Annotated in this window: 46 protein-coding genes and 1 pseudogene; 5 read left to right on the forward strand and 42 right to left on the reverse strand. The window is 49.4% G+C overall.

Features of this window, described 5'->3' with window-relative positions; translation table 11 throughout:
- The first annotated feature begins 181 nt into the window (after nt 1-181).
- Complete coding sequence (locus SHK35_RS07805) at nt 182-1537, forward strand: methyl-accepting chemotaxis protein (RefSeq protein ID WP_318709338.1); 1356 nt, start codon at nt 182-184, stop codon at nt 1535-1537.
- A 172-nt stretch (nt 1538-1709) separates the two neighbouring features.
- Here SHK35_RS07805 and secD read toward each other — a convergent pair whose 3' ends face one another.
- The 6 genes from secD to SHK35_RS07835 all read right to left on the reverse strand — a co-directional run bounded on the left by secD (nt 1710) and on the right by SHK35_RS07835 (nt 7584).
- Nucleotides 1710-3971, reverse strand: a complete 2262-nt coding sequence (gene secD / locus SHK35_RS07810; protein ID WP_318709341.1) for a protein translocase subunit SecD — start codon at nt 3969-3971, stop codon at nt 1710-1712.
- Nucleotides 3968-5377, reverse strand: a complete 1410-nt coding sequence (scfB, locus tag SHK35_RS07815; RefSeq protein ID WP_318709343.1) for a thioether cross-link-forming SCIFF peptide maturase — start codon at nt 5375-5377, stop codon at nt 3968-3970. Before scfB ends, secD begins: the two co-directional genes overlap by 4 nt.
- Nucleotides 5378-5658: 281 nt before the next feature.
- Nucleotides 5659-5802, reverse strand: coding sequence for a six-cysteine ranthipeptide SCIFF (gene scfA / locus SHK35_RS07820; RefSeq protein ID WP_318702624.1), 144 nt, complete (start codon nt 5800-5802; stop codon nt 5659-5661).
- Nucleotides 5803-5930: 128 nt separating this feature from the next.
- On the reverse strand, nt 5931-6308 hold the full coding sequence (locus SHK35_RS07825; protein ID WP_318702625.1) for a TIGR04086 family membrane protein: 378 nt from the start codon (nt 6306-6308) through the stop codon (nt 5931-5933).
- A 90-nt stretch (nt 6309-6398) separates the two neighbouring features.
- Entirely contained in the window at nt 6399-7307 is a 909-nt protein-coding gene (locus SHK35_RS07830) for an NAD-dependent epimerase/dehydratase family protein (protein ID WP_318709345.1), read from the reverse strand.
- 52 nt (nt 7308-7359) lie between these two features.
- The gene (locus SHK35_RS07835; protein ID WP_318702627.1) at nt 7360-7584 is read right to left on the reverse strand and encodes a hypothetical protein; all 225 of its coding nucleotides are present in this window, start codon (nt 7582-7584) and stop codon (nt 7360-7362) included.
- Between the two features lie 198 nt (nt 7585-7782).
- On the opposite strand from SHK35_RS07835, the gene SHK35_RS07840 reads away from it, so the two are divergent.
- The gene (locus SHK35_RS07840; RefSeq protein ID WP_318702628.1) at nt 7783-9036 is read left to right on the forward strand and encodes an OFA family MFS transporter; all 1254 of its coding nucleotides are present in this window, start codon (nt 7783-7785) and stop codon (nt 9034-9036) included.
- Between the two features lie 93 nt (nt 9037-9129).
- Here SHK35_RS07840 and SHK35_RS07845 read toward each other — a convergent pair whose 3' ends face one another.
- From SHK35_RS07845 to SHK35_RS07880, 8 genes are all read right to left on the reverse strand, one after another.
- Nucleotides 9130-10449, reverse strand: a complete 1320-nt coding sequence (locus SHK35_RS07845; RefSeq protein ID WP_318709347.1) for a sensor histidine kinase — start codon at nt 10447-10449, stop codon at nt 9130-9132.
- A gap of 12 nt (nt 10450-10461) precedes the next feature.
- The gene (locus SHK35_RS07850) at nt 10462-11148 is read right to left on the reverse strand and encodes a response regulator transcription factor (RefSeq protein WP_318702630.1); all 687 of its coding nucleotides are present in this window, start codon (nt 11146-11148) and stop codon (nt 10462-10464) included.
- 179 nt (nt 11149-11327) lie between these two features.
- On the reverse strand, nt 11328-13097 hold the full coding sequence (locus SHK35_RS07855) for a Na/Pi cotransporter family protein (RefSeq protein ID WP_318709349.1): 1770 nt from the start codon (nt 13095-13097) through the stop codon (nt 11328-11330).
- 150 nt (nt 13098-13247) lie between these two features.
- Entirely contained in the window at nt 13248-13913 is a 666-nt protein-coding gene (phoU, locus tag SHK35_RS07860) for a phosphate signaling complex protein PhoU (RefSeq protein ID WP_318702632.1), read from the reverse strand.
- Between the two features lie 49 nt (nt 13914-13962).
- Entirely contained in the window at nt 13963-14721 is a 759-nt protein-coding gene (gene pstB / locus SHK35_RS07865) for a phosphate ABC transporter ATP-binding protein PstB (protein WP_318702633.1), read from the reverse strand.
- Nucleotides 14722-14793: 72 nt separating this feature from the next.
- Complete coding sequence (gene pstA / locus SHK35_RS07870) at nt 14794-15684, reverse strand: phosphate ABC transporter permease PstA (protein ID WP_318709350.1); 891 nt, start codon at nt 15682-15684, stop codon at nt 14794-14796.
- Nucleotides 15671-16630, reverse strand: coding sequence for a phosphate ABC transporter permease subunit PstC (gene pstC, locus SHK35_RS07875; RefSeq protein WP_318702635.1), 960 nt, complete (start codon nt 16628-16630; stop codon nt 15671-15673). Before pstC ends, pstA begins: the two co-directional genes overlap by 14 nt.
- Nucleotides 16631-16646: 16 nt before the next feature.
- Nucleotides 16647-17594 carry a phosphate ABC transporter substrate-binding protein gene (locus SHK35_RS07880; RefSeq protein WP_318709351.1) on the reverse strand — a complete coding sequence of 316 codons (948 nt, stop codon included), beginning with the start codon at nt 17592-17594 and terminating at the stop codon, nt 16647-16649.
- 258 nt (nt 17595-17852) lie between these two features.
- On the opposite strand from SHK35_RS07880, the gene SHK35_RS07885 reads away from it, so the two are divergent.
- Entirely contained in the window at nt 17853-19292 is a 1440-nt protein-coding gene (locus SHK35_RS07885; RefSeq protein WP_318709352.1) for an FAD-dependent oxidoreductase, read from the forward strand.
- 5 nt (nt 19293-19297) lie between these two features.
- Here SHK35_RS07885 and SHK35_RS07890 read toward each other — a convergent pair.
- The 14 genes and pseudogenes from SHK35_RS07890 to SHK35_RS07955 all read right to left on the reverse strand — a co-directional run.
- Nucleotides 19298-19819: pseudogene (locus SHK35_RS07890) on the reverse strand (N-acetylmuramoyl-L-alanine amidase family protein); the annotation flags it as partial.
- An 85-nt stretch (nt 19820-19904) separates the two neighbouring features.
- Complete coding sequence (locus tag SHK35_RS07895) at nt 19905-21659, reverse strand: ABC transporter ATP-binding protein (RefSeq protein WP_318709353.1); 1755 nt, start codon at nt 21657-21659, stop codon at nt 19905-19907.
- Nucleotides 21656-23425, reverse strand: a complete 1770-nt coding sequence (locus tag SHK35_RS07900) for an ABC transporter ATP-binding protein (RefSeq protein ID WP_318709354.1) — start codon at nt 23423-23425, stop codon at nt 21656-21658. Before SHK35_RS07900 ends, SHK35_RS07895 begins: the two co-directional genes overlap by 4 nt.
- A gap of 15 nt (nt 23426-23440) precedes the next feature.
- Entirely contained in the window at nt 23441-24112 is a 672-nt protein-coding gene (locus SHK35_RS07905; RefSeq protein WP_318709355.1) for a 4'-phosphopantetheinyl transferase family protein, read from the reverse strand.
- A gap of 160 nt (nt 24113-24272) precedes the next feature.
- On the reverse strand, nt 24273-26057 hold the full coding sequence (aspS, locus tag SHK35_RS07910) for an aspartate--tRNA ligase (RefSeq protein WP_318709356.1): 1785 nt from the start codon (nt 26055-26057) through the stop codon (nt 24273-24275).
- 27 nt (nt 26058-26084) lie between these two features.
- Nucleotides 26085-27347 carry a histidine--tRNA ligase gene (hisS, locus tag SHK35_RS07915; RefSeq protein ID WP_318709358.1) on the reverse strand — a complete coding sequence of 421 codons (1263 nt, stop codon included), beginning with the start codon at nt 27345-27347 and terminating at the stop codon, nt 26085-26087.
- A 60-nt stretch (nt 27348-27407) separates the two neighbouring features.
- Nucleotides 27408-28241, reverse strand: a complete 834-nt coding sequence (locus SHK35_RS07920; protein ID WP_318709359.1) for a YhfC family glutamic-type intramembrane protease — start codon at nt 28239-28241, stop codon at nt 27408-27410.
- Nucleotides 28242-28260: 19 nt separating this feature from the next.
- Complete coding sequence (gene hemZ, locus SHK35_RS07925; protein WP_318709360.1) at nt 28261-29742, reverse strand: coproporphyrinogen dehydrogenase HemZ; 1482 nt, start codon at nt 29740-29742, stop codon at nt 28261-28263.
- Between the two features lie 168 nt (nt 29743-29910).
- Nucleotides 29911-30576 carry an MBL fold metallo-hydrolase gene (locus tag SHK35_RS07930; protein WP_318702646.1) on the reverse strand — a complete coding sequence of 222 codons (666 nt, stop codon included), beginning with the start codon at nt 30574-30576 and terminating at the stop codon, nt 29911-29913.
- Nucleotides 30573-32879 carry a RelA/SpoT family protein gene (locus tag SHK35_RS07935; protein WP_318702647.1) on the reverse strand — a complete coding sequence of 769 codons (2307 nt, stop codon included), beginning with the start codon at nt 32877-32879 and terminating at the stop codon, nt 30573-30575. Before SHK35_RS07935 ends, SHK35_RS07930 begins: the two co-directional genes overlap by 4 nt.
- 27 nt (nt 32880-32906) lie before the next feature.
- On the reverse strand, nt 32907-33431 hold the full coding sequence (locus tag SHK35_RS07940; protein ID WP_318702649.1) for an adenine phosphoribosyltransferase: 525 nt from the start codon (nt 33429-33431) through the stop codon (nt 32907-32909).
- Between the two features lie 69 nt (nt 33432-33500).
- The gene (locus SHK35_RS07945; RefSeq protein ID WP_318702650.1) at nt 33501-33908 is read right to left on the reverse strand and encodes a CBS domain-containing protein; all 408 of its coding nucleotides are present in this window, start codon (nt 33906-33908) and stop codon (nt 33501-33503) included.
- Between the two features lie 31 nt (nt 33909-33939).
- Nucleotides 33940-34545, reverse strand: a complete 606-nt coding sequence (locus SHK35_RS07950; RefSeq protein ID WP_318709361.1) for an HdeD family acid-resistance protein — start codon at nt 34543-34545, stop codon at nt 33940-33942.
- A gap of 88 nt (nt 34546-34633) precedes the next feature.
- On the reverse strand, nt 34634-35137 hold the full coding sequence (locus SHK35_RS07955) for an SEC-C metal-binding domain-containing protein (protein WP_318702653.1): 504 nt from the start codon (nt 35135-35137) through the stop codon (nt 34634-34636).
- 335 nt (nt 35138-35472) lie between these two features.
- Between SHK35_RS07955 and SHK35_RS07960 the strand changes: the two genes are divergently transcribed.
- Nucleotides 35473-35820: a hypothetical protein gene (locus SHK35_RS07960; protein WP_318709362.1), complete on the forward strand. Its 348-nt coding sequence runs from the start codon at nt 35473-35475 to the stop codon at nt 35818-35820.
- Between the two features lie 264 nt (nt 35821-36084).
- On the opposite strand, the gene SHK35_RS07965 is transcribed toward SHK35_RS07960, so the two are convergent.
- From SHK35_RS07965 to SHK35_RS08030, 14 genes are all read right to left on the reverse strand, one after another.
- Nucleotides 36085-36687, reverse strand: a complete 603-nt coding sequence (locus SHK35_RS07965; protein ID WP_318709363.1) for an HAD family hydrolase — start codon at nt 36685-36687, stop codon at nt 36085-36087.
- Nucleotides 36665-37576 (reverse strand): LysR family transcriptional regulator, encoded by a 912-nt coding sequence (locus SHK35_RS07970; RefSeq protein ID WP_318709364.1) that lies wholly within the window; start codon nt 37574-37576, stop codon nt 36665-36667. The genes SHK35_RS07965 and SHK35_RS07970 overlap by 23 nt, the downstream gene beginning before the upstream one ends.
- 22 nt (nt 37577-37598) lie before the next feature.
- Nucleotides 37599-38888: an adenylosuccinate synthase gene (locus SHK35_RS07975; protein ID WP_318702658.1), complete on the reverse strand. Its 1290-nt coding sequence runs from the start codon at nt 38886-38888 to the stop codon at nt 37599-37601.
- Between the two features lie 154 nt (nt 38889-39042).
- Nucleotides 39043-40449, reverse strand: coding sequence for an amidophosphoribosyltransferase (locus tag SHK35_RS07980; RefSeq protein ID WP_318702659.1), 1407 nt, complete (start codon nt 40447-40449; stop codon nt 39043-39045).
- Nucleotides 40450-40477: 28 nt separating this feature from the next.
- Nucleotides 40478-41929: an adenylosuccinate lyase gene (gene purB, locus SHK35_RS07985; RefSeq protein ID WP_318702660.1), complete on the reverse strand. Its 1452-nt coding sequence runs from the start codon at nt 41927-41929 to the stop codon at nt 40478-40480.
- A 40-nt stretch (nt 41930-41969) separates the two neighbouring features.
- Nucleotides 41970-43394: an amidophosphoribosyltransferase gene (gene purF / locus SHK35_RS07990; RefSeq protein ID WP_318702694.1), complete on the reverse strand. Its 1425-nt coding sequence runs from the start codon at nt 43392-43394 to the stop codon at nt 41970-41972.
- Between the two features lie 149 nt (nt 43395-43543).
- On the reverse strand, nt 43544-44251 hold the full coding sequence (purC, locus tag SHK35_RS07995; protein WP_318709365.1) for a phosphoribosylaminoimidazolesuccinocarboxamide synthase: 708 nt from the start codon (nt 44249-44251) through the stop codon (nt 43544-43546).
- 163 nt (nt 44252-44414) lie between these two features.
- On the reverse strand, nt 44415-45578 hold the full coding sequence (locus tag SHK35_RS08000; RefSeq protein WP_318709366.1) for a hypothetical protein: 1164 nt from the start codon (nt 45576-45578) through the stop codon (nt 44415-44417).
- A gap of 42 nt (nt 45579-45620) precedes the next feature.
- Complete coding sequence (locus tag SHK35_RS08005; protein WP_318709367.1) at nt 45621-46472, reverse strand: hypothetical protein; 852 nt, start codon at nt 46470-46472, stop codon at nt 45621-45623.
- A gap of 14 nt (nt 46473-46486) precedes the next feature.
- On the reverse strand, nt 46487-47773 hold the full coding sequence (locus SHK35_RS08010; RefSeq protein WP_318709368.1) for a DUF5716 family protein: 1287 nt from the start codon (nt 47771-47773) through the stop codon (nt 46487-46489).
- 13 nt (nt 47774-47786) lie between these two features.
- A complete protein-coding gene (locus tag SHK35_RS08015; protein WP_318709369.1) occupies nt 47787-51356 on the reverse strand; it encodes a DUF5717 family protein in 3570 nt (1189 codons plus the stop codon).
- 69 nt (nt 51357-51425) lie between these two features.
- Nucleotides 51426-52310, reverse strand: coding sequence for a hypothetical protein (locus SHK35_RS08020; protein WP_318709370.1), 885 nt, complete (start codon nt 52308-52310; stop codon nt 51426-51428).
- Nucleotides 52304-53005, reverse strand: a complete 702-nt coding sequence (locus SHK35_RS08025; protein ID WP_318702671.1) for an ABC transporter ATP-binding protein — start codon at nt 53003-53005, stop codon at nt 52304-52306. The genes SHK35_RS08020 and SHK35_RS08025 overlap by 7 nt, the downstream gene beginning before the upstream one ends.
- Entirely contained in the window at nt 52998-53375 is a 378-nt protein-coding gene (locus SHK35_RS08030) for a GntR family transcriptional regulator (RefSeq protein ID WP_318702672.1), read from the reverse strand. Before SHK35_RS08030 ends, SHK35_RS08025 begins: the two co-directional genes overlap by 8 nt.
- Nucleotides 53376-53524: 149 nt before the next feature.
- On the opposite strand from SHK35_RS08030, the gene SHK35_RS08035 reads away from it, so the two are divergent.
- The coding region (locus tag SHK35_RS08035; protein ID WP_318709371.1) for a peptidoglycan-binding protein at nt 53525-54508 on the forward strand (984 nt) is incomplete at its 3' end.

Consider the following 54508-nt stretch of genomic DNA (forward strand, 5'->3'; position numbering starts at 1 on the left):
TCACTCATTTTTGTAAGAGTAATTGCCACTTTTCTTTTCGCAGCTTTCAAAGTGGGAATAAACTTTTCACTTCAGCTCATATTCTGCAGACTAGGCATGGAATATTTTTCCCTTTTGTGTTATGATAGGTTCAGAAAAATCGGGCACCCGTGTCAGGCTTGCCCATCGGGAGGTAAAACCAATGAAAATAAAAAAAGATTTTGCAAAGCAGGACCTCCAGCTCCTTATGCAGTGCATGGAGCGGGCCCTGAACGGAGACTTCTCTTCCCTTGACGAGTCGCTTTTCCATGACCCCAAGCTGCCCAGACGCTACAACCAGGTGCTGGAAGCCTTTTTCTGTTCAAACAATACCTTTGTGATGCGGCTCAATAAATCCATGTCTAAAATCGGAGACAGCTCCTGCGTAAAGGAAATGCTGGAACAGCTTGACTCTCAGACCTCCGCCATTTCAAATATCCGGGACGCAAGCAAGGATCTGGGAGAATCCATTGAACACATTGTGACTGCCATGCAGACCATCCAGGAAAATTCCCATCAGGTGATGGACGCCTCCTCCGAAAGCGTTGCTTCCATGACCCAAAGCATTCAGATCGTGGACGCCTCCTCCGAAGAAATTCAAAAAATCAATGAACAAATGATGGATTTTCAGGAAAAGACTGTTAAGATCAATGAAATTATTGACATGGTAAAAAAGATTGCAGACAAGAGCGGACTTCTTGCACTGAATGCCTCCATAGAAGCGGCAAGGGCAGGAGAAGCCGGCAGAGGCTTTGCGGTGGTGGCCAATCAGATCAAGGAGCTTTCCGCCAATACCGCAGAATCCACCAAAGACGTGGTAACCTATGTGGAGCAGATTCGCTCCGGCATGGAAAATCTGGTGGAATCCGTCAATCATACTGCAAACCGGCTCAAGCAGGGCAATCAGAGCGTCCACCAGTCGGTGGATGAAATGAATGTGATGAACGAACGGATGAATTCCATCATCCGGGAGCTGGAAAATATTTACGGGGAAGCAAACCATCAGTCCGCACTGACCCAAAACTTTGTAGCCTCTATTGAAACCATTGCAGACAGCTATGACACCTTATCCCAGGAATGTATGGGAACAGGCTCCCACCTCTACCAGATCAGCAGAGAGGTGGACAAGGTAAGAAGCGACATGGCAAGGCACAATTCCCGGCTCTCCACCCTGGACTGGCTGACTATTTTCGAGATAGACCACCTGATCTTTACCTGGCGGGTATACAACAATCTGGCAGGCTTCGAGCAGCTTAAGATCACCCAGCTGAACAATCCCAAGGGCTGCAAGCTGGGACTTTGGCTGGAGAGCCAGACAGACCCCCGCATCTGCAATTCCGCAGAATTTAAGCAGACTGCTGCAGATCACGAAAGGCTTCACAAGTATGCCTGTGATTCCTGGTATGCCAACGACAAGGGCGACCGGGAGGCAGCTCTTTCGGCCTTCCAGCAGGCCTATGGGGCCTTCCAGTCCTTCCAGACCTCCATCCACAGGCTGCAGGGACTATTCTCCACTTAAACAGCTTTTCTATTGTGATGCTGGATTTTGCGCGCTGCGTATTTCATAAGCAGACCCTTACTGACCGCCGATACTTGGGCTGCGTCCTTTGCGGCCCTATGTACCGCTGCGGTCAGTTCGGAGCGGAAGCGCGTCTGTGTTGAAATATGCAGCATACAAAATCATCTGCTCCCTACTTTTTCTCCTTGGGCGGAAACTTTGTGCGAAGCACATACCACAGAGCTCCCGCAATACATACAGAGGAATAGGCTCCGCTCACAATGCCCACCATAAGAGGCAGGGCAAACTCCCGGATACTAGTCACACCAAGCACATACAGCACACCTACCATGATATAAGTGGTCAGGGAAGTAAAAATACTTCTGGAAAGAGTCTGTGTAATGCTTTTGTTTACCACTTCCTTCAAATCCTCTTTCTTCGTCATCACCGCCATATTTTCCCTTACCCGGTCAAAGATAACAATCGTAGCGTTGATAGAATACCCCACTATGGTCAGAATGCAGGCAATAAAGGTATTTCCCACCGGCATTCTCACCACCGCATAAAACGCCAGCATTACCAGCACATCATGAAGCAGCGCCGCTACAGAGCTGATACCGAACCGGATATCGCTGAACCGGATACGGATATAAATCAGCATACACACAATGGCAAGAGCCACTGCCAGCAGGGTATCTGTTTTCATCTCACTGCTGATGGTGGAGCTGATGGTTTCAGAGGTGATTTGATTCTCGTCCACCTGGAATTGCTCCCTGAACATCTCATTTAACGCCTCCCTCTGAGAGGTGTCCAGAGAGTTGGTCTTAAAAATCACTTCGTTGGAATCCTGCACCGTCTGAATCTGAACGGTGCTGCCCGTAACCTCCTCAATCAGAGGAACCACCTGATCGTTTACCTCCTCCAGCGTCATGCTCTCCTGAAAGGTAACGGTAGTGGCAGTGCCTCCCTGAAATTCCATGCTGTAATTTAGGGCATCTCCCGTGTTTACCTTATATACGCCCATAACGATGAGGCCCGCCGCAATCACAGCCAGGGAAGCCCCAAAGAAAATACCCTTCCTGGACAAAAAGTCAATAGGCTTCTTCTCCCTGGACACTCCATACCATTTTTCACTCTTAAATCCAATGGCATACAGAGCCTGCAGCACATATCTGGTCACCACAAGGGCTGTAAACATGGATAAAACGATTCCAAGGGCAAGGGTCTGGGCAAAGCCCCGGATAGTGCCCGGTCCCAAAATCAGCAGAATTCCCGCCGCAATCAGCGTGGTGATATTGCCGTCCACAATGGCTGACAAGGCTTTATCAAAACCGATTTTTAACGCGCTGCGCACCGTCTTGCCTGTGGCAAGCTCCTCGCGGATACGGGCAAACACAATCACATTGGCGTCCACCGCCATACCGATGGAAAGAATAATTCCCGCAACACCGGACAGCGTCAGCGTCATGTCAAAGCCGTTAAGCAAAAGCACAATCAGGGCCACGTACATTCCCAGTCCAATGGCAGAGGCCACACCCGGGATAAAGTACAGAACAATCATAAAGACCATCACAATCAGCAATCCGATGGCCCCCGCCTTCAGACTGGTTTCAATGGCCTCTACGCCAAGCTGGGCCCCCACCACCTTGGAATGCAGCTCCTCCAGCTCAAGCTTTAAGCCGCCGATTCGTATGGTGGACGCCAGATTCTCCGCCTCCTCATAAGACTCCATGGGGGAAATCTGGGCATTTCCATCGGTGAATACACCGTTTACCGCAGGAACGCTCACAAAGCTTCCATCGTAATAAATGCCAAGGGTTTCCCCCTTGTTGTAAGCGTTTCTCGTGGCGTCCTCAAATTTTTGGGTTCCCTCCTGGGTCATGGTCAGGTTCACCACATAGGTGGTGTTTCCCATGGAATCTGTGGCAGCGCCCGCTCTGGCATCCTGCACGTCGGTGCCCACCAGCACAATAGAGCCTTCCGCCTCCAGCTCCTCAAGGGTCTTGTTCAGCACATACTCATAAGCCATGTCCCCATTCTCATCCGTCACCGCCTGCAGAGAATAGTTGGCATTGCCCTCTTCGTCAGTTTCCGCAATGAAATACAGAGACCCCGGCTTCCCCAGCTCCTCTAAAATTGCGTTGGCATCGCTGACGCCGGGAATTTCAATGCTGATTCTATCGCTTCCCTCCTGGTAGACAATAGCCTCCGTGCTGTAATTTTCAACACGCTTCTGCAGCTTCGATATGGTATCCGCCATATCTGTGCTGTCCGGCTCCTCTTCTCCCACCACCTGATAGGTGATGCTCACCCCGCCTGCCAGGTCAAGACCCAGCTTGATATCAGAAGCGCTTGCCGTGCCCGCCGGGTCTATGCCGTTTACATCCACATAGGTGATTCCTGCAAGAAGCAGAAGTACACAAAGAAGTATCACAATCCCTTTACTCTTCTTCATTCTGACGCCTCCTGTCCGGCGCTCTCTTCACTCTGGGCCGCCTTCATCATAATGGCACACTCAATACGCTTCCGCTGCAGCTCACATCCAATGTCATAAGCGTCGTTGATATTGCCGTGGAAGTTGTAGGAATTAGCCGCACAGCCGCCGCTGCAGTAAAATTTTGCAAAACACTTCCTGCATTTTTCCTTGGCATATACATTGCAGCATTTGAATTCGTCCCGGATATCCTCTCTGAGGATTCCCTCATCCACATTTCCCATGAGAAATTTCTCATTCCCCACAAACTGATGGCAGGGATAAAAGTCTCCCCATGGCGTCACAGCCAGATATTCCGTCCCTGAACCGCAGCCCGAAAGGCGCTTTGCCACACAGGGGCCTCCTTCCAGATCGATCATAAAGTGGAAGAAATGAAAGCCTCTGCCCTCCTTCTCCCGCTTCAGCATTTCCACAGCCAGCTTATCATACTCTTCCTTCAGCACAGGGATGTCCTCCTGTCTGATGGCATAGGGCTCCGAGGGCTCTGCCACCACCGGCTCCACAGATATCTGCTGAAAGCCCAGATCTGCCAGATGAAGCACATCTTTGGAAAAATCCAGGTTATTGCGGGTAAAGGTTCCACGCACATAATAGTTCATCTGTCCTCTGCTTTCGGCCACACGCTGAAACTTGGGGACAATCAGATCATAGCTTCCCTGTCCCCCTCTGAAAGGACGCATAGCGTCATGCACTTCCTTCCGTCCGTCAATGCTGAGCACAACATTCGCCATCTCCTGATTAAGAAACTCAAGAATTTCATCATTCAAAAGAACGCCGTTTGTAGTCAGCGTAAACCGGAATTTCTTATTATGGGGCTTTTCCAGGCTTCTCCCATATGCAACCAGGTCTTTTACCACCTGCCAGTTCATAAGAGGCTCCCCGCCAAAAAAATCCACCTCCAGGTTCACCCTGTTTCCAGAATTTTCCACCAGAAAGTCCAGCGCTTTTTTCCCAACTTCAAAGCTCATCAGCGCCCTTCTTCCATGATATTCTCCCTCCTCTGCAAAACAATATCTGCAGGCAAGGTTACAGTCATGGGCGATATGCAGGCACAGGGCTTTCACCACAGTCTGTCTGTTTTTAAAATCAAACACATAATTTTCATAAATGTCGGGAGCAAAGAGCTGTCCCGCCTTCTCCAGCGCGAGAACCTCGTCCACCGCTTCGGTAATCTCCTCTGCCGGATAGGGAATATTTGCAAGATTCAAAACAGCGGCCTTAATGGTATCCGCATCCTTGATGCCTTCCGTCACAAGGGGCTCAACCAGTGAAATCATATCATACACGATATCATCCACCACATGGACAGAACCGCTGTTTACGTCCATGACAATATTGTACCCATTGCTTTTGTATTGGTGTATCACAGATTTTATTCCTTTCTATCAATGTCCGATTAGGCGTTTGCGAAACTCACTGACAAAGTCACAAATCTGGTCATAATAACCAAAAACGGGTTCCGAAGCAGTGGCTAGTCACCCTTATTTTGGTTATTACGCCCAGCTTCTGATACCAGAGAGCGAGTTTCGCAATTACCTAAATGTCCGATATCTTCACAAAAATAAAAATACAAGACTCAGTAAATAAGCAGCGACCAAAATCGCTGCTTACGTTAGTCTCGTAGTCTCTTTTTTTGGCATCCTGTCTGTTATTTCAGCTTTTCACAGCTCTGATTGCCTACGGTACAGGAAGTCTTGCAGGCTGACTGGCAGGAAGTCTGGCACTCGCCGCATCCGCCTTTTTTCATGGATTCCTTCATATCTCTCGTGGTCAAGGTTTTAATATGCTTCATTTTTAAAACAGCCTCCTTATGCTTTTGCTTTTAAAGTCAATGCACTCATAAACTTTTAGTAGTATATCATAAATCTTCGATTTGTAAAAGGGTTTTTTACAAAATAATACAACAGCAGTACAATTCCCTTAACTGAGCATGCCTCCCAGCATGCCGCCGCCCGCGCACAAAACCATCGTTGTGAGAAAAGAATCCGTAAGTTCTTTGACAGAATGGTTTACTGCAAGAGATATCGCCACCAGCACAAGAAAGTAGACGCCTCCCATAAGAAGCCCCCATAAAAATCTCCTGCTTCCCATCCTTTTTCCCGTTAAAAAGCCAGCCAGAAAGGTAGCGGCCACATAAATGGCAATAATGGCGATTGACACAATCTTTTCCGTAAGCCCCAGCTTAAAAAGCAGAAAAGCCAGCAGAAGCAGGAGCGCCGCTGTTACTATGTAAGAAAAAAGCAGGCATTTAAGCAGGAAGATAACGGGTGCCTTTTTTTCCGTCGAACCTCTTTCCATTGAATCCTCCCATGTCTTTTTGATAAGATAACAAGCCTCCGTTACTAAATTATATTCAGCTCTCCCTCAAAACTTGACATCTGTTTTTCCTTACTTCCGCTGTCCGTAAACTCCGCGAAAAGCCCGATAGGTTCTGTTCATTCCCTCCTGAAAATCCAGATATTTCATGCCCAGCTCCTCTTTGCTCTTTTCATTGGAGTAAAGCTGCGTCTCTTCCTCTGTCACGGGAAAAGGCAGAAGAATCCCCTTCTCCTGCGCCTGGGAAACTGTAAGGGGAATCTCCGCAAGCCCTTCCCCCGCAGCCTTTCTCAGAGCGTCAAAAAACCGGGGATAATCCACAATCTCATCCTGGCAGAGATTGTAGGCCTGCCCGTAGCTTCTTTCATTGAGCATACATCTGGATACGGCCTGGGCGGCATCCTTCACATAAACAAATTGAAAGCGTCCGGCGGCATCCGTGATACAGGGAAGCATTCTCTTCTCAACCGCAAGGCGGATAAACCAGGCTTCCCTGGGGGCATAATTATAGGGCCCATACAAAATTGCCGGGCGCAGCACGGTACACTTTACCCCTTTCTCGGCACAAGCTCTGCGAACCTCTTCCTCAAGGGCCGTCTTACCCGCAATATAACGTCCCGCTTCCCCCGGAAAATGGCGCTTTTCAAAGGGGGCGTCCTCTCTTTTTGGTCCGTCCCCGCCTCTTTGGTAAACGTCCACCGTGCTGATCAGAATATACTGCGTAACCCTTCCCTGCAGATGATACAGAACCGTCTCAACATCACCCTTTTCGTATGCGCAGAAATCTACGATCACATCGTAATCCCCACACAGCCCCTGCCACAGCGCCTTCTGCCTTCTGTCCCCGGTAACCTGCGCCGCCCCGAAATCCTTCATGGAGTAGGTTCCCCGGTTCACCACAGTGATCTCGTGTTCCTTTGCATATTCCATCACAAATACCCTTCCGTAAAAATAGCTGCCTCCTATCACCAGTATCTTCATCCGTGCATCCTCTCCGGCCTCTTATGCCTTCTTATTTTTGCGCTCCCCCAGGTCACAGACTCCGGTCCGGCTCCCCCGCGTTCATATCCGTATACATATCTAAGAGCCCAACCGTCTCCGTTGCTGGTCTCCCGTAGCTGATACAGCATTTATGGGACACCGTTTTTTCCACCGAAGAACGTTCATCCATGGTCACGCTCATACGCATAGCGCCCTTCTCAAGCTCGCTGTCCAGGTGCTTCAAAATCTCTTCCACCATTTTTTCTTCGTTTTCCATCCGTTTTCCCTCTCTTTGCAAACATTTGTTCTATTTTCAGAATATCACATCAGCCGTCCTTTTTCAAGCATTTTGCGTTCAAACAAAAACCCTTTGGATTTCTTTCTTAAAATGTTGCATTTTACCTAGTTTGGGAGTAATATATAGGCAGTATTTCATACAAAATAAACTAAAAAATACTGGAATCGAGGTCTAAAGATGAAAAAATGGCAAAACAAATGGGTACGTGCCGCTATTCCGGCATTACTGATTCACTGCAGCATCGGTACAGTGTACTGCTGGTCTCTGGTCAGCGATACGATTGTGGAATATTTTGACGGCAGCGTCACAAAGGGAAGCGTGGAATGGGCTTTCAGCCTGGCAATTTTCTTTTTGGGAATGTCTGCCGCCTTTTTAGGGCCTTTTGTGGAAAAGGACATCCACAGATCCTCTTTGGTTGCCGCAATCTGCTTTTCCGTGGGCATGGCCGGCACCGGCTTTTTTATACAGCAAAAATCCCTGGCAGGCATCTTTTTGTGCTATGGCGTCATTATGGGAATCGGTCTCGGCACCGGATACTTGTCCCCGGTCAAAACCCTTATGCTGTGGTTCAGCGAACAAAAGGGGCTGGCCACAGGTCTTGCCATTGCAAGCTTCGGTCTGGCCAAGGTGATTGCAAGCCCGCTCATGGAGTTTCTCCAGAACCGTTTTGGAATTGTAAGCATGTTCTACATCCTGGCAGTATTCTACTTTGTGTTGATGTTTATCGGCCATCTCCTGCTGGCAAAGCCGGAAGGATGGGTGGAGCCTCATGAAAAGTCGGGAGAAAGTGTGCTGAGCATCCTGAAAAACAAAACCTTTATCGGCATCTGGCTCATGTTTTACATTAATATCACCTGCGGGCTGGCTCTGATCTCCCAGGAAAAAAGCATCGTAAAGGCCATCGGTCTTGTGGGAATTGCCGGGCTGATCAGCTCTATCACCGCAATTTTCAATGCAGGCGGACGCCTTGGCTTTTCTGCCTGGGCAGACCATATGAAGGACAGAAACACCGTATATAAATTGATTTTTGTGCTTTCCATCCTTTTTACGGGTCTTACCATCCTCACAAACGGCATTGTCAACGGCTACGCCTTTTTAGTGATTCCTCTTCTGTTTGTCATTAATGCAGGCTACGGCGGCGGCTTCAGCAATGTGCCCGCGCTTTTGTCGGATCACTTCGGCATGAAATCCATCAGCCGCATACACGGGCTCTGCTTATCCGCCTGGGCTTTCGCAGGACTTACAGGCAATCAGATCGCCACCTACATCGTAAACCACACGGGAAGCTTCGCAGAGGACGCCCAGGGCAACCTGGTAAATCCCGTTGGCTATCAGAACGTTTTATACTTTACCTTTGTACTCTATATTGTGGCTCTGTTTATCAGCTTCTTTGTGATACCTGCAAGCAAAAAGCAAAAAAGCAGCAAATAAAACCCGATAAGAAAGCAGGGAGACAACGCTTTGGCATTTATGAATGCTTTGTGTTGTCTCCCTGTTTTTTCTTCTTCTCTTTTATCTGCCCCTTTATCCCATAAAGATAACCGTGATCGTCGTTCCCTTTCCCACCTCGCTTGCAAGCTCCATCTTTGCATTATGCTTGGCTATAATATGCTTTACGATGGCAAGCCCCAGCCCGGTGCCTCCCGTGGACTTGGACCTGCTTTTGTCCACTCTGTAGAAGCGCTCGAAAATCCTCTCCTGATGCTCCTTGGGAATGCCGATTCCCGTATCCCTCACCGTCAGCACAGTTTGTCCGTGCTTTGGGTAAACCTCCACCGAAACACTGCCCCCTTCATTGTTATAGCGGATGGCATTATCACATAAGTTGTACAAAAGCTCTTCTATCATCTGCTTATTTCCGGTGATATAGCACTCCGTGCCGCTCAGCCGTATGGTCACCTTATGCTTTTCCGCATTCAAGGCAAGCATTTCCACACAGGTATCCGCAAGCTGATAAAGGTTCAGGCGTTCAAAGGAGACCTCTTCCTCTGTGCCGTCCAGCTCCGACAGCCGGATAATATCATTAATCAGCGTCAGCAGACGGTTTGCGCTGCTGTGGATTCCGTGGGCAAAACGCACCACATCCTCCTCCGACGCCATGCCGGTCTCAATCAGCTCCGCATATCCAGAGATGGAGGTCAAAGGAGTTTTCAGCTCATGGGACACATTGGCGGTAAACTCCTGACGCATTCTTGCATTTTTCATGATATCCTCATGCTGCTCCTTGATCATGCTGATAAAGGGCGTCAGCTCCTCATAATCCGTCCCGTCATTGCTTTCATCCAGATTCTCCGCCAGCCGCTCTATGGGAGCAATCAATTTCGATGTAAGATAATGCGCCAAAACCATACACAGGACAATCAGCGCCAGAAGAACCATGAACAGGCTGGGAAGCGCCCTTCCGAAAATACTGTATATGCTCCCTGCGTCCTTTGCAATGCGAAGCACACTGCCATTCTCCAAACGCACTGCATAATAAAAGGTATTTTCGGACAGGGTTTCAGAATTTCTCACCGCCTGGCCTTCTCCCGTTTCCATGGCCTCCACAATTTCCGGTCTCTCCCCATGGTTTTCCATGCTTGCACTGTCCGCCTCGCTGTCAAAGAGCACCTTGCCATCCTCTCCCACCAAAGTGACGCGCATTTCATACTCTTCCAGCTTATCGCTTACCTCCCGGATTTGAGACATGTCCTCATACTCTGTCAAAATCATCGTATAAGCTCTCAAATCCTTAAACACCTGGCCTCTAAACAAATCATAATAGACTACCGTGATCAGCAGCATGGTAAAAAAGATAGCCAATGTGGCAATCAGCACCAATTTTCTATTGATTTTTTTCTTCATGTCCGCCCTGTCCTACACCTTATCCCCGTTCATGATATACCCCACGTTGCGCACCGTCTTGATCAGACTGCCTTCCTCTTTCAGCTTCTGACGCAGCGTCTTAATGTGCATATCCAGAGTTCTGGACTCCCCCTCAAAGTCAATGCCCCAAATGCGGTCCAGAATCACCTCTCTGGTGGTGACAATTCCCGCATTGGTCATTAAAAGCTTCAAAAGCTCATACTCCTTATAGGTCAGCTCGCAAGGAACGTCATTTACAAAAACCGCATGCTTTTCCCGGTCCAGCACAACGTTTCCAAGACGAAGAATTTTTTCCTTCTCCTCCGGCTTTGCACTCCTTCTAAGCATGGCCTTCACCCGGGAAATCAGCTCCATCACCCCAAAGGGCTTCGTCATATAATCGTCAGCCCCGATGTCAAGTCCCTTTACCTTGTCGATCTCCGTGGTCTTTGCCGTCACCATGATTATGGGTGTTGTAACCGTATCCTTACGCAGACGCAGCTTTTTTACAATGCTCAGCCCATCCTCATCTGGCAGCATCACGTCCAGCAAAACCAAGTCCGGCAGCTCCCTGTCAAGAGCCTCATAAAAATCTGCGGCACACAAAAATCCCTCCACCCGGTACCCCACATTGGTCAGGGCAAAGGTTTCGATCTCCTGTATACTTTTGTCATCCTCCACTACATATATCAGTGCCATACCTATATCCTTTCTTATCATTAGGTAATTGCGAAACTCGCTCCCTGGCATCAGAAACTGGGCGTAATAACCAAAATAAGGGTGACTAGCCACTGCTTCGGAACCCGTTTTTGGTTATTATGACCAGGTTCGTGACTTTGTCAGTGAGTTTCGCAAACGCCTATTGCTTATCATTCTGCTTAGGGGAGCTGATACCGCTCTCTGTACGCCATCACCTTGCCGGCAAAGTCCATGTTATCCTCCTTTTTAAGCTCGTCCAGATAAGCATGAATGTCAAATTCATCCTCATTCACCTGTAAAAGGCAGACGGCAATATTGGAGCAGTGGTCGGACACCCGTTCAAAATTGGTTGTGATGTCTGACAGCACAAAGCCCAGCTCAATGGTGCACTTTCCCTTCCGAAGGCGTTTTACGTGCCTTTGCTTGATCTCAAGATTTAATCCATCGATCACCTCCTCCAAAGGCTCCACCTGTTTTGCCAGACTCAGATCATCCTCCGTAAAGCTGAGCATGGTAATCTTTAAAATGTCGTGTATTGCCCGCTCAAAGACCTCCAGCTCCTTCTGGGCCTTTTCCGAAAACTTAAGCTTCTTTTGATACATCTCCTGCGCAGCCTCCTTGATGTTGCGGGCATGATCGGAGATTCGTTCAAAATCCCCGATACAATGGAGGATATTGGACAAGGTATGGCTGTCTTTTTCCGACAGATTTCTGGAGCTTAATTTCACCAGATAGCTTCCAAGCTCATCCTCAAACCGATCCACATCGCTCTCAAGCTTCAGCACTCTGTCCGCCTTCTCTTCATCATAGGTCTGTAAAAGACCCATGGAAAGATTCATAGCTTCCTCTGCCATCTCTCCCATGGTGACCGCCACATTATGGCTTTGCTCCACCGCATAGGAAGGCGTCTCCAAAAAACGGGCGTCCAAAAGATTCAAAATTCTTTCCTCCGGACTGGTCTCTTGACGCTTGTCCTCGTCCCTTATGGTCAGGCAGGCAAGCTTGACCAGTCCCTTAGAGAAGGGAAGCAGACAGATGGTGGCCGCAATGTTAAATAAGCTGTGAACGGCGGCAATGCCAAAGGGCGTTGCTGCATCTGCCAAAAAGGCAAAAGGAGATACAGCATTCACAGAATAAAACAGGATCATAAACACAATCGTGCCGATCACATTAAAGTACAAATGCACCAGGGCCGCCCGCTTTGCATTTTTGGCTGCTCCGATGCTGGATATCATGGCTGTCACACAGGTGCCGATGTTTTGTCCCATGATTATGGGAATTGCCGTGCCATAGCTTACGGCTCCCGTCATGCACAACGCCTGAAGAATGCCTACGGAGGCAGAGGACGACTGGATCACAGCCGTCAGCACAAGACCAGCCAGCATTCCCAGAACCGGATTGGAGAATCTGGTAAGAATACTGGTAAATTCCGGTACATCAGCCAGGGGTTCCACAGCCCCGCTCATGGTGTCCATTCCAAACATCAGCACGGCAAAGCCCACCAGTATGGTGGCAATATTTTTAGATTTCTCTTTGTGGGAAAACATCAGGATGGCTACGCCTACAATCGCCAGAATGGGAGAAAAGGAGGAGGGCTTGAGCATCTGAATCAAAAAGGAAGAGCTGTCAATCCCCGTCAGACCAAGAATCCAGGAGGTGACGGTGGTGCCCACATTGGCTCCCATGATGATGCCTACCGCCTGTTCCAGCTTCATAATGCCGGAATTTACAAAACCCACCACCATAACTGTGGTGGCGGAAGAGGACTGGATCACAGCCGTAACGCCCGCACCTACAAGAACCGCCTTAATAGGATTGTTGGTCAGCTTCTCCAAAATACGCTCCAGCCTGCCGCCAGAGGCCTTTGAAAGTCCCTCTCCCAGCAGATTCATCCCATACAGGAAGAGCGCCAGTCCCCCCACCATCGTAAGAAAATCAAAAAAGCTCATACTTTATCCTCTCTCTTTACATATTTTACATAAAAGCATTATCTTTTACAGAGTAAACGAACTATGTAAAATTTATAATCATTATACGTAAAATCTATGTAAAATATCAAGAGGCTTCTGAAAATTTATCTCCGCGAGGCAACAGCTCACTTAATACAGCTGAACGCCCTGCATATCTCCGGTCACCTGGAAGATCGCCCATTCCCCGATATTTACGGCGTGATCTCCTATTTTTTCAAGATACTTTGCAATCATCAGGTAATCAACCACCTTATCCGCATCCAGATTCTGGGTACGGATGGAGCCCATCAGCTCTTCCTTGACCTGGTTGAACAGATCATCCACCACGTCGTCGCTCTCTATCACCTGGCGCGCCGCCTTTTCATCTCCCTCCACAAAAGCCTCCACCGCTTCATGAAGCATATTCTTGGCTTCCTCCATCATGATAAGGAGCTTGCTCTCATAAACCCCGTCCAGCTTAAATTCCTGAGTCCGCAGACAAAGCTCTGCAATATCGGATACATGGTCTCCCACCCGCTCAATGTCCGTTACTACCTTAAGAGCGGACGAAACAAGGCGCAGATCCCTGGCCACCGGCTGCTGTCTGGTAAGCAGCGTAAGACATTTTGCCTCAATACTCCTTTGCATATCAATCATCTGACGGTCATTGTCCAAAAGCAGCTTCAGGGTTTCTCTGTCATTGCCTCTGACAGCGTATACCAGGCGGTCATAGCTGATCTCCGCCCGCTCGCCCATCTCCGTTACTTTATTTTTTAACAAATCCAATTCCTGTTCAAAATAGATTCTGGGTGACATGATTATCCTCTCTTTCCAATCATCCGCTTTAGGCGGCAAAATATTTTATTCAGCCAAAACGGCCTGTAATATAATCCTCAGTCCTCTTGTCCTTGGGACGGGAAAAAATATTCTGAGTGGAATTAAATTCCACCACCTCCCCCACCAGGAAAAATGCCGTGTCATCGGACACACGGGCAGCCTGCTGCATATTGTGGGTCACAATGGCTACCGTATACTTTTTCTTCAAAGATTCCATCAGCTCCTCTATTTTCAAGGTAGAGATCGGGTCCAGGGCTGAGGTGGGCTCATCCATCAAAAGCACCTCCGGCTCCACTGCCAGCGCCCGGGCAATGCACAGTCTCTGCTGCTGTCCGCCCGAAAGCCCCAGGGCAGATTTCCGCAGACGATCCTTTACCTCGTCAAAAATAGCCGCTCCCCTAAGCGCATTTTCCACAATATCATCCAGCTTTGATTTCTGCTTGATGCCATGAAGCCTGGGCCCGTAAGCCACATTGTCGTAAATGGACATAGGAAACGGATTGGGCTGCTGAAATACCATGCCTACCTTTTTGCGCAGCAGCGTGGTATCCACCCGCTTGTCATAAATATCCTCTCCGTCCAAAAGCACCTGTCCTTCAATGCGCACATTATCCACAAGATCGTTCATACGGTTTAAGCATTTTAAAAAGGTGGATTTTCCGCAGCCGCTGGGTCCGATAAAAGCTGTGATCGCATGATCCTTGATCTCCATGCTTACATCCTTCAGCGCATGATTCTCCCCGTAGTGGAGATTCAGATTTTTCACCGATATTTTACTCTTTTCCATGTTTATCCTCATTCCCGCGCATTTCTTTGCGCATAATCAATGTTTGTGCAAAGCCGCTTCTATCTTTCGCTTTTATACCGGCCGAAGCTTTTTTGCCGCCAGCTTGGTAAGCAGATTTAAAATCAGCACAATCACAACCAGCACACAGCCGATTCCGAAGGCGGTCTCATACTGCCCCTTCTGCATCTGCAGATACAGCTCTATGGTGAGCGTTCCGCCCGACTCTGTGGTTTTGGTAAAAAGTCTCTCCACATTTGCTGCAAAATCGCTTCCAAAGCGGGGCAGCTTGTAATCGCTTCCTGCAGTAAACAAAAGGGCTGCGGACTCTCCGACGATACGTCCCAGGGCAAGAATGATTCCTGTAACGATACCGGACATGGAAGAGGGAAGCAATATGGTTCTGATCATATGCCATTTTGTGGAACCCATTCCCAGGGCGCCGCTTCTATAGCTGTCCGGCACCGTCCGAAGGGCTTCCTGGGTATTTCTGGTGATCAGCGGAAGCACCATAATCGTCAAGGTAAAGGAGCCGGTGAGCAGGGAATAGCCAAGCCCCAGGGATTCCCCGAAAAACACCATGCCAAACAAACCGAAAATAATGGAGGGAATGCCCGAAAGAGTTTCCGTGGTAAACTCAATCATAGAAACAATTCTGCCCGGCTTTGCATATTCATTCAGATAAATAGCCGAACCAACCCCCAGCGGAGTGGCGATTAACAGCGTGATCACAATAATATAAAGGGTGTTAACCAGATTTCCAGCGATACCCGCCGTCTGGTTCAGGGCGCTTGTGACGGAGGTCAAAAACTTCCAGTTTACCGTGCCGATACCCTTTACAAACACATAGCCGATAATTCCAAGCAGCAGGATGACAGAAAGAGATGCCGATATGTAAACAGCCGCCAGCAGCACCGTATCAAGGGGGCGCTTTCTCTTTTTCATTAGTGTATTACTGCCGTTCATCTGCGCTTCCCCCCTTCTTTAAAATTTTGCTCAACGCTACGTTGATAATCATAATAAACACAAACAGCACCAGTCCGATGGTGAACAGCACCTGTCTGTGGGTTCCTGAGGAATATCCCATCTCGCTGACGATAGCTGTGGTCAAAAAACGCACGGAATTGAAGGGCAGCGGCAGGTTTACGCTGCTTCCCGACACCAAAGTGATTGCCATGGCCTCTCCGATGGCTCTTCCCACGCCCAGTACAACAGCTGTGATAATGCCGGACTTGGCCGCCGGGAGAATGGATTTGAAAATGGTCTGTATGTGGGAAGCCCCCAGTGCCAGAGACGCCGCCTTTATGCTGGGATGCACCGCCCTTATGGAGGTCTCTGAAATATTGATCACCGTGGGAAGAATCATGATGGCAAGCACAATCACCGCCGAAAGCAGATTCGCCCCGCCCGTAAACTGATGGGTTTTGGAACCCTCAAATAACGCAAGCTCAATTTTATACATAAATGGATTCAACAAATAGATACCTAACAGGCCGTACACAACGGAAGGAATTCCCGCAAGCAGCTCCACTGCCGGCTTCACGATCATGGCCAGCTTTTTCGGGGCAACCTCCGCAAGGAACACCGCGCTGAGCACTCCAATGGGCACACCGATCAGTATGGCAAGGCCGGTGCCCACAATAGAGGTCAGAATGACATAAAGAATACCATATTGAGGCTCCGCAGCCGTAGGCTTCCAGACGGTGCCAAACAATATTTCCTTAAGCCCCACCTGAAAGATGGCGGGCGTTCCGCTGATAATCATATATAGGGTGATGGAAACCACCGCCAAAACAGCGAAGAAGGCACAAATAGTGAAGATTATTTGTGCCGCAGTTTCCACCACCGCTTTGTTTTTTCTGCTTCCAACAATCGTGGACTCTTTTACAAAAGCGTGTGTTTGACTTTTCATCGCATTATCCTTTTTATTATTCTACCGTAATCAATCCTACACTGGTGGCAATTTCCTGTCCCTCAGCGCCCAGCACAAAATCGAACCATGCCTGTACCAGCTCGCTCTGTGCGGAGATTTCTCCATTGGTCGCCATTACGAAGGGTCTGCTTAAGAAGTAGCTGCCGGACTTGATATTGTCAACTGTAGGCTCTACATCATCCAGCGCAAGGGCTACTACAGTGTCATCCAGCACATCCAGTGATACATAGCCGATCGCGCCAGGGGTGGATGCTACCTTCGCCATAACCGCGCCGGTGCTGTCCAGCTCGTTTGCATATGCACATGCGTCCTCAATGCCAAGAATCTCTTCAAAAGCGCCTCTAGTGCCGGAGCCAGCCTCACGTCCCACTACGATGATAGGAGAATCTGAACCGCCAACCTCGCTCCAATTTGTAATGGTTCCGGTATAAATATCAGTCAGCTGCTGCTTGGTGAGCCCGGTTACCGTATTTGCAGGATCAACGCAGACTGCAATGCCGTCGATTGCTACGATATTTTCCACAACGCCCGCAGCCTTCTCATCATCCGTCAGGCTTCTGGATGAATTTCCAATATCCGCCGTTCCATTTGTCACCGCCTCGATGCCCGCGCCGGAGCCCACAAACTCTGCAGTTACATTCACATCAGGATTCTCTGCCATAAAAGCCTCAATCAATGCGTTGGCAAACTTCTCCATGGAAGTGCTGCCCACCATCTGGATAGAACCGGACAACGCCGCCGTCTCAGTGGATGCCTCAGTAGAAGCTGCCTCAGTAGAAGCCGCTTCAGAAGAAGTGGTCTCAGCCGCGCTGCTTTCCTGCGCAGAGCTTTCTGCCTGGCTGGTGGAAGCATTCGTCTCTTCGCTTCCACATGCGGTAAGGGTTCCCATTGCCAAAATACATGCTCCCACAAGAGCCAATATTCTGCTTCGTCTGTTTTTCATAATATTTGTTCCTCCATTTTTTGTTTTTCTTTTTCTCTCGATTACGTTGTAAATACTAGCATGAAAAAAAACAACAAAATATCACACTTGGGTAATTTGTATGTAATTTTTATGTAAAACCACAGGGGCAATACTCACACAAAAAAGAGGATTCTATGTAACGCAAATGATACTGCGCATAAAAAAAAGAGAGAACTGCACAATAACATACATCAAATATCCTATCGAAATTCATTGAAGCAAATAAGGAGTACAGCCATGGAATCCATTTGGAACAAGCAAATTCATCCACCCGTCTTTCCTTCCCTGGAGGAGGATCTTACCGCGCAGGCCGCTGTGATCGGAGGAGGAATCTGCGGCATTCTCACCGCCTTTCTTCTGCAGAGGGCAGGACTTAAGACCATTGTATTGGAAGCAGACGCCATCGGCAGCGGGCAAACCCACCTGACCACAGCAAAAATCACCTTACAGCACGGGCTCATTTACCACAGGCTGCTTACAGAAAAAGGCTTTATTGGGGCAAAAAATTATGCGGAAAGCAACCGACGCGGCATTTTGGCCTATGAAAATTTGATCAGGGAGCTTTCCATCTCCTGCTTTTTTGAAAAGCTTCCCGCATTTCTTTACACCCACACTCCAGAGGGCATGGAAAAGCTGAATCAGGAAAAAAACGCTCTCCTGTCTCTGGGAATTCCCTGCCGCATCTGCCGAAAAGATTCCTGGACCGCCCTTTGCGTGGATGGACAGGCCCAGTTTCATCCCCTTTTGTTTTTGTATGCGCTGGCCCCGCAGCTTTCCATCTATGAGCATACCAAGGTGACAAGGGTAAAAGGAAACTGCATCTATACGGAAAAAAATACCGTCACAGCAAACCACATTATCTTTGCCTGTCATTATCCCTTTGTGCTGGTTCCCGGCCTGTACTTTTTGAAAATGCACCAGGAGCGCTCTTACGCCGCAGCCCTGAAGGGAGATACCGGGCTGCCTGCCGGAATGTTTTTCGGGATTGACAGCGATACCCCTTCCCTGCGCCGCTTTCAGGATTATACCCTCATCGGTGGAGAGGGGCACCGCACCGGTAAAAACCACTCCTTCTTCCGCTATCAGGCGCTGAAGGAAACGGCGAAAAAATTTTTTCCAAAGGCTGTTTTGGCGGAAGCATGGTCTGCCCAGGACTGTGTCACCTTAGACGGCCTTCCCTATGTGGGGCGTTTTTCTCCATTTGCACCAAATTGGTATGTGGCCACAGGCTTTGGCAAATGGGGCATGAGCCTGTCCATGGCGGCAGCGTTGCTGCTCACAGACCTGATCTGCGGCCGCCCCTGTACCTATGAAGAGCTCTTTTCACCCAAAAGAAATTGGAATACCCGTGCCATTAAATCTTTTTTAGGAGAAATGAAGCAGGCGTCCTGCTCCCTTTCCCAAAGCTTTTTAAACAGAGGACAAAAAATAGACGCCGATGCGCTTCTTCCAGGCACCGGCTGCATCGGACGAATAGACGGAAAGAAAAGAGGAATTTATAAGGATACGGACGATACCCTCCATCTGGTGTCTCCCAGATGCCCCCACCTAGGCTGCCAGCTTTGCTGGAATCCAGAGGATAAAACCTGGGACTGCCCCTGCCACGGTTCCCGTTTCCACCGGACAGGGGAAATCATTGACGGTCCCGCCCAAACTGGAATTCATGATCAAGATTAGCTCCAAATAGTCTGCAGTATGCCGTCCGCAATAGCCCTGGCAATATCGTCAAATCTTTCGTCAAACAGCACGTTATCCTGGTCGTTGTTGATAAAGCCCACTTCCACCAGTACCGCAGGCATTTGGGTGCTGTTTAATACCACCAGATTAGGCCGTTCGTTGACGCCCTGATTGACAAAGCCTACCTCCTCCAGCTGCGCATTGATGTTATACGCCATTCTGGCTGCCTCCCCATACCGGTTGTAAACCAAGGTTTCAACGCCTGTGTACTGGTTTGGATAGGGGCTGGAATTGCGGTGGATGGAAACAAAATAATCCGCTCCCACCTGATTGCCCTCCGTAGCCTTCTGATAGGGGGATTCATAGACATCCGTAGTCCTGGTGAAATACACATCCACCCCGTTTTGTTCCAAAATATTTCCCACTGCAAGTGAAAGGGCGAGTACATCGTCCTTTTCCTGGCGTCCATTGTACACCGCGCCTGGATTGGCTCCTCCATGTCCCGGATCGATCACTACAAGCGCCATAAAAAAACGCCTCCCGCATCTCTTTCTACATTTTATGCGGAAGGCGCCTGATAGTGCCTGTATCATTTCTGTCTGTTTTATCCTTTTACACAGCAAACTGGCTGTTATAAAGATTCGCGTAAAATCCACCCTGTCCAAGCAGGCTTTCATGGTCTCCCTGTTCGATAATATTCCCATCCCGCATCACAAGGATCACATCCGCCTCCTGGATGGTAGACAAACGATGGGCCACAATAAAGCTGGTGCGCCCCTCCATCATTTTTGCGAAGGCATTCTGTATCTTGATTTCCGTGCGGGTGTCAATGGATGAGGTGGCCTCATCCAGAATCAGCATGGGCGGCAGACAGAGCATTACGCGGGCGATGCACAAAAGCTGTTTCTGCCCCTGGGAGAGGCTTCCCCCGTCCTCCGTGATCACAGTATCGTAGCCCTCCGGAAGGCGCTTGATAAAGCTGTGGGCATGGGCCGCCTTTGCCGCCGCCACAATTTCCTCTCTGGACGCTTCCGGTTTCCCCATGCTGATATTATCCGCAATGGTGCCGCTTCTAAGCCAGGTTTCCTGCAGCACCATGCCGTAGCTGGTCCTTAAGCTTCCTCTGGTAATCTGGCGGATATCTGTTCCATCCACCCGGATGCTTCCCTCGTTCACATCATAAAAACGCATCAGCAGATTGATCAGTGTGGTTTTTCCGCAGCCTGTGGGACCTACAATGGCAATTCTCTGTCCCGGCTTCACGCACAGGTTGAAATCCTGGATCAGCTTTTTATCCGGCACATACTGAAAATACACATGGGCAAGTTCCACATTGCCCGAGGCATCTGAAAGCACTTTTGCATCGGGCGCGTCCGGAACCTGGGGCTCCTCCTCGATCAGATCCAAAATGCGGCCCGCGCACACAAAGGCATTCTGCAGCTCCGTCACCACTCCCGATATCTCGTTAAAGGGCTTTGTATACTGATTGGCGTAGCTTAAAAAGCAGGAAAGCTGCCCTACGCTGATACCGCCGGAAATGGCGATCAGCGCGCCGAAAATTCCAACTCCCGCATACACGAGGCTGTTTACAAACCGTGTGGCAGGATTGGTGATAGAGGAAAAAAAGATTGCCTTTAAAGAACATTTCTCCAGTCTGCCGTTGATCTCTCCAAACTGCTCCCGCACCTGTTTTTCCCTGGAAAAGCACTTTACCACCTTCTGATTTCCTACGATCTCTTCCACCAAAGAGGTCTGCTCTCCTCTTGTCTCAGACTGCTCCTTAAACATAGAATAAGTCTTTCTGGCAATAAAGCGGGCCACCAGAAAGGAAACAGGGGTGATGCAGACTACTACAAGGGTGATGGGCACATTCGTAACCAGCATAAAGCCCAGTGTGCCGAAAATGGTCAGTACTCCCGTAAAAAGCTGGGTAAAACCCATAAGCAGCCCGTCGGCAAAGGTATCCACGTCCGCGATCACACGGCTGACCACATCGCCATAGGCATGGGTATCCATATATTTTAAAGGAAGTATCTCCAATTTTTGAAAAGCATCGGAGCGGATATCCCGGATCACATGGTAGGTGATATAGTTATTGCAGGTGTTCATCACCCATTGGGCCGCCGCAGTGATCACCATGACAACGGCAATTTTCATCATAATCTGAAAGACTCCCGGCATATCCACCTGGCCCTTCCCCACAATCAGGTCCACGGCGTCTCCTGTCAGAATCGGAATATACAACGTAAGCGCCACGGTGACGGCGGCCAGTAAAAGGGACAGCGCCACCACAAGCCTGTACTTTTTAATATAGCGCAAAACCCTTTTCATGGTTTCTTTCTGACTCATGGTTTTCTTCTGGCTCATGCTCTTCCTCCCTTCTGTCCCGGTCTCTCATTGGGATACTGGGAATAGTAAATTTCCTGGTATACCGTACAGCCCTCCAAAAGCTCTTTATGGGTTCCCACTCCCGCCAGCTCTCCATCGTCCAGCACTATGATCTTGTCCGCATTTCGTATGGAGGAAGCTCGCTGTGACACAAGAAAGGTAGTGGTATTTCCCCGGAGTGTCCTAAGCGCCCCGCGGAGCTTTGCGTCCGTGGCATAGTCAAGGGCGGAGGCGCTGTCGTCCAAAATCAGGATTTCCGGTCTTCGCACCAGGGCTCTCGCGATGGTAAGTCTCTGTCTCTGTCCTCCCGACAGGTTTTTTCCGTTCTGGGTAATTGCCGCGTCCAGCCCTCCGGGCTTTCCCTCTACGATTTCCTTCGCCTGGGCAAGTTCCAAAGCCCGCCACATTTCTTCCTCATCTGCATCCGGCTTTCCCCACTGGAGATTGCTCCGGATGGTTCCTTTAAAGAGCACCGCCTTCTGGGGCACCATACCCACCCGGCCTCTCAGCTCCTCCTGGGGAATTTCACGAATGTCCTTCCCCTCCAGGCGCACCGCACCCTGGGTAACAGGGTAAAAACCGGGAATCAGGTTAACCAGGGAGGATTTTCCGGAGCCCGTGCCTCCGATAATTCCTATGGTCTCCCCTTTGTTTACCGTAAAGTGGATATCGTGAAGCGTTTCCGCTCCCGCCCTCTGATAGGTGAGGGATACATGCTCAAAGGATAGATAAGGCTGCCCTTGTGCAGGCTCTTTTACACACTCAAAAGAAGCATCCGCACGCTGCTTGCTCTCCGGCGCTTCGTTTGTGATATCAAATACCGCAGCCACCCGGTCTGCGCAGGCCAAAGCCTTTGTGAGCGTAATAATCAGATTCGCCAGCTTAACTAACTCCACCAGTATCTGAGACATATAATTGACAATGGCCACAACCTCTCCCTGGGTGAGGTTTCCCACATTTACCTGAATGGCTCCAATATAAATCAGAAGAATTATGGCGCCATTTACGATCACATAGGTCACAGGATTCATGAAGGCGCTGATCTTCCCCACAAACATCTGCAGGGCGGCAAGAGCCTGATTATTTTCCCAAAAGCGCTCTTTTTCCCGCTCCTCCTGGTGAAAGGCACGGATTACACGCACCCCTGTGAGATTCTCTCTTGTGATCCCAAGTATCCGGTCCAGACCGGCCTGCACCTTTTTATACAGCGGAATAGTCCAGAGCATAATTCCAAAAACCACAACTCCAAGGGCCGGAATCGCCACTGCAAACACCAGCGCGCTCTTCACATCTATGGTGAAAGCCATGATCATGGCGCCAAACACAATGATGGGAGAACGCAGAAACAGGCGCAGCACCATGTTCACCCCGGACTGCACCTGATTGATGTCGCTGGTCATCCGTGTGATCAGGGTGGAGGTTCCCGCCCGGTCAAGATTGGTAAAGCTTAAGGACTGAATATGATCGAACAGAGACTGCCGCAGCTTTGTGGCAAATCCCACAGCCGCCTTTGCCGCAAAATACTGTGCGGTAATGGAGGACACCAGCCCCACCGCTCCCAGGGCCAAAAGACAAAGCCCCATTTGAGCGATATATCCCATATCCTCCTGTGCAATTCCCCTGTCTATGATGCCCGCCATCACCAGGGGAACCAGCAGCTCAAAAAGAGCCTCCAGCAGCTTAAAAAGCGGCGCCAGCACAGACTCTTTTTTATAATCCTTCAAATAAACAAGCAATCTCCTCATCTAAAACCCTATCTCCTATTTTTCTTTCTCACAAAGCCGCATACAGGCTGCAGCCCGGTAGCCCTCCGGGCTGGGAAGCATAATCCAATGGGCTTTATCGTCAATACAGCTTCCCAGATTTTTCCCCACTCCCTCGCCTGTCAGCTTCCCGTAGGCTTCCCTGCGGCACCAGCACTCATAAAAATAATTCTTCTTTTCCCTCTCCGAAGCATATCCGGCAAACCGTCTCCTTTCCTCCTGGGAAAAAAAACGCTCTGCCAGTCTTTCCACAGGACAGTCCCTCTCCTGCTGGATATCCGCTCCGATCTCCCTTTGGGAAAAGGCGCACAGCACATAATCCCCGGAATGGGAAAGACTAAAGAAATACGGGTAATTTGTCACATAGGGCTTTCCCTGTACCCCATAGGCAAAATGCAAAGGCAGAGGCTCCCCCGCACGATCCAAAAGCTCCTGCAAGGTCAAAGAAGAAACGGTCTCCTCTTCTCTTTTTGAAAGGAGCGCTTCCTGCAGGGCCAGCTGAAGCAAAAGTCCCGCTCCGGCGCTTTCCAGCCGTTTTCTTGGATTTTTTATGCTCTGGATACGATTTCGCCTTTCTTGATCCAGCCCCTTTAGGATGGATGCCAGCCAAAAATCTTCCCCCTGCCCATCTGCCCCTTTCAGAGACAGCAGATAAAACCGTTCCTCCATATTTTTCTCTCTTCATCTATGCTTCAAGTAATTGTGAAACTCACTCCCTGGTATCAGAAACTGGGCGTAATAACCAAATTGTCCTTATGACAAGAAGGCTGTCGGAAATCTACCAGCTCCGCCAGCCTCCTTTTTCAAAACGCCTGTACTTTTTTGCGACTCATTCCCCGGTAATCTGCAGGTGCAGCTCTGCAAGCTGTGCATCGTCCACCACGTCGGGAGCGTTTGTCATCAGGCAGGAGGCGTCCTTTACCTTAGGGAAGGCAATGACCTCTCGAATGCTCTCCGCCTTTGTCAAAAGCATCACAAACCGATCCATGCCGATGGCCAGTCCCGCATGAGGGGGCACTCCGTACCGGAAGGCATTTAACAAAAATCCAAATCTCTCCCACGCCTGCTCCTTGGTAAAGCCCAGCACCTCAAACATTTTCTCCTGAATGTCATCCTGGAAGATACGGACGCTGCCGCCCCCCAGCTCCACACCGTTCAGCACAATATCATAGGCCTTTGCCCGCACCCTTCCCGGATCCGTCTCCAGCATGGGAAGATCCTCCTCCATGGGCATGGTAAAGGGATGGTGCATGGCCGTAAAACGGTTCTCCTCCTCGCTCCACTCAAGCAGAGGAAACTCCGTCACCCACAAAAAGTCAAACCTGTCGTTATCAATAAGCCCCAGCTGCTTAGCCAGCTCGCAGCGAAGAGCCCCTAAAACAGCCCACACATTCTTTAAACTGTCTGCCGCAAACAAAAGCAGGTCTCCAGGCTCTGCCTCCATTGCCCCAGCCAGTCCGTCAAGCTCTTCCTGCGTCATAAACTTTGCAAAGGAGGATTTGTAGGTTCCATCCTCCTGTACCGATAAATAGGCCAGCCCCTTTGCGCCATATCCCTTTGCAAACTCCACCAAAGCGTCGATTTTCTTTCTGGGCATCCCGGCCTGTCCTTTTACATTGATCCCCCGGACACTGCCGCCGTTTTCCAGGGCGGAGGTAAACACGCCAAAACCGCAGCCCCTGACTGTCTCCGAAACGTCCACCAGCTCCATGCCAAAACGGGTATCCGGCTTATCCGAGCCGAAACGGTTCATGGCCTCCGTCCAGGCCATGCGTCTGATAGGCAGCTGCACATCAATTCCAATAGCCTCCCTGCATACCCGGGCCACCATCCGCTCTGTCACATCGATCACATCATCCACATCCACAAAGGACATTTCCAAGTCCACCTGGGTAAATTCCGGCTGCCTGTCCGCCCGAAGATCCTCATCTCTAAAGCATTTTGCAATCTGAAAATAACGGTCATAGCCCGAGCACATCAGAAGCTGCTTGAACAGCTGGGGCGACTGGGGCAGCGCATAAAAGGTTCCCGGATGCACACGGCTTGGCACAAGGTAATCTCTGGCTCCCTCCGGCGTGGATTTCTGCAGAATGGGCGTCTCGATCTCCAAAAATCCCTCTGACTCCATAAAGCTGCGGATATTGGCAGCGATTTTGCTGCGCAGTATCAGATTTTTCTGCAGATCCGGCCTGCGCAGGTCAAGATAACGATACTTTAAGCGCAGCTCCTCCTTGGTCTTGGAATCTGCTTCAATGGGAAATGGCGGCGTCTCCGCCTCAGAGAGGATTCTGATCTGTTCTGCCCTCACTTCCACCTCTCCGGTGGCAAGGCCTTCGTTGACAGCGCCCTGGCGTCTCTCCACTTTTCCCGTCACTGCCACCACAAATTCGCTCCGAAGCCTTTCCGCTTTTGCAAAGCTTTCGGCTCCGCACTCGCTCTCCTCAAAAATAACCTGCAGAATCCCTGCTCTGTCACGCAAATCCACAAATATAATACCGCCCTTATTGCGCTGCTTCTGCACCCAGCCCATAACGGTAACGTTCTCTCCCACATTCGCCGCAGACAGCTCCCCGCAGCGGCATGTCCTTTTTAAGCCTTTCATCGACTCAGCCATAATTTACCTCTCTCTTCGTCCGCACTTTTAATTTTTAAGGGGATTCTTATAAAATTCCACAAATTCCTCATAGCCCTCTTTTTCCAGCTGCTCCTTTTGGAATTTTTTGTTTTTGTTCATACGCACCACCAGCACCTGGCTGCCGTCTTTTCTGGCCTCCTGGGCCTTTCGAATGATCTGCCCCAGGGTGTCTGCCTCCACGCCCTTTTCAATCAGATAGGCGACCTTTTTCGGCTTCTTGGGCACCTGAAAGCCATTCTCCATAAGCAGCATGATAATCCGTTCAAAGCCAATGGAAAAACCACAGGCCGGCACATCATTCCCGGTAAATTTTCCAACCATTTTGTCATAGCGCCCGCCTCCCCCGCAGCTTCCGCCAAATTCCGGAATGGCTATCTCAAAGATAGTTCCCGTGTAATAGGACATTCCTCTCACTAAGGCAGCGTCAAACACCATCTCAAAGTCAGCGCTCTTTGCGGCCTCTACGCTTGTTATGATCTCCTGCAGTCCTCCTTTTACCTCCGGCTCCAGAAAATCCCCCAGCGCATCCGCCAGATAGGCTATGCCGTCCCCTGCCTTGGAAAGTCCCTCAAACAGGGCCAGATATTTTTCCACGCAGCCCTTTTCAAAGCCGTTGTCCAAAAGCTCCTTTTCCACACCGGGAAGGCCGATCTTATCCATCTTATCCAGAGTGATAAATACGCTGTCAAAATCCTTCTCGGCAAAGCCGCTGTACGCCGCCATGGCCTTCAGTATCCTTCTGTCGTTGATTCGTATCTGGAATTTCTGAAAGCCCAGCCTGCCCAGGGTGGTTGTGGTGGCTAAAATCAGCTCAATCTCCGCCAGATTGGAGGGCTCTCCCAGAATATCTATGTCGCATTGCATAAACTGGCGGAATCTTCCCCTCTGGGGCCTGTCCGCCCGCCAGACATTTCCCATCTGCAGCGCCTTAAAGGGAGCGGGAAGCTTCGCCGCGTTGTTGGAATAATAGCGCACCAGGGGCACAGTCAGATCATAGCGAAGCCCGCTGTCTACAACCTCCTCCTCGGATACGGCCTCCTCCACATTCAGCTTTTCCCCACGCTTCAGAATCTTAAAAATCAGCTTCTCGTTATCGCCGCCCTGCCTGCTGGTCAAATTTGCAATATTTTCCACACAGGGAGTCTCTATGGACGTAAATCCAAACCTGCCGTAGGTATCCTTGATCACGCCTATCACATAATCCCTAATCTGCATTTCCTCCGGCAGAATGTCCTTCATGCCTGTCACAGGCTTCTTGCTAAGTGCCATGCCTTCTCTCGCTTTCATCCAAATTTATCTATTCCATGATATAGTTTTTCCGGGATGCTGTCAAGCCGCAGTTGCCCAGCGCAAACGGAACCGGTGGATGACTATTACAGACAACGCCGCCACTGCTGTCAGGAAGGTATATATAATAATATACGCCAAAGACGCAGATATCACATTGCCCAGATATTCCGCTGCCATGCCGTTTACCAGGGCCACTATAAAGTCAACTGTCCCGTGAATCAGGACACATGCCACAACGCCCACAATATCCTTTTTCTGGCTGACAAAATAGCAGACAATCATACTTAACGCAATATGCAGGATTACAGTGAGAACTCTTTCATAGCCCGCTAACAGAAATATGCCCGGATTCGCACTCACCAGACTCTCCTTCACCATAAGAAGCTGTGTGGTATCCACCCCCAGCGCCGCCGTCTGCTCTATCACTGCGTCGAAGCTTCCTGTATTGATCATGATAATGTACGCTAAATTATTGATATAGGTCAGCCCTACGATCACCATCGCCTCAATACTGCCGTGGCCTAAGCCTGCCGCCAGACCTCTTACATAAGTCAGCTTTTTCCCCATAAGCTTCGCTGCAATATATCTGCCCGCCGCCTCAAACAGCGCCGCCGTAAGGGCCAGAAGCAGACAGTACCATACATAGTGTTTTGTTGCAAAGGCCGTAAACCAGGAAGTCATGGAAAGCACGCTTAAAATAGGGCTTCTTAAAAGAATCTGGAATACGAAAAAGCCCGCCGCACCCAAAAGCCATGCCGTCCAGACCCCCTTTCCCTTGTTTTTTATGCCATATACAAGATACACGATCACAGGTAAAACCAGACAGATAAATAATGTGATGGAAACTGTTGCGATTGTTGCCGCCGATACCATACGCCGTCCTCCCTTTCCCTTAAAATGCTTCCTTGCGCTGAATCATCTCATCGATTTTCTCAATGTACAGCGTCACGTCCTTCACATTGCTGCTGCGCTCGATTCTGCCGTCCGGCAGCACAAGCTTTGAAATGCTTCCCGCACCGCAGGCTATGATGGTCTGCTTCTCTTCCATAATCAAAATATTGTAAAGCCCGTATTTCCCCGGTCTTGCATAGCCTACATTTTCAAAATTTCCTGATATGTTTTTCTGGCGGTACAGATAGTAGGGCTCCATGTGAAGCCGCCTTGCCCCCTTTGCTGCAATCTCCATGGTTTCGTCCGTGTTTTTGAGCATGGAGATTCCGTTTTCCTGTATCCATTGGTTCAGCTTAGAGGCCCGCTTTACCGCCAGGGAATGCACCGTAAGGCTGTCCGGGCCAAGCTCTGCCACCCGGTCTATGGTGTGCTGCACATCCTGTGCAAGCTCTCCTGGAAGTCCTAAAATCAAATCCATGTTGATGTTGTCAAAGCCCATCTGCCGTGCCAAAAAGAAGGCCGCCTCCACCTGCTCCACTGAAGCCTTTCTGCCGATTCGATCCAGGGTCTCCTGCTTCATGGTCTGAGGATTGACGGAAATGCGGTCCACTCCCTTTTCCTTAAGCACGGAAAGCTTTTCCTTCGTAATGCTGTCCGCCCTTCCGGCCTCCACCGTAAATTCCTTCACCTGGGAAAAATCAAAAAAATGCTTTATCCCCGAAAGCAGTCTGTCTAATTGCTCCGCCTCCAGCGTTGTGGGGGTTCCCCCTCCTATATATACACAGTCAAGCCGCTTTCCCTGGTATTTGCGGGCCACATATTCCAGTTCCTTTAAGAGACAGTCCACATAGCGGTCCACTATCTTACGGTATCCCCCAATGGGATAAGAGGTAAAGGAACAATACAGGCAGGTGGTGGGACAGAAAGGAATGCCTACATAAAGACTATAGCCAAGGCTAAAGTCTCGACTATATCCCTGACTATCGCCTTTGTCCCCGCATAATATCTTTGACAGGATTTCCCGCTCCCTCTCTGCGATATCAATGCTGAGAGCAGCTTTTTCTCCACTGACAAAGTGTTTATCCTCTAAGTAGTCCATGATCTCCTGTCTGTTCTTTCCCTGCTCCAGCATTCCGTATGCAATTTTCGTGGGCCGGATTCCCGTCAGGTTCCCCCAGGGCAGCTTTCTTCCGGTTTCCCTGCTAAGCACCTCATAGAGAAATGCCTTAAAGCCATTTTTAAAGTCGCCCCTGGTCTCCGGTACAGACCTTTTCTCCTCTTCTTTCGCCTGCCACTTATGCTCTCGTCCCTCCAGGCAGATTCTGGCGCCGCCTTCCCCTATCTCAATTTCCGCAAAAAAATTCTCCTCCCTCTCTCCGGAAAGCACCTTCACGTTCCTGTCAGGATAAAAGGCCTTCACCAGCGCGTGCACATCATATTCAAAGGAGGGATCATTTAAGCTTACAAGCAATGTAGATTCCATTTTTCCTCTCATTCTGCCGCGTGAGCGGCTTTGTAATCAGAAGGAACTTTGTGCGGCAGCACAAATTCCAGATTGAAAATTTTAATTTTCAATCTTTATCTCCGTTTTCTGGTCTGCAAAAATCGCAGCAAAGCGCTGCGATTTTGTTCAAAACTATTTTTCTGAAAGCTATACGCAGAAAGGATTATAGCTCTTTTCATGGCCCACTGTGGTGCCATCCCCATGTCCCGGGTAAAGCTTGGTCTCCTCAGGAAGGGTAAAAATCTTCTCCTTTATGGAGCGGATCAAGGTTCCCATGCTTCCTGTGGGAAAATCCGTCCTTCCCACAGATTCCAGAAAAATGGTGTCGCCGCACAGAAGAAAACCGGCCTCCTCAAAATAATAGCAGCAGCCCCCCGCCGTGTGTCCCGGAGTAGCAATCACTCTGCAGGTCATTCCCGCCACAGCAATCTCCTCCCCGTCCTTCACATAAACGTCCGCCTCCAGGGTACAGGGTCTGCCCGCCATCTTGGACACATTTTTCACAGCGTCGCCCAAAAGCGCTCTCTCCGCCTCGCAGGCATAGACAAGCACAGGCTCCGCTCCCCGCTCCGCCGCATCCTCGTTTGCCCGTTTTCGCAGCTCTTCACAGCCCCAAATGTGGTCAAAATGTCCGTGGGTCAGCAAAATGCCCTCAACGCAAAATCCATTTTTCTTCAGAGTGTCAAAGATTGCCGCCCCCTGATCTGCGGGATCGGCCACAAGAACCCGGCTGTCTCCTGTCCTGTATAAAAAATAGCAATTCGTCTGGCATGATCCCAGCACCATTCTCCCGATTTTTATTTCACCCATCATCCGGTCGTCCTTTCGATATCAATCACACTCTCAATTCCTCTTATCTTATCTATTACCCGGTTTAGCTCTTCTCTGCTTCCAACCTCGAAGGTGGTCTGCAGTGTGGCAATTCCCTGCTTGCTGGTTCGGGTGTTCATAGACAGAATATCTATATTTTTCTCTGTCAGCGCCTTGGAAATATCTGCCAGCAGACCATTTCTGTTGTTTGCAAAAATTTTAATCTCCGCCACATACTTCTCGGCGGACGCATCCTCTGGCGCCTGCCATTCTGCATCGATCAATCTGGCTCTCTCTATTTCCGGCAGATTAATGATATTGATGCAGTCCGTCCTGTGTATGGAGATGCCTCTCCCCCGGGTGACAAAGCCCACGATCTCATCCCCCGGCACAGGGGAGCAGCACTTGGAAAAGCGCACCGACAAATCGGCGATTCCCTTTACCACAATGCCGCTTTTTGACTTGGTTCTGGCGTGCATCAAGGGCAGGGTATCCGTATTGGCCGCAATATTGGCCAGCACCTCCTCGTTTGTCAACTCCTTCTTGTGCTCTCTGTCATACAGCTCGTGAAGCTTATTTACAATCTGTCCCTCTTTCAGAGCTCCGTGTCCAATGGCGGCCAGCACCGAATCCCAGTCCCTGAAGCCGTACTTTCGCATCACCGCTTCCATGTAGCTTTGCTTTAACAGGCTGGAGAGGTTGATGGATTTTGTTTTGCAGTAGGACTGGAGAAGCTCTCTGCCCTTGATGATATTGTCTTCCTTCAGCTCATTCTTAAACCATTGGTTGATCTTATTTTTGGCCTGAGTGCTTTTTACCAGATTCAGCCAGTCCCGGCTGGGGCCCTTTGAGTTTTGAGAGGTAATGATCTCAATGCGGTCTCCGTTTTTGATCTCATAGTCGATGGTGACAAGCCTGCCGTTCACTCTTGCTCCCACCATCTTATTTCCCACAGCCGAATGAATGCTATAGGCAAAATCAATGGGCGTAGACCCCGCCGGAAGGTTCTTCACCTCTCCTGTAGGAGTAAAGCAGTACACACTGTCAGAGAACAAATCCAGGTCATTCTTTAACAGGTTCATAAATTCCCTGTTGTCAGACATATCCCTCTGCCACTCCAGAATCTGGCGCAGCCAGACCAGCTTTTCCTCCTCCTGGGTCTCCACCTTTTTGCCGTCGGAGGCCTCCTTATATTTCCAATGGGCTGCAATACCGTATTCCGCCGCCTTGTGCATTTCAAAGGTTCTGATCTGTATCTCAAAGGGCTGTCCGTTGGTGCCAATCAGCGTAGTGTGCAGAGACTGGTACATATTGGGCTTGGGCATGGCGATATAATCCTTAAACCGCCCCGGAATAGGCTTATACATTTCATGGATAACGCCCAGGGCTGCATAGCAGTCCTTCACGGTGTCTACAATGATCCGGACGGCAAACAGATCGTAAATCTGATCCAGGGTTTTATTCTGGTTTTTCATCTTTTTATAGATGCTGAAGAAATGCTTTACCCGCCCGTCCACCTTTGCCTTGATGCCTGCATTGGCAATGTGCTCGCTGACCTCATCCACAATACTCTGGATATATTTTTCCCGGACACTTTTGCGCACGGCAATTTTGTCCACCAGATCGTAATAAACCTCTGGCTCCAGATATTTTAGGGACAAGTCGTCCAGCTCCGTTTTGATCTTGCTGATACCCAGTCTCTGGGCAATGGGGCAGTAAATTTCCAGCGTTTCCTTGGCAATGCGCTGCTGGCTCTCAGGATTTTTATATTTTAGGGTGCGCATATTGTGAAGACGGTCCGCCAGCTTGATCAAAATAACACGGATATCCTTTGCCATGGCCAGAAACATTTTTCGGAGATTTTCCGCCTGCATTTCCAGCTTGGCGTCGGACTGTTCCCCATTTCCGGAAAGGGGAAGCTTTTCCAGCTTGGTAACGCCGTCCACAAGCAGCGCCACATCCTCGCCAAACTCCCTTATCAGGTCTTCCTCCGTCATAACGGTGTCCTCCACCACATCATGAAGAAGCCCCGCCACAATGGTCTCCTTATCCATTTCAAGGTCCGCCAATATCAAAGCCACGTTAAGGGGATGAATGATGTAAGGCTCTCCCGACTTTCGAAACTGGTTCTTGTGCGCCTCACCGGCCACCTTATATGCCTTGGCAATCATGGATATATCATCGCTTGGGTGGTATTTCTGCACACGCTTAATAAGCTCCTGATACAGCTCATCAGGATTCACAAATTCCTCTGCTCTGCTTATTTTCCCGTCGTCAAAAATAACCTCGTTTTTTTCTTCTGTCATAAGCCTGCTCCATGTCTTGCCCCATGTCTATTTTCCCGGATAACAAATGGCCGACTCCAGACGATAGCCCTTAATTCTCTCCCGTCCGCAGAGTCCAGCCAGCTCCATCAGCACCACAATGCCCACTACCTGGCCGCCCAGGGATTCTATCAGCTTAATCATAGCCTCCGTGGTTCCGCCCGTGGCGATCAGGTCGTCTACGATCAATACCCTCTGTCCCGGCTTTATGCTGTCCTTGTGCATTTCAATGACAGACTGCCCATACTCCAAATCATAGGAAATAGATACCGTCTCTCTGGGAAGCTTTCCCTGCTTACGGATCAGCACAAAGGGCTTTCTGTTATTATACGCAATAGGCGTTCCAAAAATAAATCCTCTGGATTCCGGTCCCGCCACCACGTCATACTCCAAATCCTTTATCATGTCCTCCATGGTGTCGATGGCCAGATGAAGTCCCTCCGCATCCTGCAGAACGCTTGTCACGTCCCGGAAAATAATTCCCTTCTCCGGGAAGTCCGGTATACTCTTTACGTATTCCTCCAACTTTTTCATGATGAAATCTTACCTCATTTCCGTATTTTCCTGACACATAGATGATTATATAATCTTTTCCCCTGAAAGTCAAAGGCTAACAAAGTACTTTATGATGTCTCTCCTGGTTATAATACCGATAAAAACATTTCTGTCATCCACCACAGGAACGAAATTCTGATTTTTCGCCTGCTCCAAAAGCTCCTCCATGTCCGTATCAATACATACCGCCTTTACCTTTCCGCTCTGCAGGATATTTCTTATACCGCCCCGCTCCAGCCGCTTCATGGTAATCTCCTCCAGAGTGTCGTTCCTGCTTAAAATATGCCAGAGAAAGTCCCCTTCGCTGATCACGCCCACATATCTGTCCTCACTGTCGATCACAGGGACTGCCGTGTAGCCGCTTCTTTTCAGCTTCTCCAGGCCCTGGCGTATGGTCATGTCATCCCGCAGATAGGTAACCTCTGCCTTTGGCTGTAAAAAAGATGCAATGTTCACCGCTTTTCTCCTTTGTTATCTCTTTCCCTGTTCAGCGCTCCTCTTCCAGCTCTTTAAAATGCTGCTGCGCTCTCTCCAGGTCGTCAAAATAATGCTTCATTTTCCGGGCAAAATAAAAAATCACAGCGCAATCCGTAACACCGCTGAAAATAAGGGCAAGCCCGATAAGGCGGAACAAAAGGACTGCCGCCTCAAAAGGATTGCACACCAGCACGATCCCCACAATCACATTCACAATGGCTAAAATCAGCATGCCGACCCAATTCCCGCACTCCATGCGCTTCATGTCAATCACATCCTGAAGCTTGCTGCAGCCGCTGATGAGCACCAAAAGCCCCATGATAAAGGGAATCACGGAGATAATCCATTCTACCTTGTAAAGCACGATGCAGCCCAGCGCAATTTCCACCAGTCCGGTCACAAAATCATTGTGATAATAATTTTGATGGGCCTCCCGCAAAAGATAGCAGATCATGGACACCGCTCCGGCTACAATCAGCACAATACCGATCAGATATCCCAGCGTATTGGCCGTGGTCTCCGGGAAAATCAAAAGCACCGCCCCCAGCAGAATGTCAAAGGCCGCCAAAAGCAGCGCGTTCCATTTCAACTCTCTCAATTCTCTTATAAACCTCATAAAAAAAGCCGCCTTTCTCCTCGGAATATCTTAAAAAGGCTCCTCCCAATGGCAGAAAGCCACATGGAAGAAGCCCTTATCTGCGGGCTTACTTTCTGCCGCAGCACTTTTTATATTTTTTGCCGCTTCCGCAGGGACAGGGATCATTTGGATAAATCTTTTGTCCCTTTACAATCGTGGTGGAGGATTTCTGCTCCTTGTAAAGAGCCTTGCGGGTCTCCTCGTCAAAAATATCATTCCACTCCTCAAGATTGTACAGCCAGTCGGCCTCGGCAGCCACCATGTTTTTGTACAGAAGCGCCTTGTCAAAGCCAAGATTTACTACCGTGTCCTCTTCCATCTCCTCTATGGGATTGGGCTCCTTTAAGCTGTCATTGATACCGTCCAGAAAGCCGGTCATTGTCATCAGGGACACATGAAATCTGTCTGCCAGCTCCTTTACCGTTCCCTCCACAACCTCATCAGGATTTTTCAGAAGCTGTGCGTAAATCTCCTTCTCCTCCTGAAAATAAGCCGCCCACAGCTTTTGAAGCCTGTCCTTTCCTGTCGCCTCGTTATATGCCACAGATTTCCACTGTTCCAGTAATGCCATAATCATACCATCCTTATTCAATGATTATTTTAATGTATCATAACTGATAGTATATAACAGATTGTCCGGTAAAACAATAAAAGAAATAAAAAACATAAAAATTTTCGAATTCCATGTATAAAACTTTTTTCCCGTGTCATACTACTACTATCATTGGACCCCCTCCTTTGATCTTACCAAAGATAAAAATAATACTTAATCCTCCCCTTATAAAGGTTCCCGGACTTATGAGAGTATGCCAAAGGGCATACGGGTATAGGCCCGGGGACTTTGCTTGCAACATTTTCCGCAAAATGGTATGATAATCCCATCAAACAGGAAGGGATCTGTCAAATATGAATGAGGATTTTAAAAATAAAAATGGAAGTTCCGGAGAAAATTCCGAAAAAAAGAAAAAGGTCACCCCTAAACAGATCGCAGCCATGACAGGCGTTGTGCTTTTGGTGCTTCTGTATGTGGTGACATTATTTGCAGCCATTTTCGGCAGCAAGGCTGCAGACAGCCTGTTTCAGCTTTGTCTGTTTGCGACCATAGCGCTGCCGCTGGTGCTCTGGATTTACATATGGATTTTCGGCAGGCTCACAAACCGCTCTACCATCGCAGACTTAAACCCAGACGGCGCATCAAAGCAGAAGGAAGCAGCCCCGGAGGGCGAGAAATCCAAAAAGGAGTCCGGACGCTGACATATCATGATGTTGGGGGCAAAAGATATCCCAATCACAAATCATCAGAATTGTTTGCGGCTTCGGAGTCAAGTTGCGCCAGGAATCGACAAATTTGCTAAATGCGTTCCAAAAAATCCGAACTCGCTACGCTCAAACAAGCGGATTTTTTTCTCACAACGCAACTTTGCCGATTCCAGGGGCAACTAAGACTCCTGCAGATGACAAACAATTCTGACGCTTTGTGATTGGGAGACCTTTTGACCCCAACGTCATGTCATAAGGCTAGCGAACCCCCAGCTCTTCCAGCTCCCTGCAGGCCTGTTCCTTTGACTTAAAATGGATGCCGCAAATGCCAAGGGCTCTGGCCGCCTCTACATTTTTCAGGGTATCGTCCAAAAACACTGTCTCTTCCGGCTGTAAAGAATACCGGTCCATGAGCAGCCTGTAAATCTCAGGGTAAGGCTTTATCAGTCTTTCCCTGTAGGAGAGGATGCCGCCGTCCATGTAGGGCAGAAACACCAGCGCGTCGGCGCATTCCACATAAGCCTTATAGGAGAAGTTGGAAAGATACAGCACACGATACCCCTTTCCCTTAAGCTCCCCTATCCAGGGAATGGCATAATCCCGCAGAGTTACCATTCCATTCACCTGTTTAAAGGCCATCCGCAGCTCCTTCTCAATCTCCGGATCATTCTTGATAAACTCCTGCAGAAGCCTCTCCTCGTCCCAATCCCCTCTGTCAAATTCCTCCCAGAAGGGACTCATGATGGAAGCCCTTGCGATTCTGTCCACCATATCGTCGTCAAAGCCCTTGTCCTGTAAAAATTCCCTCCAGCGAAAGTCAGTCAGCACATTGCCGATATCAAATACAATATTGCGAATCATTTTCCTTATACTCCATCAATTCAAATAATTTTTCCGCAGCAGCAGATAAAGGCCCCCTGGTGCTTCTCACCGCACAGAAGCTCCTCTTTGGTATAATTTTATTAAACCGAAGCTCAAATAAAAGTCCCGACTGTATATACTCCCTGGCAAAATCCCTGACCACACAGCCCACTCCCAGATTGCGCAATACAAACTGCACGATCATATCGCTGGTGGCCAGCTCAAATTCCGGCCGTACCACAATACCGTTATGCAAGAGGAATTCGTCCATATAGCTTCTGGTGCTTGTATTTTTTTCCAAAAAAATAAGAGGAAGCTTCTCCAGCTCCTGTAAATCCAGCATTTTATTTTTGTAAGAGATAAACCTACGTCCCCCCACAAAAATATCCTCAATTTCACGGACGGGAACAGCCTTTAAGCCCGCCGCCTCTAAAAAGGGGGTGCTAACCACCCCCATATCGATTCTCCCCTCCTCCAGAAAGCGCAGTGTCTCTGGAGTGGGAGCGTTGGTGACGGCTATTTTTATCCCCGGATACTTCTCATGAAATCGTTCCAGAAAGGGAAGCAGATAATACCGAAGCGTCATATCACTGGCTCCAATGCGGATTTCTCCCATGTCGAAGTTCCGCATCTGCCTTACCTTCCCCACTCCCTGCTCTATCTGCTCATATCCCTTTTCCACATACTCAAAAAGAATCTGTCCCTCTTTCGTGAGACGCACCCCTTTTGCCGCCCGGTGGAAAAGCTGCACCTCCAGCTGACGCTCCAGCTGCTTTATGGACTGGCTCACCGCCGGCTGGGAAATGGAAAGCTCTGCAGCCGCCCTGGTCACACTTCCAAGCCGCGCCACATAATAAAATACCTTATAGTACTCCAGGTTTCCCGTCATACCGCCTTCTCCAATCCGTCAGCTATTTCAGAGGGCTTTTGCGGTAAATAACATCCTCTCTGCCAGGCCCATTGCTTACCATAGTGATGGGGTAGCCGATCCGCTCTTCGATAAACTCCACATACCTTCTGCAGTTTTCCGGCAGCTCTTCGTAATTTTTGATTCCTCTGATATCACATTTCCAGCCCGGCAGCTTTTGAAGCACAGGCTTTGCCTTGTTCAGCTTTGCAGTCACAGGGAAGTCCGTGGTCACCTGTCCGTCGATTTCATAGCCCACGCACACAGGAATCTCATCCAGATACCCCAGCACATCCAGTACCGTAAAGGCCACATCCGTGGTTCCTTGCAGGCGGCATCCGTATTTAGAAGCCACGCAGTCAAACCAGCCCATACGTCTGGGACGCCCTGTGGTGGCTCCGAACTCTCCGCCGTCACCGCCCCTGCGGCGCAGCTCATCCGCCTCGTCCCCGAAGATTTCCGATACGAATGCACCTGCTCCCACTGCGGAGGAATAAGCCTTGCATACCGTGACAATCTCCTTGATCTCATAAGGAGGCAGTCCGGCTCCAATAGCGCCGTAGGCCGCCAGCGTAGAGGAAGAAGTAACCATGGGATAAATACCGTGATCCGGATCCTTTAAGGTTCCCAGCTGTCCCTCCAGCAGAATGGTCTTTCCCTCCTTTAACGCCTTATCCAAAAAGGCAGACACGTCGCACACATAGGGAGCGACCATTTCCCTGTATTTCTTAAGCTCTTCCAAAAGCTCCTTTGGGTCAATGAGAGGCTTATGATAAAGATGCTCCAAAATCACATTTTTCATCTCGCACACGCGCTCCACCTTTTCCTCTAAGAGAGCCTCGTCAAAAAGCTCACTGACCTGGAAGCCGATCTTTGCATATTTATCCGAATAAAAAGGTGCAATGCCTGACTTGGTGGAGCCAAAGGACTTTCCTCCCAGCCTCTCCTCCTCATACTGATCGAAAAGAATATGGTAGGGCATCACAATCTGCGCTCTGTCAGACACCAATATTTTAGGCATGGGCACATTCCTGTCCGTAATAGACTTGATCTCCTGAAACAAAAGCGGAATATTTAACGCCACGCCGTTTCCGATCACGCTGGTGGTGTGACTGTAAAATACCCCCGAGGGAAGAGTATGCAGCGCAAATTTTCCATAATTGTTCACGATGGTGTGTCCCGCATTTGCGCCGCCCTGAAAGCGCACAATGATATCTGCGTTTTTCGCCATCATATCCGTAATCTTTCCCTTTCCCTCATCACCCCAGTTTGCTCCTACTACTGCCTTTACCATTTTGGCCTCCATTCCTCACCGCAAAGCATTGTATCTCCGGTAATCATTTCTATTTATGGTCCGTGTTCTATTTCACAAACCTTACCAAGTATACACCATTTCAGGTCATAAATAAAATCAATATTTATTATGTTTGTTATAAGATTAAATTATTTCACTCTCTTCCATCCCAGCAGTAGGTGCAGAGCTTTTCTCTGTCAATACCCACAGATTTGATCATATCATCCAGCCTGTGGAAACGAAGCGAGGTGAAATTAAGCTGCCTGCAGATGCGCTGTACCATCTCGTTGTACTCCGGCGTATCCGGGTCAACATAATTTTTTAAGTCAATCTTTCTGCCCTCGTCCTCCATCTCCTTGAGCACTCGTCTGGTAATCAGGTCCATCTCCGAAGAGGAACGGGAAAAATTCAGATATTTACATCCATACAAAAGAGGGGGACAGGCGGGACGTATATGAACCTCCCTGGCTCCGCTCTGATAGAGAAATTCTGTGGTCTCTCTCAGCTGGGTTCCGCGCACGATGGAATCATCAATGAGAAGCAGGCTTTTTCCCTGGATCAGATCGTGCACCGGTATCAGCTTCATTTTGGCGATCAGATTCCTCTGGGTCTGTATGGTCGGCATAAAGGATCTGGGCCAGGTGGGCGTGTACTTGATAAAGGGTCTGGAAAAAGGAATGCCGGAGCGGTTGGCGTAGCCGATGGCATGGGCTGTTCCGGAATCCGGCACCCCCGCCACAATATCCGGTTTCACATCGTCTCTCTCGGCCAGAAGCGCCCCACAGTGATAGCGCATTTTTTCCACGCTGATTCCCTCATAGGAAGAGGATGGATAGCCATAATACACCCACAAAAAGGTACAGATTTTCATTTCCTTTCCGGGATTTACCAAGGTACGCACTCCCTCAGGCGTAACCACTACAATCTCTCCCGGCCCCAGCTCTCTCTCCTCCACATACCCCAGATTCAGATAGGCGAAGCTTTCAAAGGATACGCAATAAGCACCCTCCTTTTTCCCCACTGCCACCGGCGTTCTGCCCAGCCTGTCCCTGGCCGCATAAATTCCCTTTGGGGTCATAATCAGAATCGTCATGGAGCCGTCTATGATCTCCTGGGCATATTGGATGCCCTCCACAAGGTTATCCTTCTGATTGACAATAGCGGCCACCAGCTCCGTTGCGTTGATATCCCCGCCGCTCATCTCCAGAAAATGGGAATGTCCCCTTGCAAAAAGCTCCTTCAAAATAGCGTCTGTGTTATTGATTTTTCCCACAGTGGAAATGGCGTAGGTTCCATGATGGGAGCGTACCATCAGGGGCTGGGGCTCGTAGTCCGAAATACAGCCGATGCCCAGATTTCCGCTCATTTCATTTACATCCTTATCAAACTTTGTCCGAAAGGGGGCATTTTCAATATTGTGGATTGCCCTGTTATAACCAGATTCCCTGCTGTACACTGCCATCCCTGCCCGTCTGGTCCCCAGATGGGAATGATAATCCGTTCCGAAAAACAAATCAAATACACAGTCTTCCTTTGCTGCGACTCCAAAAAAACCACCCATGTCTGCTCTCCCTTAAAATTGCGTTGTTTTACACATTAATCTCTGCCTTGACTCCCAGAAGCTCCTTGTTTGCCTCAAGAACCGGGTAAATTACATCCCGCAGGAAGGCCTCTACCTGTTCCTTGGAACGGCCCGTATACTTTTTCGGTTCCATGGTTTTCTCAAGCTCCTCCAGGGTCAGCGGAAAGGCCGGATCGGCGGCAATCAACTCCAGAAGATTGTTTTCCTTTCCCTCCTCCTTCACTCTGCGGCCCGCCTCCATGGAAAGCTCTCTGATCCGTTCATGCAGCTCCTGGCGGTTGCCTCCCATCTTAACGGCATCCATCATAATATTCTCCGTGGCCATAAAAGGAAGCTCGCTCATAAGATGCTTTTCAATCACCTTTGGATACACCACCAGTCCGTCCACCACATTCAGACACAAATCCAAAATCCCGTCCACCGCCAGAAAGCCCTCCGGAATGGAAAGACGCTTGTTTGCCGAGTCATCCAGGGTTCGTTCAAACCACTGACAGGCTGAGGTGATGGCCGGATTCAGGGCGTCTACCATTACATATCTGGACAAAGACGCAATGCGCTCGCTGCGCATGGGATTACGCTTGTAGGCCATAGCCGAGGAACCGATCTGGTTTTTTTCAAAAGGCTCTTCCACCTCTTTCAAGTGCTGCAGCAGACGGATATCATTGCTCATCTTATGGGCGGATGCGGCAATACCTGCCAGCACATTGGCAACCCGGGTATCCACCTTTCTGGAATAGGTCTGTCCCGACACAGGGTAGCACTCTTTGAATCCCATTTTCTGTGCAATCATGGGATCGATCCTGTCTATGGTTTCCTGGTCTCCATTAAAAAGCTCCAAGAAAGATGCCTGGGTACCCGTAGTACCCTTAGAGCCCAAAAGCTTCATACTCCCCAGCACATGATCCAGATCCTCCAAGTCCAGGTAAAATTCCTGCAGCCACAGAGTCGCTCTCTTCCCCACAGTGGTGGGCTGGGCGGGCTGGAAGTGGGTGAACGCCAGCGTAGGCAGCTCTTTGTACTGATCTGCAAAATCGGCAAGCTCTTTCATCACATTGATCAGCTTTTTGCGCACCAGTTTAAGCGCCTGCGTCATTACAATAATATCCGTGTTGTCCCCCACATAGCAGGAGGTAGCCCCCAGATGAATAATGCCCGCTGCCTTGGGACACTGCTGTCCATAGGCATACACATGGCTCATCACATCATGGCGCACTTCCTTTTCCCTTGCCTTTGCCACATCGTAATTGATATCCTCCGCATGGGCCTTCAGCTCCGCGATCTGCTCATCTGTGATAACAGGAACGCCGTTCTGGGAAAGTCCCAGCTCCTTTTCGGTTTCCGCCAGTGCAATCCACAGCTTTCTCCAGGTGCGGAATTTCATATCGGGAGAAAAAATATACTGCATCTCCTTGCTGGCATAACGTTCCGACAACGGACTTTGGTATCTGTCTGTACTCATCACTTTTTCCTCTTTCTTTCATTTTTGCTTCCGGGGAAAATTAGGCCTCAAAATCTCCTCTGATATCCTCTGCGGGCGGCTCCATGGGATATTTTCCGGTAAAGCAGCCCTTGCAGATGCCAAGGCCGTCCACCATTTCCTCAAGCCGCTTAAACCGCAGATAAGCCAGAGAATCCGCTCCAATGATCTGATTGATCTCATCAACGGAACGGTTCCAGGCAATCAGCTGATTTCTTGCAGGAACATCGGTTCCGAAATAGCAGGGCCATAAAAAGGGAGGAGAGCTCACACGCATATGGACTTCCTTCGCTCCGGCTTCCTTCAGCATACGGACAATGCGGTCCGAGGTGGTTCCACGCACAATGGAATCGTCGATCATGATGATCCGCTTTCCCTCCACCGCCTCTCTGATAGGATTCAGCTTTACGCAGACGCTGCTCTCCCGGCTTTTCTGCTTTGGCTTGATAAAGGTTCGGCCCACATAGGCGTTTTTCACAAAAGCCGTTCCGTAGGGTATCCCGGACTGTAGGGAATAGCCTAACGCCGCACAATTTCCGGACTCCGGCACGCCCACCACCAAATCTGCCTCCACAGGAGAATCCATTGCCAGAAATTTCCCCGCCATAATTCTGGCATGATAAACACCCGCGCCGTCGATCACGCTGTCGGGCCTTGCAAAATAAATATACTCAAATACACATCTTGCAGTGTCCCTTTCCGGAAGCGCCCGGCTCATATCCGATTCAATCCCCTTTTCCGGCGAAATGGTGACAACCTCCCCGGGACGCACATCCCGCAGAAATTCTGCCCCCACAGTTTCCAGGGCACAGCTCTCACTGGCCAGAATATACGCATTTCCCCGCTTTCCGATGCACAAGGGCTTAAAACCAAAGGGGTCTCTTGCGCCGATCAGCTTTCTGGGAGACATGATCACCAGAGAATAAGCTCCCTTAAGCTTGTCCATGGCCAGTCCCACCGCCTCCTCCACGGACCTTGACTTAAGCCGCATTCTGGCGATATAGTAGGCGATGACCTCCGAATCTATAGTGGTCTGGAAAATAGCGCCTGTGTATTCCAGCTCTCTGCGAAGCTTAGGCGCATTGATCAGATTGCCGTTATGGGCAAGCCCCAGGGCCCCCTTCACATAATTTAACACCAAAGGCTGGGCATTTTCTCTGGTGGAGCTGCCCGCAGTGGAATACCGCACATGCCCCACGCCGATATCTCCTTTCAGCCGTTCTAAGCACTCCGGCGTAAAGGCCTCATTCACAAGCCCCATATCCTTACTGCTTAAAATTCTTCCTTTGGGTCCTGCGGTATCGCTCACCGCAATGCCGCAGCTCTCCTGTCCTCTGTGCTGCAGAGCCAGAAGGCCGTAATAAATGGTGGAAGCCACATTGTCTCCGTCAAAATCATAAACGCCGAATACGCCGCATTCCTCCCGCAGCTTATCGTCACTGTCCATCTGTACAAAAATCTGATCTGTCACCCTATTCCATACCTTTCCTGGAACCCGGGCCCGCATCCCATCTAACCACATCAGGGGACAAACGACAAAGGGCGTACGAGTCCCCGGGACTTCGGACGCCTTTGTCCATAAAATCTTTTTATTTTCTATGCAAGTCCGAGGCGCTTAAACACCTCATTGTACGCTTCCTCCACATTTCCCAAATCACGGCGGAAGCGGTCCTTATCCAGCTTTTCGTTGGTATGTACATCCCACAGTCTGCAGGTATCCGGAGAGGTTTCATCCGCCAGAATGATCTGTCCATGGTAACGTCCAAACTCAATCTTAAAGTCAATCAGCTTAATATCCGCCTGCAGGAAATATGCCTTCAATACTTCGTTTACCTTAAAGGCGTATTTCTTGATGGTATCCATCTCCTCCCAGGTAGCAAGGTTCAAAACTCTTGCAAAATAGGAATTGATCAAGGGGTCTCCCAGCTCATCGTTTTTATAGGAAAACTCTATGGTGGGCTCGGTAAACTCCGTACCCTCCGCAACGCCCAGCCGCTTGGAAAAGCTGCCTGCGGCCACATTCCGGATAATCACCTCCAGCGGAACAATTTCAACACGCTTCACTGCAGTTTCCCTGTCGCTTAATTCTTCGATAAAGTGTGTGGGGACACCTTCCTTTTCCAGAAGCTTAAATACGTGATTGGTCATCTTATTGTTGACAACGCCCTTGCCTACAATGGTGCCCTTTTTCTCGCCGTTAAAGGCCGTTGCATCATCCTTATAGTCCACAATCAGCACATCCGGGTCATCCGTCAAAAATACTTTCTTTGCCTTACCTTCATAAAGCTGTTCCAATTTTTTCATTCCTGTCCTCCATTCTGCCGCCATGCAGCATACACACTTTAGTTTACATTGAAAAATGCTCACACAAAGTATATTATAGCTTACGCTTTTCCAGAAATCAATACAGGATTCCCGCAAATTCCCCAAGATAGGCTAAATCAGGCTCATGCTGCCGGCTGGAGCTTCACCCGCTGTACTTATCCGCCATGTCCATGATCTCCTCCGCATATGCGGGATACTGTCTGGCAATCTCCATAATTTCTTCCCTGGCCGTCCGGGCCACTCCATCGTTGTAATCCATCTGCTTTCTTAAGGACTGTCTGCGCAGAATGAGCTCATGCCTGATTTCCACCATCTCCCTTTTGTCCAAAAGAGCGCTGGTCTGATGGATCCACCTCTGCGGATCCTTAATACGATAGTTGGACAGCCTGTTTATCAGCTGCTTCTGGTAGTACTCCGTTTTTGCCTCCGCCTCCGCATACTGCTTGCGTTCCTCCTTCTCCTGCTGGTAGGCCGCCCACCGCCTTTCCAGCTTCGCCCCGCTGTCCGTATTATATTTCATATATAGATAGTCCAGCAGATTTGTGTTGTTCACATAACGGATTTTTACTTTATTCTGCAGCTGTATCAGCTTGTTTATGGTGACCTCCACCCGATGCTTTTCCCGCTCTGCATCGATAAATTTTATGCACAGTACAATAATGGCCGCCGCCGCTGCACCCACCGCCAGAAAATATCCCAAATAGGTATTCATCTCAAAGACAAACTGCAGCACAAGAAGCATCAGGATGCAGATCACCAGAGCCGTCAGAAAAATCACCGCCATCCCCTTAAAGTTGGTCATAATAGTGTCAAGCTCCGCTCTTCTGAATTCGTAGGCGTGATGCTCTCTGTCCAGTCTCTGCAGGTCCTTTTTGATCAGCTCCCCGTAGCTTTCCCCTTCCTTTATTTTCCGAATGCCCTCTTCCACCTCCTGCTCCTGCTTTCTCATCTGGTAATATTCCAGATCCTCCATACGGTCCTTTTTTTCGTGATAGGTTTCCCGTTCTTTCTCAAGGGCCTGCAGCCTGCGTGCAATCTTGTCCGTCTCTTCCCGCTCTTTCTCCGGAAGGGCCTCAATCTCTTCCATGTCTGTGAGATAGGAGGTGACAAGGGCATACTCGCCCGTCAGCAGATTCATTTCCCTGGAAGCCTCTGCGATCTGCTCCAGACATCCCGTGATATATCTGCTGCGCTCCTCCTGACTGTGGAAATCCACATCGTCTCTCACATAAACAATCTCGTCCCAGTCCTCTTTTTTCTCTTCCTTCTTTTTTCTCTTCCCGAATATCCTCTGCCAAAATCCCATGTTAATCTCCATTCCAAAGCGGCGCAAATCGTCGTGTCATCCTCATCCGGCGCTTATACGGTAGCTGCTTTTGAGCGCCTGCGCGATCTGCTCGTTATCCTCACAATACTTCTGCATTTCCCCGTCCTCTCTAAAGCCCTTTCTCTCCTGGAGGCGCAGGAATTCCGGCTGGAGGCGCCAATTTTTCTTAAGCTCCTCCATCTTTTGCTCCAGCTTTAACGCAGCCTCATACCCCTGGGGATTTTCTGCCGCAAAGGCAATATACGCTTCCTCGGCAAGCTCCATACGCTTTGCGGCCAGATAATCCTCATACATCCTGCTGTCTTTCTCTATCCCATACGCCTCAAGAAAACACTCCGCCGCCTGTGCGTACAGCATCAGGCCTGCAAACGCCACTCCTTTGTTGTGAAGTATGCCGGAGCGCACCTTTCCCGCAGGAAGCTCGCCGCCTTCCTTAAGCGTTTCCTGCCACTGGCTTAAAAGCTCCTCATATCCCCGAATTGCCGCTCCGTATTTTTTCTTTTTCACCAGATAGTCGATCTGGCTTTTCCGCTTCTCAATGCCGCTTAAGCCCGCACCCTTTTTCAAGGTCTGCTCCACTTCCCCGGTGACGGTTCCATCGTACAATCCCGTAAATTCCAGAATCATGGTCACAAAAGAACTCAAAGAGCCCTTTTTATGCACCATGGGATACAGCTCCTTTGCAAGGTCCGTCAGGCCACAGTCCTTGTCAATCCAGTTTACCAGATCGTCATTCATCAAAGAGGCATCGATCAAAAAGGCATTCTCTCTGATACAGTAGCACAGCTCCTCAATACAGTGCACGGAAAGCTCCAGTCCCGGCACACAATAGGGCACAGCCGCATATTTTCCTACACAAATACTGATACGCACCAAAAAACCTCCTGTCAGTAGATGGTAATTGTTTCCTTCCAGATGCGGTGTGTAGCCGGCCTGAATTCCCCCAGCCCCAAGTCCTCTATCTCCACCGTCATCTGGTTCTCCTTGGTCATGGAAAAGCAGGCCTTAAGCCGGGTAAGTCCTTTTGGCAGATCCTCTAAAATCATCTGCGCCAGCTTGCTGCCCTTTCCCATAAGTGGCGTAATTATAATTTCTATGCTGTTTCCATCCTGCAGATAAAATTCCAGTGTCTTTTCTGTCTCAAACCAGTTTCCCCCCGCATTCAAAAGGGCAAGATAGGATTCCTGTCCCTGTCGCATAAGCTTCATGCCCACATTGGCCCGCAGCTTATCCTTCCCTAAGAAAACATGGTTTTTTTCCTCCCCGTTTTCTCTGTACTTGGCAAGCAGGCCAAAGCAGGCGCCCTTGCTGTAAAGGTTATTTCCCTGAAACACTCTCCGTCCCCTGCACAAAAAGCGCAGAGATTCCTGCATCCATTGCTCTGAAAAATTTTCTCCAATCAGAAAAAAGGAATTTACATTCCGACTTCCCGCAGCTTTCTGCACAATTTCCAGAAAATCCTGGTCCAGCCGCTCCATCCTCATCTTTCGCAGCTCCTCCCCTGACCCAAAAGATTCCCAGGAGGGAAAGGGATAAGTCTCTTCCTCAATAAACACCGCCGTGGGCGTCGTGTTCCTGTTTGGCTCGAGACGATACAATAAAATCCGGCTCTCTCTGTAATCGCACAAAATGGAACAGTCCTCCCAAAGCTCCTTTGGCTGTCCAAGCATATAATGATAATAGCTCTCCTCATGGCTTTCAAAGGAGACTCTCGGGGTCTTGCGCAAAATGCCCGCAACTGCCTGCCTGAAAGCCTCAAGGGTTCTCCCCTCCAGGCGTTCACAGGTGACTGCCAGCTCGTAAATTTTATCCAGGGATGCGATCTGCGACAAAAGTCCCAGACTGCGCTTCATAAAAAGCGCCAACAGCGCTTCCGGCTGATAGCTTTCGCCCTCGATCTGCACCGGTTCCCCGTCAATGGCCATGGAAAGGAGATTTTCTACCAAAATGCCTCCCTGCTCCTCCGCATGTCTGAGAGCCTCCTTGCCGTAAAACCACTGATTCACCCCAGGCTTTTTACACAGCACCGCCGGAATGCAGTAATTTTGTTCTCCTGCCACACTGGAAAGGGTTTCGATCTCTTCGCTGTCCGAAAAGGCATAGCTGATCTGTGCATAGTCGTTTCCCATGTCATAGCCCACAAACAGTCTCCCATGATTCAACAAACCAAGCATATTCACCCTCCCTTTAAATCAGCGAAAAGAGTCCGCTGTTATAATATTCTCTGCTGTAGTATTCCTCCAAAAGCCCATCCAGCGCATCATACTCCTTAAGATTCTTGCTCGTTAAAATCTCATTGATCAGCCGAAAGCTCCCATCCTGCGCACCTTCCTGCCCCTCCTTCTTCTGCAGGCTGCCGCTCTGGGAAAACTGCTCCTCTCCGCCCTTTTCCTCCGTGATATAATATTGCAGGGTCTCTCCAAAAAAAAGCACAAATTCTGCAAAGCAGACACCCCCGCACACCTCCCGCATATACTCCCTGCGGTATTCGCCGGATTCTCCGTTTTCATCCACAATCACATAGTGAATACAGGCTCTGCCCCCTGGTCTTGTATGATATTCCACGATGGTCTTATCCGCCATATCCCGGCTCAGGGCGCCGCACAAAGAATAAGAGCGCAGAAAATCCAGATGGATATGCTCCTCTTTCATGGTCTCCAAAAAGGCTTTCGCCATTTCCTTTTCCCCTTCCTCCAGACTTTTACTGTCTGCAGCGTAAAACTTCAGCCAGGCCAGCCTGCATACCTTCTGCACCTCTTCTTTTCTCAGATACATATTCCTGATTTCCCGGAATACGTACTCCTGGGTTTCACGATCCTTTACAAAATAATCATAGGCGCATTGTGCCAGAAAAGCCTCCTCCACCTCTTTTTTTGCTCCCTGGGAGACATAATAGCGGAAAATTTCCATTTTTTCTTCCACAAAGGAACCGGAATACAGCATCTGAAGCAATATCCTCTCCGAAAGCTTATAACAGTCCACCTCGTAGGAAATGGCAGCCTTCCAGATATCCCGCATATTCTGGGTAAGCCCTTTATAATAAAGAGTCAGATAAGAAAGAATGATTCCATCATATTTCCCCTGGTCAAATACATACTCCGCCGCTTTCGTAAGCACAGGCTCCTCCAGAAACTGGTTTTCCTCTATTAATGGGCCCAGCACCCGCAGCAAAACCTTCGCGTCCGCAAAGCAAGGGCCGTACCAGGAAAGCCATTGATGGGCCAGAGAATAGCTGCCGCGAAGCGCCATATACCGAAACACTTCCCTTCGCCCCTCCCAGGTCAGGTTCTCGGCGGGTATGCTGCAAAGATATTCGTCCAAAAGCCTCATCTGATCCGTGTCATAATAATGACGCAGGATTTTCAGATAAAGCTCACGCTTTACCCAAAGGGCTGACTGCCCAGAACCCGTAATCCTAAGCGCTCTCTCTGTGTCCTCCCTGGTCTCCTGCTTCCATCCATCCTTTGCACTCAAATACAAGTCAAGCTCCATACAGTCTTTCACATAGGGCGTAATCAGAGGAAGAAAGCTCCCCGGCTCCATCATTCGTTCCAGCGTATAGTCGGCGCTTTTGGTGAAACGGTTCCCCCAGGCATCCTCAAGCACTATGGTATATTCGGTTCCATAAAGGGCAATCCAGGCACACCCATCAACGAGCGTATACTGCATGGGCTGCAGGTTCCCCGGCTGATAGACAAAAACCCGCTTCATTCCCTCGTCCTTTGTTCTGATTTCCCAGGCAAACAAAAGTCTTGCCAAAGAGTCAGCAAGCTGTGGCGTTATGATGTCCGGAGTTATAAATTCCCGGTAAAGATTCGCAAGATTCCTGTTCATATGTGCCTTTTGTATCTGTTCCACCACAAAACGCTCCATGCGGGCCCTGTAGGAAGCATATAAATCTTCCAGCTGATTTCTGTTCTGCAGAATATAATCGTAAAGATATGCGCGGTGGGCAAAGTCCAGGTTATTCTGGTAGGAAAAATACAGTAAAACCATCTTGGGCAGGGGCTGGCTGGCGCGCAGGTCAAGGGACATCATAAAATATTCATACAGGTTGGTGATGCGAAGCTGCGCCTCCACGCCGGCCTTATACCAGGAAAAACAGGCAGGCCCCGCCTTTCCTCCCTTTATCAAAAGGGTGCATATCTCCTGCAGTACTCTCTCATCCGGCCTGGTTTCATGAAGCTTTGATAAAATCTGAAAAAGCACCGGAGAAAACTCCTTCACTCTGCCGGAGAGGTACAAAAGCTGCTCTGCCGCCTCCGGGGCCAGAGTCTGCTTTCTTACGCCGTACCACAGCACCTGCAGCTCAAATCCACCCAGCCTGCGAAGCAGGGTGGGGTTGTGGTTTACAAGCAATAGAGCCTCTATGTAAAGAACAGGGCTTGTACAGCCCCTTTCAAACTGCTTTTCCAAAAAGACCCACTTTCCGGAGGCCGAACGGTTTAACTCCTGGGAAAGATAAAGCAAAAGCCACGCAGTCCGCCAGTTGGACACATCCTGCCTGTATATCTGCCGCACCTGAGCCTCCGCCTTCTCCACATATTTTTCGTCCCTGTTTAACAATGTGGTCAGATACAGATAGTAGGCCCGCAGCGTGCCGTCCCCATCGGCACCCTTTAACTGCTCTGCCACATGCTCAAGCAGCCATCCTGCTTCATGATACCTCTCCTCCGTAATCATAAGCTGTGCCTGAAAGAGCCTCGCTGCCGGATTTTTTCCGTCCAAAGCAACCAGCGTTTCCACCAGCTTTCCTGTCTCCGCAAGCCAGGTGGTCCTGCTGATCTTTTTCAGCCGGAATGCCTGATAGAAATCCATTATGTGCACCACTGTGCGTTTACGCGCAAGCTCCCCCCGGCTGCTTTTCATCCCTCCGTTCACCCGGACCGTCACGGGAATCAAAACAGACACATAAGAATTGTACAGGCAGACCTGTCCAAAATTTTTCCCACAATGACACAGGCTGCCGTCAATAAACACAGGCAGGCTGCAGCAATTTCCCAAAAAATCATCGTCTGTAAGAATCTCCTTCTCCGTGAACAGGAAATCTCCCTCACATTCCACCTGCAGTCTGGTATAGCCCCAGCCCTTGCGCACAACGGACAATTCCCGCTCCCACACAGAATAGGAATTCCCTGTGCCGGGCAGCTCCATGACAATCTCCTGCTCTTTGACAGTGTACTGGTTTTTTTGCTTTTTGTCTACATGGATCAGAAATTCCTCTACGTTTTGTTCCCATCCTCCATAAGCAGACAGCCCCCGGTACACATCCAGATACTGAGGATCACTTTCCTCCAGAATATGTTCAAAATCCGGCGAATAAAACAGATTTACCGCCTCCTGCCAGCTGCTTTTGGCAAGGTTTGCAAAATGAAACAGATTTTTGATCACACCTGCAGAAGAATCTACCGCAGCATATTCCGCCTCAGCTACAAAGGGAAGATAATATTCCCCCTGATTGCTGACAACGAAAAAAGACCCCTTCACTACTTCGCCTTCCTCCATGTTCTCTCCATGGAAGCAGAAAGAGATCTCTACATCGTTTCCCGAAAACTCCGGGGTCAAGCATTCCATTCTCAAATCCGATACGGTCACATAGCCCTCAATAAAGCGGCCTGCGGGGGAGTTTATGCAGAAGGAACCCTCATAAAGGGAACCTGCAGGCAGAGCGATTTCCACATTGGCGCAGGAAAAATCAAGCCCTCCGCCTTCATAGTCAAAGTTCCCCTCCAAAATCCGATTTATGATTTTCTGCATGCTACTCACCCGCTTTTGTCTGGTATCTGCATACATTATAGCAAAGAATCAGACACAGGGCAAATCCTATTATTCCAGATCGAATTTTCTCACAAGGATCATCCGGGCTGCAAAATAAAGCACCGCCCCCATAACCAGTGTAAGAAGAAAAGACACGTCAAAAATATTGTTGTAATAATCCAAAACCCACACATCGTTTTGATGGGGCGCATTCTGCTGCATCATAAAGCTTACCGTAAAGGGCATCTGTACCACAGAGCCCAAAATTGTATTCAGAATGTACACACCGATATAGCAGACAATGGCCATCAGGGCCCGGTATTTGGAAAAAAGCTGTCCCATCGTAATGGAACCAAACAGCATGGCTATGGAGCAGAAGGAGCCAGCCACACATGTGATAATCAGAATAACTGCCAGATGAATGACTCTCACCCGCAACACTTCTCCCGCTTCTCCAAACAACTCTGCCATAGCAGCGCCAAACTCCTGAAAAATCTCCACAGGAGTAATCTGCAGATACATGCCAAAAAAGGCAGAAAACAACGCAACTATGGAGGCGACGATTGCAAGAAGAACCAAAATCATCCAGATGCCGCCCACCAATATCTTGCTGATCAAAAGCTGGTTTGCCGTAACCGGCAGCGTATGGGTAAGGTATCCCTCATCCGAATACATGCTTTTATAAAAATGGACTCCCAGATAAATCAATATCCCGTAAGAGGCCCCTACCAACGCCAGAACATATAAAACCAGCGTCAAAACAGCCATGCCATCCAAAACGCCAAAGGACGTGCCTGTGCTTCCCCCATTTTCCACTGCCTTGAGAGCAGCGTCAAGGGCCGGCATTTTCAGCGAAAGGCAGCCCAGAACCGTAAAAGCGGCCACACAGGCCAAAATCAGGCCGCACACCTTGTAGGTGCCTTTCCATTCATATTTCACTAATTTCCCTAACATGAGAACACCTCCCTGAAGTACCCGTCCACAGATTTGCCATACTTCTCCCTGATATAATCTACAGAAGAATAAAGCACCAGATGTCCGTATTTCATAAATACCACCTCATCCAGAACCTGTTCAATATCGCCGATCAGGTGGGTGGAAATCAATACGGTAGCTTCCGGATTGTAATTATTGATGATGGTTCGCAGAATATAGTCTCTTGCGGCAGGGTCTACACCCGCAATGGGCTCATCCAGGATATACAAATCTGCATTTCTGCACATAACTAAAATCAGCTGTACCTTTTCCCTGGTTCCCTTAGACAGTGTCCTTATCTTTACGGAAGGATCTATGTTCAGGCTCCGAAGCATTTCAAGGGCCTTCTCTCTGGAAAAGTCCCCATAAAAGTCACAGAAAAAATCCAGAGCCTCGCTGATCTTCCAGCTCACCGGAAGATATGTCCGATCCGGCAGATATGCAACCCTTGCCTTGCTCCCTGTTCCCACATACTCTCCGCATATCTTGATACTCCCCTGAGTTGGCTTTAACAGCCCTGTAAGCATCTTGATCAGCGTGGTCTTACCGCTTCCGTTTGGGCCCAGCAGTCCGATGATCCTTCCCTTGGGCAGCGTCAGCGTAAGATTATTGACCGCTATGTTTCTTTTATCGTACGCCTTGGTCAGTCCAACCACTTCTATCAGTTCATTCATAGCTCTCTTCTCCCTCACAGCCTTTTTTTACCAGTTGATATACCTCTTCCTCCGTAAACCCAAGCTCCTTCATTTTAGAGAAAAAAAACAAAATATGTTCCTTTGCAAGTTTACGGCGGATGCTTTTAATCAGCTCCTCATCTTCCGTAACTGTCCTGCCGTTGGTTCTCTGTGTCACAATCAGTCCACTCCTCTCCAGCTCCGCAAACGCCTTCTGCATTGTATTGGGATTCACCGCCGCCTCCGCCGCCAGCTCCCGCACACTGGGAAGCCTTCCTCCCGGCGGGTAGCCGCCCGATACGATCTGCATCTGAATCCGCTCCACCAGCTGAGCATAAATGGGCCTGTCAGAATCCAAGCTCCATGCCATACGCATCTTCCTTTCCGTGATACATCTCTTTACTGTATTACTTATGTAACACAATAGTACACCATAATTCCTATTTCGTCAATATCTTTTAGTTTTATTTTGAAAAAATACGCATATATATACCATAACCAACCATATGAGGTTTCATAATGTCTGATTTTAACTTACATGCAGCCCAGACGCCCCAGCCCATTGACTCCCAATATGCAGGCGCTCTGAAAATCAGCGTAGTTTCTGTCATAGGCTTGATTCCGGTGGAAAATGCCACAGTGGTAATCTCCTATACCGGCGATCCGGACGCCCCTCTTATGACGCTGACCACGGACAGCTCCGGCCAGACGCCCATCGTAGAGCTTCCCGCCCCTGCACTGGCACTGTCCTTAGAGCCCTCCCCCAGCGAGCAGCCCTATTCCGAGTATAACATTTCCGTCACAGCCAAGGGCTATGAGCCCGTTCTTGTCACCGGCTCGGAAATTCTGGCCGACGAGCTTTCTCTTCAGCCCATACGGATGAATCCCTTAGAAATGACAGAGGAGGAAGAAAAAATCGTAGTCATTCCAGCACATACCCTTTTTGAGGAATATCCTCCCAAAATTCCGGAGGATGAAATCAAGCCCATGGCGGAGACCGGGGAGATTGTTTTAAGCCGGGTGGTGATTCCCGAATATATCATCGTGCACGACGGCGTTCCAAGCGATTCCACCGCTCCCAACTACTGGGTCCGCTACAAGGATTACATCAAAAATGTGGCCTCCTGTGAAATTTACTCCACCTGGCCCGAGAGCAGCCTCTATGCCAATATTCTCGCGATTTTGTCCTTTACCCTAAACAGGGTATACACGGAGTGGTACCGAAACCAGGGCTATGACTTTACCATAACCTCCTCCACCGCCTATGATCAGAAATGGGTATACGGGCGAAATATCTATGAGAATATCGATGTGCTTGTGGATACCATATTTGCCAACTATCTGTCCCGTCCCGGCGTAAGACAGCCCATTCTCACCTCCTATTGCGACGGGCAGCGGGTCACCTGCGCAGGCTTAAGCCAGTGGGGTTCCAAATATCTTGGGGACGAGGGGTATTCCGCCATTGAGATTATACGGTATTATTTTGGAAACGATATGTACATT

It is taken from the genome of Candidatus Acetatifactor stercoripullorum (assembly GCF_944382095.1).
Classification (GTDB): domain Bacteria; phylum Bacillota; class Clostridia; order Lachnospirales; family Lachnospiraceae; genus Acetatifactor; species Acetatifactor stercoripullorum.

What these genes read in the sequence shown, in the direction of transcription:
- SHK35_RS07805 (WP_318709338.1), top strand. Translation starts at nt 182, where the DNA reads ATGAAAATAAAAAAAGATTTTGCAAAGCAGGACCTCCAGCTCCTTATG.
- secD (WP_318709341.1), bottom strand. Translation starts at nt 3,971, where the DNA reads ATGAAGAAGAGTAAAGGGATTGTGATACTTCTTTGTGTACTTCTGCTT.
- scfA (WP_318702624.1), bottom strand. Translation starts at nt 5,802, where the DNA reads ATGAAGCATATTAAAACCTTGACCACGAGAGATATGAAGGAATCCATG.
- SHK35_RS07825 (WP_318702625.1), bottom strand. Translation starts at nt 6,308, where the DNA reads ATGGAAAGAGGTTCGACGGAAAAAAAGGCACCCGTTATCTTCCTGCTT.
- SHK35_RS07830 (WP_318709345.1), bottom strand. Translation starts at nt 7,307, where the DNA reads ATGAAGATACTGGTGATAGGAGGCAGCTATTTTTACGGAAGGGTATTT.
- SHK35_RS07835 (WP_318702627.1), bottom strand. Translation starts at nt 7,584, where the DNA reads ATGGAAAACGAAGAAAAAATGGTGGAAGAGATTTTGAAGCACCTGGAC.
- SHK35_RS07840 (WP_318702628.1), top strand. Translation starts at nt 7,783, where the DNA reads ATGAAAAAATGGCAAAACAAATGGGTACGTGCCGCTATTCCGGCATTA.
- SHK35_RS07845 (WP_318709347.1), bottom strand. Translation starts at nt 10,449, where the DNA reads ATGAAGAAAAAAATCAATAGAAAATTGGTGCTGATTGCCACATTGGCT.
- SHK35_RS07850 (WP_318702630.1), bottom strand. Translation starts at nt 11,148, where the DNA reads ATGGCACTGATATATGTAGTGGAGGATGACAAAAGTATACAGGAGATC.
- SHK35_RS07855 (WP_318709349.1), bottom strand. Translation starts at nt 13,097, where the DNA reads ATGAGCTTTTTTGATTTTCTTACGATGGTGGGGGGACTGGCGCTCTTC.
- phoU (WP_318702632.1), bottom strand. Translation starts at nt 13,913, where the DNA reads ATGTCACCCAGAATCTATTTTGAACAGGAATTGGATTTGTTAAAAAAT.
- pstB (WP_318702633.1), bottom strand. Translation starts at nt 14,721, where the DNA reads ATGGAAAAGAGTAAAATATCGGTGAAAAATCTGAATCTCCACTACGGG.
- pstA (WP_318709350.1), bottom strand. Translation starts at nt 15,684, where the DNA reads ATGAACGGCAGTAATACACTAATGAAAAAGAGAAAGCGCCCCCTTGAT.
- pstC (WP_318702635.1), bottom strand. Translation starts at nt 16,630, where the DNA reads ATGAAAAGTCAAACACACGCTTTTGTAAAAGAGTCCACGATTGTTGGA.
- SHK35_RS07880 (WP_318709351.1), bottom strand. Translation starts at nt 17,594, where the DNA reads ATGAAAAACAGACGAAGCAGAATATTGGCTCTTGTGGGAGCATGTATT.
- SHK35_RS07885 (WP_318709352.1), top strand. Translation starts at nt 17,853, where the DNA reads ATGGAATCCATTTGGAACAAGCAAATTCATCCACCCGTCTTTCCTTCC.
- SHK35_RS07895 (WP_318709353.1), bottom strand. Translation starts at nt 21,659, where the DNA reads ATGAGCCAGAAGAAAACCATGAGTCAGAAAGAAACCATGAAAAGGGTT.
- SHK35_RS07900 (WP_318709354.1), bottom strand. Translation starts at nt 23,425, where the DNA reads ATGAGGAGATTGCTTGTTTATTTGAAGGATTATAAAAAAGAGTCTGTG.
- SHK35_RS07905 (WP_318709355.1), bottom strand. Translation starts at nt 24,112, where the DNA reads ATGGAGGAACGGTTTTATCTGCTGTCTCTGAAAGGGGCAGATGGGCAG.
- aspS (WP_318709356.1), bottom strand. Translation starts at nt 26,057, where the DNA reads ATGGCTGAGTCGATGAAAGGCTTAAAAAGGACATGCCGCTGCGGGGAG.
- hisS (WP_318709358.1), bottom strand. Translation starts at nt 27,347, where the DNA reads ATGGCACTTAGCAAGAAGCCTGTGACAGGCATGAAGGACATTCTGCCG.
- SHK35_RS07920 (WP_318709359.1), bottom strand. Translation starts at nt 28,241, where the DNA reads ATGGTATCGGCGGCAACAATCGCAACAGTTTCCATCACATTATTTATC.
- hemZ (WP_318709360.1), bottom strand. Translation starts at nt 29,742, where the DNA reads ATGGAATCTACATTGCTTGTAAGCTTAAATGATCCCTCCTTTGAATAT.
- SHK35_RS07930 (WP_318702646.1), bottom strand. Translation starts at nt 30,576, where the DNA reads ATGATGGGTGAAATAAAAATCGGGAGAATGGTGCTGGGATCATGCCAG.
- SHK35_RS07935 (WP_318702647.1), bottom strand. Translation starts at nt 32,879, where the DNA reads ATGACAGAAGAAAAAAACGAGGTTATTTTTGACGACGGGAAAATAAGC.
- SHK35_RS07940 (WP_318702649.1), bottom strand. Translation starts at nt 33,431, where the DNA reads ATGAAAAAGTTGGAGGAATACGTAAAGAGTATACCGGACTTCCCGGAG.
- SHK35_RS07950 (WP_318709361.1), bottom strand. Translation starts at nt 34,545, where the DNA reads ATGAGGTTTATAAGAGAATTGAGAGAGTTGAAATGGAACGCGCTGCTT.
- SHK35_RS07955 (WP_318702653.1), bottom strand. Translation starts at nt 35,137, where the DNA reads ATGGCATTACTGGAACAGTGGAAATCTGTGGCATATAACGAGGCGACA.
- SHK35_RS07960 (WP_318709362.1), top strand. Translation starts at nt 35,473, where the DNA reads ATGAATGAGGATTTTAAAAATAAAAATGGAAGTTCCGGAGAAAATTCC.
- SHK35_RS07965 (WP_318709363.1), bottom strand. Translation starts at nt 36,687, where the DNA reads ATGATTCGCAATATTGTATTTGATATCGGCAATGTGCTGACTGACTTT.
- SHK35_RS07970 (WP_318709364.1), bottom strand. Translation starts at nt 37,576, where the DNA reads ATGACGGGAAACCTGGAGTACTATAAGGTATTTTATTATGTGGCGCGG.
- SHK35_RS07975 (WP_318702658.1), bottom strand. Translation starts at nt 38,888, where the DNA reads ATGGTAAAGGCAGTAGTAGGAGCAAACTGGGGTGATGAGGGAAAGGGA.
- SHK35_RS07980 (WP_318702659.1), bottom strand. Translation starts at nt 40,449, where the DNA reads ATGGGTGGTTTTTTTGGAGTCGCAGCAAAGGAAGACTGTGTATTTGAT.
- purB (WP_318702660.1), bottom strand. Translation starts at nt 41,929, where the DNA reads ATGAGTACAGACAGATACCAAAGTCCGTTGTCGGAACGTTATGCCAGC.
- purF (WP_318702694.1), bottom strand. Translation starts at nt 43,394, where the DNA reads ATGGACAGTGACGATAAGCTGCGGGAGGAATGCGGCGTATTCGGCGTT.
- purC (WP_318709365.1), bottom strand. Translation starts at nt 44,251, where the DNA reads ATGAAAAAATTGGAACAGCTTTATGAAGGTAAGGCAAAGAAAGTATTT.
- SHK35_RS08000 (WP_318709366.1), bottom strand. Translation starts at nt 45,578, where the DNA reads ATGGGATTTTGGCAGAGGATATTCGGGAAGAGAAAAAAGAAGGAAGAG.
- SHK35_RS08010 (WP_318709368.1), bottom strand. Translation starts at nt 47,773, where the DNA reads ATGCTTGGTTTGTTGAATCATGGGAGACTGTTTGTGGGCTATGACATG.
- SHK35_RS08015 (WP_318709369.1), bottom strand. Translation starts at nt 51,356, where the DNA reads ATGCAGAAAATCATAAATCGGATTTTGGAGGGGAACTTTGACTATGAA.
- SHK35_RS08020 (WP_318709370.1), bottom strand. Translation starts at nt 52,310, where the DNA reads ATGTTAGGGAAATTAGTGAAATATGAATGGAAAGGCACCTACAAGGTG.
- SHK35_RS08025 (WP_318702671.1), bottom strand. Translation starts at nt 53,005, where the DNA reads ATGAATGAACTGATAGAAGTGGTTGGACTGACCAAGGCGTACGATAAA.
- SHK35_RS08030 (WP_318702672.1), bottom strand. Translation starts at nt 53,375, where the DNA reads ATGGCATGGAGCTTGGATTCTGACAGGCCCATTTATGCTCAGCTGGTG.